Below are 57671 nucleotides of genomic sequence, written 5' to 3' on the forward strand. Positions count from 1 at the left end.
TATTATTGTGAATGTGGGGCTCGTTATATACTCTTTGACACCGAATTCTTTCGCAATAAACTGTGTCAGGGCAGTTTTTCCCACACCCAAATCACCGTCTAAGCATAGAACATCTCCTTCGTCTAAGCATCTGCCTATAATCTTTCCTAATTGTTCTGTATCCTTTAAACTGTTTACCGTTATTTCCATAGTAATTTTTTCTGCTCTCCTCACTCATCAATTGCTTATCCATTGCTAATCAACGCTAACCAATTGTTTTCATTATACATTTCTGAATTTAAAAAATCAAGAAAGAATAATATACTTGGTAAAATTGCTACTTTTAACAAATTAAAAACCATTGAACAATGCAATGGGACATGTTATAATGTTATGATTTGTTCATAGGACAAAAGTTAATAAATATCCTTACTAATAATAGTAGTAAGACATTTATTGTATGAATAAAATGAATATATAAGAATATTCAAGGAGAAGATAATGAATCAAAATTTCAAATCCATATATTTTATTGGTATTGGCGGAATAAGCATGAGTGCTTTGGCTGAAGTAATGATTAGTGAAGGAATTAAGGTTTCCGGTTCGGACAGAAGCAATTCTCACATAATAAAAAAATTAATAGACAACGGCGCTAAAATATACATAAATCACGACAGCAAAAATATTACTGATGATATAGATTTGGTAGTTTATACATCTGCAATTTCAGATGATAACCCGGAATTGTTGCGGGCTCAGGAATTGAATTTGAATATTATGGGCAGGGCAGAGTTTTTAGGTTATATCATGAAGAACTATAAAAATTCCATCTGTGTTTCCGGCACACACGGAAAAACCACAACAACAGGCATGCTGTCTTCGATATTAATAGAAACAGATTTGCAGCCAACCATATTTTTGGGAGGTGAAATGGATTCTCTCGGAGGAAATTTACTTAAAGGTTCATATGATTTAATGCTGACAGAAGCGTGCGAATACAGAAGAAACTTTTTGAAATTTAATCCGACAATGGAAATAATTCTGAATATAGAAGAAGACCACCTTGATTACTACAAGGATTTACTCGATATTGAAAGTGCTTTTGTTGAGTACGCCAATATATTACCTGAATCGGGACACCTGATAGTAAATGTAAAGCATAAAGAGCTTTTTAATAATCTAAAATGCAAGGTAGTAACATTTGGTCCCGACGACAGTGCCGACTATTATCCTGAAAATATAAAGTTGACTCCGGTTCCTTCTTATGATTTAATGAATGAAGGTAAAAAAGTTGCTGAAATCAGCCTGAAAATATTTGGCGAACACAATATTTTCAATTCTGTCGCTGCGGCTGCTGCTTGTATTTGTCTTGGTATTGATACTGAGACTATAAAGAGCGGATTATATCACTTTAAAGGTACCCACAGAAGATACGAATACAAAGGAAAATATAATGGTGCAACAGTAATCGATGATTACGCACACCATCCTTCGGAAATGAAGGCAACGTTAAAAACGGCAAAAACATATGCCACAGGAAAAATCATAACCGTTTTTCAACCTCACACCTTTACGAGAACTAAAAAATTATTAAATGAGTTTGCTGAAGGATTATTGTTATCAGACGAAGTTATTCTGTTAGACATATATTCTGCCAGAGAAATTGATACCGGTGAAATTCATTCCAAAGATATAATAAGTAAAATGAAAGAATACAACAAAGACGGATATTATGCCGAAAGCTTTGAATCCGCTGCCAAAATAATAAAGTCTCTGGTAAAAGATGGAGATATAGTAATAACAATGGGTGCCGGCAACGTAAATGGGGTAGCCGACCTGTTGACAATGGATTAACAATTGACTAATAATAAATTTAAGAGCGCAAATGCGCTCTTTATATTTTGCACTTACAGTATAAGCGACTGACACCAAATTGAAAATTTGGATCATCTGCTTATCTTATCGCTAATTCAAAGAAATCTCAAACCAATCCTGAGGTCGCCTCAGTGGTCTCTTTTTGTTAGTGACTCCGCCAACTCTATTAAGTATTTTGCCTTATCGCCAAATATGCTTAACGCTTCTGTTGCTTCTTTAGTAAGCTGCTCTGCGTGACTTTGTGCCTCTTCTATTGATACAAAAGACAAATAAGTAATTTTATCGTTAGCAATATCGCTGCCTGTTTTTTTACCTAGCTTTTCAAGTGTGCTTGTAACGTCCAATATATCATCTTCTATTTGAAAAGCTAAGCCTATTTTATCTGCGAAAATTTCCAGCGACTTTAACTCTGATTCATCCGCACCACCCAATATCGCTCCTGCAATTATGCTGCTTTTAATTATAGCACCGGTCTTTAAAGAATACATATGTTTTAAATCCTCTAAAGTTTTAATTTTCTCATGACCGGACATATCAACTACCTGTCCCCCGATCATACCGTCAACTCCGGAAGCTTTTGCTATAATATTTAAAGCTCCTAAACCCCTGCTTTTATCATCACAGCTTAAGCATGCTTTAATCCCTGTTTCAAATGCCTTGTTCAGCAGTCCATCCCCTGCCAATATTGCAATTGCTTCACCATATCTTTTATGATTTGACAATTTTCCTCTTCTGTAGTCATCATTGTCCATAGCCGGTAAATCATCATGTATTAATGAATATGTATGAATCATTTCCATCGAGCAAGCAAATGGCATTACATCTGTTGAGTTATCCTTAAACAATTCGTACGAAGCCAATAATAAAACAGGTCTTAACCTCTTGCCTCCCGACAGCAAGCTGTAGTTCATTGCTTCATAAATTACACCTTGAGGATTATTTTCCTCACCGATAATATTTATTATAAAATTTTCTATATTATTTATTTTATTTTCTAACCAACTGTTAAAATTCATATTGCCTCCTCCAACCAACCAATAGGGGACGGTCCTTTTTGGGACTGAATAGTCCCAAAAAGGACCGTCCCCTATTGGTTGATGCTAAAAAAATCGGGAATATCCCGATTTTTTGTTTTTAGCTGCCAGTTATATTCTTGTAACGTTAGCTGCTTGGTCTCCTCTGTTTCCTTGAGTTACATCAAAACTAACTTTTTGACCTTCCTCTAAAGTCTTGAATCCATCTCCTTGGATAGCTGAGAAATGTACGAATACGTCATTTCCATCTTCTTTTGTGATAAATCCAAATCCTTTTTCTGAGTTAAACCATTTAACTGTACCCTGTGCCATGAGTACCTCCTAAAAAAATAATAATTATATTGCATTGTATAAAAAAATTCACACGCTTTTACATATTATATATACAGCAACCACATATAATATCTAAAAAACATGTGAAATCCATAAATACTCTGTAATACACATATAGATTAGCATATAAGTCCGCATTTGTCAACCTTTTATGCTAAATTTTAATTGCTAATTATTTACAAAAACGTTTTTTGTAGTTCCAATGATGGGCAACCAAACGAACCAAACGGGGACGGTCCTTTTTGGGACGAAGTTCAGTCCCAAAAAGGACCGTCCCCGTTTGGTTGTAGTCCCCGTTTGGTTGTATTATTTTCTTCTCTCTATATATTCATCGTAAGTCATAGCTCTGTCTATCATACCGTCTTCAGTAAGCTCGATAATTCTGTTTGCGATTGTTTGAATAAACTGATGGTCGTGTGATGAAAACAGCACAATTTCTTTAAAATCAATCAAACCGTTGTTCAATGCGGTAATTGATTCCAAATCCAAATGGTTTGTCGGTTGATCAAGCATGAGTACATTAGAGCCTGAAAGCATCATTCTTGAAAGCATACATCTTACTCTCTCTCCTCCGGACAATACATTTGAAGGTTTCAATGCGTCATCTCCGGAGAACAACATACGACCTAAGAATCCTCTAAGGAAGCTTTCTGATTGATCCTCGGAAAACTGTCTCATCCAGTCAACAAGATTTAATTTAACATCGTCAAAAAATACCGAGTTGTCTTTAGGAAAATACGACTTGGTAATTGTTTGTCCCCATTTAATAGTTCCTGTATCCGGTTCCATTTCACCTGTTAATATTTTAAACAAGGTTGTCTGAGCAAGCTCATTTTCACCTATAAAACATATTTTATCATCTCTGTTTACTCTGAATGAAACATCCTTTAATATGTCAATGCCGTCTATATTTTTTGATAACCCTTCAACCGTCAATATTTCGTTGCCTACTTCTCTGTCAGGAGTGAATTTAACGAACGGATATCTTCTGGATGATGCAGGCATTTCTTCAATCTCTAATTTTTCAAGAAGCTTTCTTCTTGATGTTGCTTGCTTTGATTTAGATTTGTTGGCTGAGAATCTTTGAATAAAGTTTTGTAAATCCTTTATTTTATCTTCTCTTTTTCTGTTCTGATCCCTCATCAACTGCTGCATTAACTGACTTGACTCATACCAGAAGTCATAGTTGCCCACATACATTTTAATTTTCTTGTAATCTATATCAACTATATGAGTACAAACAGTGTTTAAAAAGTGTCTGTCGTGGGATACAACAATTACTAAGCCTTCAAAGTCCAGCAAAAAATCCTCCAACCAATCTATAGAATCAATATCTAAGTTGTTTGTCGGCTCATCAAGCAGGATTATCCCCGGTCTGCCGAACAATGCCTGAGCAAGCATTACCTTAACTTTGTCACCGCCGTTTAAATCACGCATATATAAATAATGAAGCTCCGTGCTTACACCTAAACCCTGAAGTATTTGCGCTACCTCTGTTTCGGCTTCCCATCCGTTCATTTCGGAAAATTCTCCCTCTAATTCGGATGCCTTCACACCGTCTTCATCGGTGAAATCTTCTTTTGCATAGAGGGCATCCTTTTCTTTCATTATTTCATACAATCTTTTATTGCCCATTATAACTGTTTCCATAACAGAATAATCGTCATACATAAAATGGTCCTGTTTTAACACAGACATTCTGACATTGTTTGGTATAGCTATTTCTCCCGTAGTATAATCAATCTCTCCTGACAATATTTTCAGGAAAGTAGATTTCCCTGCTCCATTTGCTCCGATTACGCCATAGCAGTTTCCCGGAACAAATTTTAAATTAACGTCATTAAAAAGCTTGCTTCCTCCAAATTGAAGCGATAAATTTGTTACTGTAATCATTTAATCATTCCTTACTATATATAATTATTTTTATCTTTCAAAATTCAAACATTAAACAGAATATCACATATATATAAATAATGCAAGAAAAAAGACGGTTTTCACCGCCTTAGAATATCAACATTACTATTTATCGTCACCCAACGATTTGTCACCCTGAGAGCTTAGCTCGAAGGATCTCAGTACTTGAAAACCTAAGATTCCTCACTATCGTTCGGAATGACAGGAACGGATTATACATGTTTAACTTATTTTTTATTTAGAAATGATGGTATCTGGAAATCAAATGGATTTTCCTTTGATTTATCCTTCTCATCCTTGGCAGGTATCTTAGAATCCTTCAGTATTTTATCGCTATTTTCACCGAAGCCGGTCGCAATAACGGTAATTTTTATAGAATCTCCAATAGTTTCGTCAATATTTGCTCCAAATATTATATTTGCTTCAGGGTCAGCAGCTTCTTCTACTAATTTAGCAGCTTCATTTACTTCATGGATGCCCATATTAGTTCCACCTGTAATGTTTAACAATACACCTCTGGCTCCGTTTATTGAGGTCTCAAGCATCGGACTTTGAATAGCTTGTTTAACTGCATTCAATGCTCTGTTTTCGCCGGTTGCTTGTCCTATACCCATATGAGCTAAACCCTGATTAGACATAATGGTTTCAACGTCGGCAAAGTCCAAATTCATGATTGCCGGTATTGCAATCAAATCGGAAATACCTTGAATCCCCTGTCTCAATACATCATCAGCAAGTGAAAATGCCTCAAGCATCGTTGTTTTCTTGTCTGAAATTTCTAACAGCTTATCATTAGGTATAACTACCAATGTGTCTATATTTTCTTTTAATTTTTTCAATCCTAGTTCAGCATTCTTAGATCTGCTTCTGCCTTCAAATATAAAAGGCTTTGTAACAACTGCAACAGTAAGTATTCCTTGTTGCTTGGCAATACCTGCTATATAAGGCGCCGCACCTGTACCGGTTCCGCCTCCCATACCGGCAGTTATAAATACCATGTCGGCTCCTTCAACTAACTCGGCAATATCCTGTTTATTTTCCTCAGCGGCTTTTTCACCTATTTCAGGCTTAGAGCCGGCACCGAGACCGTTAGTTAATTTTTCACCTATCTGGAATTTAATGTCTGCCTTCGATGTGTATAATGCTTGCTTGTCCGTATTTACGCTGATAAAAGTTACGCCTCTCACTCCGGCATCTATCATTCTGTTAACGGCATTATTTCCGCCTCCGCCAACACCGATAACCTTTATATTTGCTAATCTTTCTGATGGTTCCTCAAATTGAAACATATATTGACCTCCTATAAAAAGAGAAATTTCTTCAGTATTTTAAACATTATATCATAAGCTTATTAAATTTCATATATATTTTTATTTAGTTTGTCCGTTTTTTTTCAATAGTTACTTTGTACGTCAACCCTCCTGTTCAGAGAGAAAACATTTTAATTATTTACGCTTTTCAAGCATAATATTAATAATGTTTCTTAAATTTTTATAAATATTGTTTCCGAATGCAAATACAGCTGCCAAGTATATAGGAAGTCCCAATTGTTCTCCCACATATCCCAGTAGCAATCCAAAAAACAAATCACATGCAAGATAGGCAATGCTTTTAATTAATGTAAGCTCGCCTTTAATATTATCGTTTATCATATTGAAAATTACATTAATAATAGCCAATATACCAAGCGAAATATAAACTGCATATTCGGGACTGTAAATTAAATTTAAATTCATTCCCGCAATAATACCAAGAACTACTCCGGCTATAACATAAATCATACCCAACCCTTTACCTTTCTGCACTCGATGCAAAATTTATCCGATAATCATCTCCGTGGAATTTAGGAACCGTTACATAAGTCATTCTTGTAACAACCTCCATTCCATACTTATTTTTTAATTCATAAGCATACGTTCCTTCTTCGTTAACAGCATCATACAAAGCTTCCATATCACCAATCGCACTTATTAAGAACGGAGCGGAAACCTTATCTCCGTTTATTCCCAGCAGAGGTCCCGCACAAACCACTTCAGATACGTTGATAATTCTTTTGTTATTAACAGCTATAGCTTCCGCACCGGCTGCCTTTAAATCATTGAGCAACACGGTTATATCAACATCATGAATAAGTCTTTTCATTATATCAATACTATCATCATCTATCAAGCTGTCCGAAACCGTTAAATATATCCCGGGTCCTCTTACATCGGTAAATCCGCTGTATTGCTTAAGTTTTTCTATTTCAGCGTTTATACTCATTATATCGGCTGAATATTGATTATTTTCATATTCATTTACATGTTTTTTTTGCTCGGCCGTTTCTTTTTTTATATTTTCAACAACTATCTTCATATCTTCAATAGTTTTTTCATATTTATTTAAATCTTTTATAACATATATTGTGTTTTCATCTATTTTTAAATCCACACCGTTTACTACTGTGCAGGATGCAATTAAAACAAGAAGAAATAACAAAATATTCTGCGCTTTAAGTTTTATAACAATCTCCTCCGTTTCTTAAAGACCCATATCGTCTTCCACATACACAGGAACAGCGTATTTAAACTCTATTTCACCGTCATATCTATTAATAAATATTTCAGGAGAACTTTCAATTTCAACTGTATAACCTATGTTTCCAAGCTGAGAAACAATTCCTCCCACGAAGTTCAATGATGCTTCAATGGTTCTTGAAAATCCTATTGCCTTTATTTCTAACGGCAACACCATTGCAACACCGTTAATGTTAATATGATCCAGCACAGGTACAATTTCAGTATAGTTTGTATATCTTTGACCGTTAATTGAAATTGCTTCCACACCTGCATTGTTTAAGTAGCTTATCAATGCAAGTATATACTGATGACCGTACGCTATGCTGGCAGCGTTTGGTTCGGCATCTATAGTGATAATTGTTCCTTCACCCTTAACATCATAAAATCCGGACAATATCTTTTGTTTTTCAAGCTCTTTCATCAGCCTGTCAAGCTCTTCTTCTTTTCGCTTGTATGCTTCTTCATTTTTCCTTGAATTCTCTTTAAGCTGATCCAATTCTTCTCTCAGTTTGTTTTTCTCAAGAGTCAGTGCTGCAAATTCACTGTTCAAATCAGAAGCTTTATTATGAGGAGTTTCATTTCCCAATACATTATTTGTTGTACGAATTTGAGTCATTAATACAATCCCCAAAATGACACTTATTATAAACAACATAATTTTCTGCCAAAGTTTATTCATTATATTCCTCCATATTAAAGTCCTCTACGTATATTGTAATATCCCCCTTGGTAAAATCTATAAGTCCGTTGAAAACAGGTAAATTGTTATTTAATCTTTCATTGATTATTTTCATTGCAAATACTGCCTGATACTTAACATCTTCGCTAAGCATCATTTTAATGAATGTACCATACTTGGTTTCCAATAAAATACTGTTGTTTTTATTAACCCAAAAATTTGTCACGGTTTCAGAATCAAATTCACTTTCTATGTAATCAATTGCTTCAAAAATACTTTTAACATTGTCTATGCCGGTGAATTTAATTTCTTCTCCTACATTGTATAATACATCAGTTAAACTTTCAATAGTTTTTAGTTGATTATTTGTTGTATCCGCCTTTAATGCAATCCCATTTTTATCTGTTACGACATAATTATTATTGTAATATATCTGATATTTTTCCTGTCTTTCGGTTATATGTATGTAGATTTTATTCGGAAGCTCGTACACTACCCTTGCATGCTCAACGTATACCTGCTGCTGCAGCCTTTCTTTCACATCATTTCTGTCAACACTGAATAATTTTTCGCCTGTTTCTATTTCTGAGCTGTCCAATATAAACTGATTATCATAGACTAAATTACCCTCAATTTTAACCTCTGCTACGTTAAAATAATCTGTTTCGTAATAAACATAGTAAATACAAAAAACAACAATTACAGCAGCTGTTATAAAAGCTGCTGTACTGACGAATAGCTTTCTAAACTTTCTTTTTTTCTTCTTTCGTTTTTTTATTGCTTTTTCTTTTGCCATAGCAGTTCCTTTTGTATTTTGTCCTTCCGAACGCTCACATTTGGGGGACATTCCTTATACTCCAAAGACTATTCCTTCTATTGGGGACATTCCTTATACTTCAAAGACTATCCCTATACTAAAGGTGTGTCCCCATTCATATTAAGGTGTGTGTCCCCCTTCCTCTAAACCTCTGTTATTATTACACCTAAATTCTGTAATTTCGTAACAAATTTTTCGTATCCTCTGTTTATGTGATAAATATTATTTATTTTAGTTGTTCCCTCAGCTCCTAAAGCGGCAATAACCAATGCAGCTCCGCCTCTTAAATCCTTTGACTCAACTTCTGCACCTGTCAGCCTCTCTACACCTTCCACTACGGCAACTCTTCCTATTGTGGTTATATTTGCTCCCATTTTCTGAAGCTCAGGCACATGTTTAAACCTGCTGTCAAAAACAGTTTCTTCAATAATCGTTATACCATTGGCAGTTGCCATGGAAGCCATGAACTGCGCCTGCATATCCGTCGGAAATCCCGGATACGGTTGAGTAGTTACTTTTTCTATAGCATTTAACCTGCCACTATTTTTTATAACTATTGTTCCTTTTGTTTCCCTTATTTCACAACCTGCATCTTCATAAATTGAAGTTATCGACTTAAAATGAGATTTTTCAATGTTTCTTATGTAAATTTTGCTCTTCATCGATGCGGCTGCACTCAAATAAGTTCCTGCCTCAATACGGTCGGATATAATTTTATATTCAACAGTTTCTGTACTTTTAATATTTTTTCCTTCAATAGTAATAACACCGGTGCCGGCCCCGCTTATTTCATATCCGCAAATATTCAAAAAATTCTGCAAATCCACAATTTCAGGTTCTCTTGCCGGATTATAAATTGTAGTCTTTCCCGGAACACCCACAGCATACAGCATTATATTTTCCGTAGCGCCGACACTTGGATAATCAAGCGAAATTTCAATTCCTTCAGGCTCTTTGACAGTTCCTATCAATAACCCGTTTTTTTCAACTATTTCGACACCTAATTTTCTTAGTCCCTTTAAGTGTAAATCAATCGGCCTAAGACCTATTTCACATCCTCCGGGATATGCAATCTCAACATTGCCTGTCCTTTGAAGCACAGCGCCCATTAAAATTATAGATGACCTTATTTTCCTTACAAGCTTCTCCGGAACCTTGAAGGTATTAAGGTCTCTCGTATCAATCAACGCAACTCCATCCTCATACTGAATTTTACATCCCATGGTATGCAGTATATCAAACATATCTTTTACATCTTCTATATCAGGTATATTCTCAAGAATGTATTCTCTTGGGCATATAACTGTACTTGCTATTATAGGAAGCGCCGCATTTTTAGATCCGCCGATATCAACTATGCCTTCTAAGCCTTTACTTCCCTGAATAATAAAACTTCCCATCTTTATCCCTCCGCAACAAGTATTACATATAATATGTTATGCAAAGTTTGATTACTTGTTACTTCCGGATTTACTGCCTACCAATTTTACCATTGATTCATAAATTTTATTTTCCACGTCTGCATTTCCCATTCTTTTAGAATTTAAAGCCATCGTTTTTAATAAATTTTTATTCTTGATAATATCCTCTATAGCCTTAATAAGCTCTTTGCCTGATAAATCCTTCTCTAAAATTACCTTTGCGGCACCTTCCTTTTCCAATGCTCTTGCATTATATTCCTGATGGTTTTCCGCAGTGTATGTCTTGGGTATAAGTATTGATGGCACCCCCAATAATGTTATTTCAGCTATTGTTATTGCTCCCGCGCTTCCGATAACTATATCGGCCCCTGATAAAGCGGTAGCAGCATCATACATATAATCCTTGATTTCTATATTTTCATCTAATATTATCTTTTCCTCTTCAATTTTATCCATAAATCCATCATGTAGTTTTTTGCCTGTAACGTGAATTATACTGATACCATTTTGTCCGTTGTATTTTTTAATAACATCTATAATTGCCTCATTTAAGCTTATCTGCCCGCCGCTTCCTCCAAACGAATATATTAATATGTCGTCAGACCGTAAGTTTAACCTAGCTCTTGATTTTCTTCTGTCAGCATTCAGTATATCTTTTCTGACCGGATTTCCAACCAAAATAAGCTTATCTCTCACTTGCCCGGGAAAATATTTTTCCGCTTCGTTAAAGCTTATTGCTACAACGTCTGCTACCTTTGCAAGCATTCTGTTTGTAATACCCGGAAAAACATTTTGCTCATGAATCATTGTAGGTACTTTTTTCAGACTAGCCGCCAATACCACAGGTCCACATACGTATCCGCCGGTTCCCACAACGATGTCCGGCTTAAAATCGTTAATAATTTTCGCTGCCTCCATAACTCCTTTAACAGAAGCGAAAAAAGTTTTTACATTTTCTATGCTTATTTTCCTTCGCAGAAATTTTGCCGTAACGTATTTAAATTCAAATCCTTCCTTAGGAATCAGTTCACTTTCAAGACCTGTCTTTGTTCCCACATACAAAATTTCATTATACGGATCTTGCTGTCTGACCTTTTGCGCTATTGCCAATGCAGGGTTGATGTGCCCTCCGGTTCCTCCGCCTGTAATAAGTACTCTCATTTTCAACTCCTGTATGTATTCGAATATTTCGATATATTCAATAATATGCCCATTGATAACAATAAAAACATCAGGGAAGAACCTCCCGCACTTATGAAAGGCAATGCCCTTCCTGTAGGTGGCATCGATGAGGTTGCAACCGCAACATGTATTAAAAATTGAAGTAATACCAGAGTTGTTATACCAAGAGCCACCTGACTTCCAAAAAAATCGTCTGTATTCATGGAAATTCTTAATCCTCTCCATGCAAAAATAACAAAACCAAGAATCACAAATACACATCCGATAAACCCAAGCTCTTCTCCGATTATTGAAAATATAAAGTCATTGTATGCTTCCGGCAGATGAAAAAACTTTTGTCTGCTTTTTCCTATGCCCATTCCAAACAGCCCGCCTGTTCCCAAAGCATAAAGTGACTGGATTATCTGATATCCTTCATTCAGCGGGTATTTAAACGGATCAAAGAATACGATGATCCTTGTTATTCTGTAGGTTTCCATGGAAATTAAAACTATGACACCTGCAACCGCAAGCAGGAACAATACGACTAAATGAGCCATTTTTGCCCCCGCACAAAAGAACATCACCATCAACGTTCCTCCCAATATAACTGCTGTGCTCAAGTCGTCCTGTATAGCAATCAACAAACAAAAAAAGCCGATTAATATCATCGAAGGAAAAAATCCTTTTTTGAGAGAGCTGATGTTTTTTCTGTTCTTATCAAAATAATAAGCCATGTATAAAACTCCGCCTATTTTTATTATTTCTGAGGGCTGGAGCGATATACCTCCAATGATAATCCATCTTTGGGCACCGTTGGAAGCGATACCTATGATTATCGTAAGCAAGGCAAAGCCAACACATGCTATTAAAATAATCTTGTTGAATTTCGCATAAATTTTATAAGGTATATTAGCTATAAAAATCATTCCGACAAATCCTGCAACAGCCGCAATTACCTGTTTTTTCAGAAAGTAAAAGGGGTCTTTATCAAATTTATAGTATCCATCAGGAAAGCTGGAACTATAAACCATCAAAAAACCAAAGAGTACCAATACTACCACAACAAATACCAATACCCAGTCCATAGAAGTTTTTCTACTTTGCTTTTGTACTGTTCCCTCCATAATAGTTTACCCTCTCCTTAAAATCTCTTCCTCTAACTTCATAATTAGGATACATACCCCAGCTTGCGCATGCGGGAGACAGTACGACATTATCCCCCTCCACACTTCGTTCAAAACATTCTTTAACTGCTTCATCCATATTTTCCACTCTGTATATATCTGTAAAACCGTAGCTTCTTGCACAGGCTTCAATTTTATCTGCCGTCTGTCCCAATAAAATCAGGCTCTTTACCTTATCGTCAAAGCTTTTAATAAACTCATCGTAAGAAGAATCTTTGTCATATCCGCCTGCTATTAGGATTATAGGTTTTTCTATTCCTTGAATTGCCTTAATTGATGCATCGGGATTCGTTCCCTTGGAATCATTATAAAACTTTACACCATTAAATTCTGCGCAAAATTCTAATCTATGCTCCACTCCTTTAAAATTCTTCAGTACGTTTGCGATAGTTTGCGTACTGATACCTAAGCTTAGGGCAGCACCTACCGCACACATTACATTTTCCAAATTATGCTTTCCGGGTATAAATATATCATTTATATTTATAATAAATTCTTTTTTTCCGTCCCGACTATACATGATTTTTTCGTCATACACATATATTCCTTCATCTAATATGCGTTCAGAACTGAAAAATATTTTTTTAGCTTTAATCTTATCAATAAAACCCATTACTATTTTATCTTCGTAATTTAATATTGCATAATCATCCTCATCCTGATTTGCTACGTTTCTGAATTTCGCATCAATATAATTCTCATATGTGTGATGAAAATCCATATGATCAGGAGTTATGTTTGTTATAACCGCTATATGAGGTTTATAATCAATTGTTCCCGCAAGCTGAAAACTGCTGACTTCCGCCACAAGTACATCTTCCTCGTCGGAGTTAATAGAATCATAAAACATTCCGGAACCGATATTACCTGTAACCTTGTATTTTTTCCTGCTTTCCTTTACAATTTCACCAATCAGGGTTGTAGTAGTCGTCTTTCCGTTTGTTCCTGTTATGGAAACAATGGTTGCATCAGTAATCTTGTAAGCTGCTTCAATATCACTTACAACTTTTATATTTTTTTCTATAAGCGTCTTTATAATGGGTACTTCATATTTTATTCCCGGACTTTTAATTGCTAAATCAATTGTATCGAAATTTATTTTATCTATTTCATCATTACCAAAAAAATATGATGCTTCTATTTCTTTCAGCTCCTGTAACTTCTCAGTACATTTTTCTTTCGGGGATTCATCATATACAAATATATGTGCTCCTAATTTATCTAATCCCTTGATACATGCTATGCCGGAAACACCAAGCCCGACAACAAGTATATTTTTATCTTTCATTTAAGTACCTCACTATCCTAAAAAAGCCCACTAATATTGTATGTTATCTATACAGAATAAATGCCTATAAATGCAAGTATAACCGTTGCGATCCAAAAAACAGCTACTACCTTTGTTTCCTTCCAGCCGCACATTTCAAAATGATGATGCAAGGGAGCCATTTTAAAAACTCTCTTTTTAGTTCTTTTATAATATAAAACCTGTATGATTACAGAAAGTGCTTCTGCAAAATAAATCCCGCCGATTATTGGAATAAGTAAAACCATATTTGACAGAACGGCTACCACAGATACGGCACCCCCTAATGCCAACGAGCCGGTATCACCCATAAATGCCTTGGCAGGATTTGCATTATGCTTTAAGAATCCAAGGCATGCACCTGAAATTCCCGCAGAAAAAATAGATATACCTTCATAAATAATACTTTCATCTTTCATGCTGTTTGCTATCAGGCTAAAAGCTGCCATAACTATCAACGTAACTCCTGTGTTTAATCCATCTAATCCGTCTGTCAGATTAACTGCATTTACAGTTCCTAAAACTACAAATAAAACAAAAGGTATATATAAAACTCCTAAATCTATGTATGTATTAATAAAGGGGATTATTAATTTTGTACCTTCTGCACTGTGTCTTGAACCATATAATGCAAGCAGGAAAGCAAATATAAGCTGTCCGATGATTTTTTGATATGCCCTTAACCCTAGATTACGTTTAAGCACAACCTTTATATAGTCATCTAAAAATCCTATGAAACCAAAGCCTATAGTAAAAAACAATCCTGCCCATATTTCCTGCGTATAGTAGCCACTGGTAAACAATGAAATTATAACTGCTAGAATTATAATAATTCCACCCATTGTGGGAGTTCCGGCTTTTGTGAAATGACTCTTAGGCCCCTCCTCCCGGATGCTTTGTCCTACTTTCAGTCTCTTTAATACCGGAATTACAACCGGTCCGAGAAAAATAGCTATGAGAAAAGATACGATTATTACCCTTAATATTTGTCCGTTTGCTTGCATTTTAAACTCCTTATCGTAATTTGGGTCAGAGGTGTAATTTGAGGATATTAAAGGTGTGTCCCCTTACATTGACAATCCCCTTTTTCTCTCAACATCCTTAATGGCGTTCTTGGCAATAGTACCTTCGTCGTATGGAACTTTTTCTACTCCCATATCCTGATATGGTTCTGTTGATTTTCCCGCAAGTAATATTACATCCTTGCTCTTTGAGTTGTCAATAGCATAATAAATTGCCTTATCCCTCTCTATGATAATTTCATATTTACCGTTGTATTTTTTTACACCCTCAGCTATTTCGAGGCATATATCATATGGATCCTCAAATCTTGGATTGTCTGATGTAAGTATGCTTAAATCACAATATTTACCTGCAATTTCACCCATGGGGCCGCGTCTTGACAAGTCTCTTTCGCCTCCGGCACCAAACATAACTATTTTCCTGCCTTGTGCAAATTCATCTATAGTTTCCATAACCTTTTGTAATCCGTCCGGAGTATGCGCAAAATCTAATACAATAATACAGTCAAGCTTATTTTCAAGCATTTCAAATCTGCCTGTCACACCTTTGATTTTATCGAGAGCTTCAATTATATCATCGATATTTATTCCCAATGACCAGGCAGCACCCAAGGCACCAAGAGAGTTTAAAACACTGAACTTACCTGGAGTATTTACATGAACCTTTTTAACACTGCCGTCTATTTCCAAATCAAAATCGGTTCCCTTCATTGTAGTAACTAAATTGCTTGCCTTTATGTCGGCATTATTTTCAATACCTATTGAAATCGCCTTAAAGCCTTCTTCCTTAAGTTCAGTATATAATCTTTCTCCATATGAATCGTCAACGTTTATAATGTTGTTTACCTTAGTGATATGAAATAATTTTTTCTTCGCCTGATAGTAATTTTCCATCGTATTATGAAAATCAAGGTGATCTCTCGTCAAATTCGTAAAAATACCTACGTCAATGGATATATTGTCAACTCTGTTCAGTTCTAATGCGTGTGAAGAAATCTCCATAAAACAATGATTTATATCCTTTTCAACCATTTTGGCAAAATATTTCTGCAAATCTGCGGCTTCAGGAGTTGTATTATCAACCTTAATTTTTTCTCCCTCTATTAAGACACCCATAGTACCTATAATTCCGGACTTTTTGCCTAAATAATCATAAATTCCCTTAAGCAGGTACGTAGTACTTGTTTTTCCGTTTGTACCGGTCACTCCGACTAAGTTTATACTTTCTGAAGGACATCCGTATATTATGTTTGCTGCCGCCGCCATAGATTGTCTCGGATTCTCTACAACTATAAAATTACCCTTATTATTAACATTTTCAGGGATGTGGTCGCATAAAACGGCTGCTGCCCCGTTAACGAAAGCATTTTCAATAAAATTGTGCCCATCATTGGTATAACCTTTGATTGCAACGAAAATATCACCGTTTTTTACCTTTTTAGAATCATTTGTAATACCTTTGATTTCTATACTTTTATTGCCGAAGTAGCTTTTATGATTTAATTCTTTCAGAAGGTTATCAATATCCATTTTAATGCTCCCCTTAATTAATTGTATGTATTATATGCAATTTTATCATATTTAAAATTCATTTACAATAATTTTAGATATCCGCAATCTTGTATCATTTGCCATTATTAATAAACGCATACGCCCATTTTCTCTCATTCCGGGCAGTCGAGCAGTAAAGAATTTCAGCCTTTCAAATACTGAGAATTCGTAAAAAGGAACGCAATTTGCGTTCCGTAGATTTATGTCAATTTATAGGCTTTTACAGCTGCCTAATTTAGAATCAAAGTAATCATAGAGTTCTTCGTAACCATTTCTCCTGCTTTAGGGAACTGCTGCTTAACAATACTGTTTTCATCTACCTCTATTTCTATGTTGCTTTCCAAGCCTGCTCTTATTAATTTATCCATTGCTTCAGCAATTGTAAGTCCCAGTAATTCCGGAACCTGAACCATTTGCTTCTCAACGTGACCTAACTCTTCCTCGGTATAAACCGGTTCTACATCATAATATTTCATGATATTTTCCAGAAGATCTGCTGCAACAGGTCCGGCAACAATACTTCCGTAATATCCTATGCTAACGTCCGGCTCATCAACTATTACAAGAACAACCGCCCTTGGATTATCAACCGGTGCAGTTCCGATAAAGGATGATATGAATTTGCTGTCAATATATTTTCCATCTATAACCTTTTGAGCTGTACCTGATTTTCCGCCTATTCTGTATCCCGGTCTGTACGCCTGCTTAGTTCCTGCTTCAGCGGAATCCTTCATTATAGAAAGCATCATCTTACTTGTTTCATCGGAAATAACTTTTCTTCTTATTTCAGACTCGAAGTTTTCAACAACATTTCCGTCATCGTCTATTAACTGCTTTACGATTCGAGGTTCCATTAAATTTCCGCCGTTGGATATTGCAGAAACCGCTGTAATCAATTGTATCGGAGAAACAGCTACACCTTGACCGAATGCTTGTGTTACAACATCGACATCCTTCATATTTATAGGCTCTTTTAAAAGTCCCAATGCTTCTCCGTTCAGCATAATTCCTGATTGTTCCTCTAAACCGAAAGCTTTTAAATATTTATAAAATGCCTCCTTACCTATATCAAGACCTATTTCTGCAAGTGCATCGTTGCATGAATTCTGAATTGCTTCAGACAATGTTTGCTGTCCGTGGGGTCTGTAATATCTCCAGCACTTTATGTTGTTGCTGGTAATTTGTCTTACAAAGCCATCACAGAAATATGTTGAATCCAGGCTTGCTGCATTTTCTTCAAGAGCAATGGCTGTAGTCAATAATTTAAACGTAGAACCCGGTTCATATATATCGTTAACAGCCGGGTTCCTCCACATGTCGAACCAGGCATTTCTTAGTTCATCTTCAGACAATGTTTCCCACTGTGCCTTAATTTCTTCATCTATGGGTACCCTTGGATCATTGGGATCATAATCCGGCTTTGACGACATAGCAAGCACATCGCCGTTATTTGGGTCCATCACTATAATCGTAGCCCTTAAAGCATTATAATCATTTAAAACCTTTAGTGCCGCCGACTCAGCATAATGCTGTATAACCTCATCAATAGTTAAAACAACACCCAAGCCGTTTGTAGGCTCATAATAAGAATTGTAGCCAAAGGGAAGTTCCCTGCCGATAGCATCTGTATTTATAACAGTCCTTCCCGGTATTCCGGTCAGATATTCATTATATGTAGCCTCAACTCCATAGAGTCCGTCCTGATCAATGTTTGTAAAGCCAAGTACATAAGGTGCAAAGTCGCCATATGGATAGACGCGTTTATTATCCTCAATAACACTTATACCGCTTAGCTCCTGTTCACGAATTTTTTGTGCCTGCTCTTCGGTTATCCATCTTTTTATAGCCACATATGAATAATCAGAAGTAATTCTGCTTAACACTTCATCATAATCCATTTCCAAAATTTCTGCTAAAATTTTAGCAGTTTCCTCAGGTGTTCTCTTATTAATCGGAATGGATTCACCTGCAGTATTTTTACTGATTGATTTGTTTAATTTTTTAAGCAAACCGGTAAGGAATCCACCATCCTCTTCTGCGTCGGATGTATCTTCATTAGCTGATAAATTACCCTTTTTAACGTCGGCAGGAATACATACTACCGTACTTGAATTAACGCTTACCGACAGTTTCTTACCTTTAGCATCATAAATTGTCCCTCTTTTGGCACTTATGGTAATATCCCGGGACCAGTTTTCCATGGCTTGCTTTTTATATTCTTCACCGTCGATTATTTGTATAAATCCTAACTTAACTATCAATCCAATTGTAGCTAAAAAAAAGAAAAGCAAAAATACCAACATTCTTCTTTTATTTTGAAGGTTAGTAGTGCTTTTAATACGCTTTTTCATTGCTGCACCCCCTATTGAATGAAACTTACCACCTTATCTACTATACCCAATAGTATATTATGGCCTTTCTCTTTTGCTTTAACAGTTTCATCCTCCGTTGCTTCAGGGCTTCCATATTTAAAATCAACAAATACGGTTTGTTTCCTTGTGGGATAATTCATCCCTAAATATGTTTTAGCCAATTCTTCTATACTGTTTGTATTTTTGATACTTTCAAGAGCTATGTCATAAGCGGCTATGTCATTATTAAGATTCACTATGTCTTTATTCAATGTATACAGTTCCATCTGTTTGTCTGTTATTATGGCATAGTTATACACTATTATAATTCCAAGAATAAAAGTTATAGCGATCATGACCGTATTTTTTATACTTTCTATAATATTATTATTTTTCTTATTTCTTTTTATTCGTTTTTTATTGGGAGAATTCAGTTCTTGTCCATAATCAATATCAATTACTTCTTTTCTTAATGCTGACACTTATTACACCCTCTCTCCTATTCTTAGCTTTGCACTGTGTGCTCTGTGATTTTCATTTATTTCATCATCTGATGGAATAATTGGCTTTTTAGTTATTATTTTTAATTTTCTTCTGTGGCTGCATATACACTTAGGAAATTCCGGCGGACATACACAGTCTTTGTTCAAATCAGCAAACGTATTTTTAACTATTCTGTCCTCTAAGGAATGGAATGTTATAACACAAATTCTTCCGCCCTGTTTCAAACATTCAACAGCATCCCTAAAAGTGTTTTCAAGTATTTCAAGCTCCCTGTTAACTTCTATTCTTATTGCTTGAAATGTTCTTTTGGCAGGATGCGAACCTTCTTGTCTGACTTGCTTGGGTATTGCTTTTTTAATGATGCTTACAAGCTGACCTGTAGTTTCTATAAATTCACTTTCTCTTTCCTGTACGATGAATTTTGCTATTCTTGATGCCCACTTTTCCTCACCGTATTCCCAGATTATTCGAGATAATTCATTTTCTTCATACCCGTTAACTATATGTCTTGCAGTAATCGTACCGCTCTTATCCATTCTCATATCAAGAGGCATGTCATGATTGTAGCTGAACCCTCTTTCCGGTATATCTAACTGGAAAGACGAAACACCCAAATCAAATATTATCCCATCAATTTTATCTATATGTAATTCTTTCAAAACTTCTTTTATATTGCTGAAATTATTTTTAACAGCTATGAAGTTGTCATAATCCTTTAATCTTTCTGTTGCTCTCTCAATGGCATAATCATCCTGGTCAATACCAATAACCTTACCCTTAGTTACATGTTTAAGTATTTCGAAGGTATGACCTCCGCCTCCCAAGGTTGCATCAACATAAATTCCGTCTGATTTTATATTAAGCCCCTGGATAGCTTCATTCAATAAAACCGAAGTATGTCTGTAATCCATATGGCTCCTCCCCTATAGTCCTATCCCCAAATCTGACATTTTTTCTGCTATGCTGTCAAAATCATATTCATCGTTGTTAGAATAATCATCCCAGCTGTCTTTGTTCCAAATTTCAATTCTGTCGATAACCCCTATCACAACAGCCTCTGAATTTAATTCACTGAACTCTCTCAGAGATGGCGGTACTAATATCCTTCCCTGTTTATCGAAAGAACATTCACTGAATCCCGAAACAAATCTACGCAAGAAAAATCTTTCTTCTTTATTAAAGGTGGATAAATTTTTAAGCTTACCGACAAATTCTGTCCATGTTTCAATAGGATAAATGAACAAGCACTTATCCAATCCCTTGCCGATATAAAATGTTTCTCCAAGCTCGTTTCTAAATTTGGAAGGAATTATAACCCTTCCTTTCTCATCAAATGAATGTATATATTCACCAGTAAACATTTTCTACCACCTACTGGGCATATTATACCACAATGTGGGATAAAAACGCCACTATTATTTTTATTTTTTGGAAAAATATTTTTTTCTCCCACACAGTGATAGTTTTTGTCATCTCAATCGGCATTTTTGTCATCCTGAGCGTTAGCAAAAAACCTCATTTTTGTATAAAAAAAAGAGATTCTTCGGGCTAAAGCCCTCTGAATGACAGTGTCATCCTGAGCGTTAGCGAAGGATCTCATCTTTTTGCTATAATATTTTTCCGTATAAATCTTCCCAGATTGGATTCATTGATTCTATAAGTTCTATTTTCTTATATCTTGACCAACCCTTTATTTGTTTTTCTCTTTCAATAGCAGACATAACATTTTCAGTATAATCATAATAAACAAGTCTATGTACTTTATACTTTGAAGTAAAACCTTCAATAATATTATTTTTATGCTCATAAACTCTGCGTGCTAAGTTATTGGTAATACCTGTATAAAGTACTTTGTTATATTTATTTGTCATAATATAAACATAGTACATTAAATTTCACTCTCCCTAAAAAAGAGATTCTTCACTACGTTCAGAATGACAGAGCCGCAGGCTATTTTGTCATCCTGAGCGTTAGCGAAGGATCTAACTATTTTTCTTTTTTACTATATACCACAGAGCAGTACCTGATAATATCATGGCTAGGCTTATCAGCTGTGCTATGCGCATGTTTAAAAACATCAGGCTGTCTGTTCTCAGCCCCTCGATGAAAAATCTGCCTGCCGAATACAAAATCAGATAAAGAGCAAGAATCTGGCCGTGTGTTGTTTTCTTCTTTCTTGCAAACCATGTCAGAAATATAAATACCGCAAAATTTATTATAGATTCATATAAAAATGTGGGATGTACTTTTTGACCGTTAACCACTATTCCCCACGGTAAATCAGTCGGTCCTCCGTGTGCTTCCTGATTAACAAAATTTCCCCATCTGCCTATTGCCTGCCCAAGCGCAACACTGGGGATTAATATGTCAAGGAGCTCAAGCACATTGATTTTTCTTTTCTTACAAAACAATATTCCCGTTATAACACCTGCAATAAGCGCACCGTGTATTGCAAGACCGCCATTTCTTATGTTGATAATTTCAGAAATATTCCCATTGTAATAATCCCAGGTAAATATCACATAATAAGCTCTTGCACCAACTATTGCAGCCGGAATTGCCATTAATAAGAAATCAAGAACATCATCTCCCTTAAAGCCGGTTCTTTTTGCTTCTCTTAACGCAAAGAAAACTCCCAAAAGGACTCCCAGTGAAATTAAGACACCGTACCACATTATATCTATTCCAAATATTCTAAAAGCCACAGGATCCATAAATACCTCCCATATGTAAAGTTAGAAAGCTTATCTAATTGTAAATACATATCCTTAATATAACATTAACAATTATATAGACATATCACTTTTAAGTCAAACAAAAGATAATTATGGTAATTTCATACACGTTAATAAAACAATGGCATAAACGAGGTTTTCAGCAGTATGAACATACTAATTTATATATCTATATTCATAGCATTTTTAATATTTTCAACTGTTTTATTCCCTATTATATTTGCTTTTCTACTGCCATCAAGTATAATATCACGCACTTCTTTAGTATTTTTTTCATAATAAGCACGTTTTTCTCTAAATGGCTCGAGGATTAAATTTATCTTTTTTGATAAAATATTTTTGCAGGCTACGCAACCAATATTAGCAGCGCTGCACATTTCGCAAATATTTCCATAATCTTCACGATTGAATGCTTTATGATATTTACTTACTGTACATATATCCGGATTGCCCTTATCTTTTACGCTTATCCTATTCTTATCAGTTACTGCTGATTTTACCTTCTTATTTACATCTTCAGCATTATCCGACAGATAAATTGCATTACCAAGACTTTTACCCATCTTAGAGTTTCCATCCAGACCAATAAGCCGAGGCATATCACTGATTAAAGCTTCCGGCTCATTAATAATAATCCTGCCATTACCATATAAATCATTAAATCTTCTCACAATTTTTCTTCCTAATTCTATGTGGGGAATCTGGTCTTCTCCAACCGGAACTAAATCAGCGTTGCAAAAGGTAATATCTGCTGTTTGACTGACGGGATACCCTAAAAAACCGTAACTTAAATCATCATACCCGTATTGCTTCGCTTCCGTTTTTATAGTTGGATTATGACGTAATGAATTTACCGAAACCATCATTGAATAAAATACAGTTAACTCTGCAATTGCGCTTATCTTAGACTGCAAAAAAATTGTTACCTTACTTGGGTCTAAACCAACTGATAGATTGTCAATTGCAACATCATATATACCTTCATTAATTAACCCAGGCTGTTCAAAATGAGTTGTCAGCGCTTGTATGTCCGCTAATATAATAAAGGTGTCATATTCATCTTGTAATTTTACTCTGTTTTGAAGACTTCCTACATAATGTCCCAAATGTAATTTTCCGGTTGTTCTGTCACCCGTTAAAATTCTTTTCATTTTTATACCTCCATATACACAAAAAACTTCTGCCCCAAAGGGACAGAAGTCTATAATTCTGTTTTGCCACCCAAATAGCTTTTCACATACTAACATATGCTTCCTTCATAACGGTTAGGATTTCCGTCAACGACTACTCACACAGTTTTCGGGTTGACCTCATGAGTCCATTCAACATAGATTGAAATGCTATATTCTCACCTTCGATAGCTCTCTGAAATTCAATTTCATATGTTTACTACTCTCATTCAACAGTTTAATTTTATTTTTATTATATAATATGTTACAAGAAATTATTTGTCAAGTCAGAAAATCTGCCAGAATTGACATCTGGTTTATAGTGAGATCCCTCGCTTCGCTCGGGATGACAAAAACCTACATTCTCAATTTCGCTTCGTACTTGCGTTCTAACTGCTCCAATATCTTTTTATGGATGCTTTCAATTTCTTTTTCTGTTAAAGTGCGCTCTTTATTTCTGTAGGTAACTGAAAATGCAGTCGACTTATATCCTTCCCGGACGTGTTCTCCCTTGTAGACATCAAACAATTCCACACTTTCAATCAAATGAGGATTTACGGCTTCGATTGTTTCAATCATTTCTCCTGCCAAAATTTCATCCTTAACTATAACCGCTATATCCCTTACCATTGCAGGGTATTTAGGAAGCGGCTCGTATTTCCAGTTTGTGTCCTTATGCTCCAATAACTTTTCAATATCTATTTCAGCAGCATATACCTTGTGGTCAATTCCATAGTTGCCGGCAGCTTCCATGCTCATTTCTCCGTAAATTCCCAGCAAATCATCATTTACATACATTGCTGCCGTTCTTCCCGGATGGAATGACGGATTATCCGTTACAGGCTTTAAGCTCACCTTAATTCCTAATCTTGACAGTACCGCTTCAATTATGCCCTTCAGATCAAAGAAATCATAATTGCCGTACATACCGATACATAATTTTATCTTTTCATGAGGCTCATTGACAACCGGCTGTTCCTTAGGAATAAATATGCTGCCTATTTCAAAAAGCTTTGCATTGTCTACTCCTCTGTTGGAATTCCTTGATATAACCTCCATCATATTAGGAACAAGCGTAGTTCTCATGGAGCTGAAGTCTTCTCCGAGAGGATTTAAAATTCTCACGTAGTTTCGAAGCGGACTGTCCGAGCTGACACATATGTTATCGTATGATTTAGGACTGATAAATGAATATGTCGTTATTTCATACAGGCCTATACCACAAAGTATTGTCTTTATATAGTCCTCTAAATTTCTCTTGTCGGACTTTCTTCCGACTCTTGTACTGCCCAAAAGAGGTGCGGATTCTATGTTCTCAAATACGTATAATCTTCCAACCTCTTCAATCAAATCTGCTTCCTGCTCTATGTCTGTTCTGAAATAAGGAATTTTACTTATTATTTTTTCACCGTCAAAGGTTGATTCTATTTCCAATAAATTTAAATATTTCAGCATATCATCAACAGGTATGTCAACTCCCAACAGCCATGGCACTCTGTGAGGTCTCAGGGTAACAACAGGTGCCTCGTATTCGCTCCTGCCTGCTTCTAAGTAACCTCCCACAACAGTTCCGGCACCAATCATTTCTATTAATTGACACGCTCTTTTGTTAGCAAGCTCCACCATTACATAGCCCATCGGTTTTTCATTTCTTGCAGATGCTTCTGAACGCATACCTAATTTTTTTGATGTCTCTCTTATTGATTTAGGATTAAAGTTTGCGCTTTCCAATACCATAATTTTTGTATCGTCATTGATTTCAGAATAGTAACCGCCCATAACACCGGCTATACATGCAGGCTTTTCGCTGTCAGCTATAACAAGCATTCTATCGGACAGGCTTCTTTCATTTTGATCAATTGTAACAATTTTTTCATCCTGCTTAGCCCTTCTCGCTATTAATTTTCTTCCGCTCAAGGCTTCCAAATTATATGCATGAAGCGGCTGACCAAGCTCAAGCATAACAAAATTTGTAACATCTACGATGTTATTTATTGGTCTCATTCCTGCATCCATCAATGTTCTTTGCATCCACAACGGAGAAGGTCCTATTTTTATATCCTTTATTACCTTAGCATAGAAACGAGAGCACAAATCTTCATCTTCAATTTCTACACCGTTAAGATATTCTTTAATATCTCCCTGCTCATTTTTAATTTCAATTTCAGGAAATTTAAATTTTGTTCCCAGAGTTGCCGCAGTTTCTCTCGCCATACCCACTATGTTTAAGCAGTCCGGTCTGTTGAAGGTAACCTCCACCTCAAGAGCACTGCCATCCAATTCCAAAACATCCTTAATGTCTTTTCCAAGTTCCGTGTCAGGCGGCAGTATTGCAATTCCATCTCTTGCTTCCTTTGGTATAACCTTGTCGTCAAATCCCAGCTCCTCATAGGAACACATCATACCGTAGGAAGGAAGCCCTCTGAAATTGGATTTTTTTATCTTCAGCCCGTTAGGAAGCTCCGCTCCCTCCAGACATACGGGAACAACGTCTCCCACATTAACATTTTTAGCTCCCGTTATAATTTGAACAGGTTCATCTTTATTTATGTCTATTTGCGTAACAATCAATTTATCTGCGTTGGGATGCTTTTCTATTTCAAGAATTTTCCCCGTTACAACATTGGTTACTTTCTTTTCATAATCAATAACTGCATCCACATGTGACCCTGTAAGAGTCAGCTTGTCGGCCAATGTTTTGTCATCGGTATTTATTTCAACGTATTGTTTCATCCATTTAATAGGCACTAACATTTTCTTACCTCCTAAAACTGTTTTAAGAATCTTACATCATTTTCAAATAACAATCTGATGTTAGGAATTCCGTACTTAACCATTGTAACTCTGTCGATTCCCATACCGAAGGCATAGCCTGAATATATTTCAGGATCGATTCCGCAGTTTCTCAGAACATTCGGATGTATCATACCGCAGCCTAAAAGCTCCATGCTCCATCCTGTTCCTCTGCATGACGAACAGCCCTTGCCCATGCATATATGACATGAAACATCAACCTCTGCACTAGGCTCCGTAAACGGGAAGTTATGAGGTCTGAAACGAGTTGTGACATTATTTCCGAATAACTCCTTAACAAACTGGTCGATAGAATCCTTTAAATTTGCCAGTGTAACACCCTTATCCACGACTATACATTCCATTTGATGGAACATAGGTGAGTGAGTATCATCCACATCATCGAATCTGAACGTCCTTCCTGTGCAAACGGCTCTGACAGGAAGCTTGTTTTCTTTGACAGCCTCTCTCATGGTCCTTACCTGTACAGGGGATGTGTGTGTTCTGAGTATTAAGTCATCTGATATATAGAATGTATCCGACCAATCTCTCGACGGATGGTCATATGGTGCGTTTAAGTCGTCAAAATTATTTGCAACTGTTTCAATTTCAGGACCGCTCACCACATCATAGCCCATGCGCATAAATACACTTTCCAATTCTTCTTTAGCCTGAAGCAGGGGATGTCTTCTTCCTATTTCGGGAATTCTGCCCGGCATTGTTATGTCAAGAACTTCTGATTTAACCTTTTTTGAAGCCTCAAGAGAATTGATTTTTTCTTTAATTACTTTCATCTCTTCTTCTATTATTGCTCTTACTTCATTGGCAAGCTTTCCGATTTCCGGTCTTTCTTCTTCAGACAAGCCGCCCATCGACCTTAAAATCGCGGTCAAATCTCCTTTTTTTCCTAAGCACTGAATCCTTACCTTTTCTATATCAGCATTGTCAGCGCATTCTTTTAACTGTTTTAATACTTCTTCTTTTAATTTTAAAAGCTGATCTCTCATATATGCTCCTTTCGATATGTTATAATAAAAAGCGACTATTCTCCTCATAAGAGGCGAATAATCGCGGTACCACTCTTTTCGCTTTCAGTTAACAAAGATGAGATTCCTCGCTAAAGCTCGGAATGACATAACCCTGAATGCCTTGTTTGTTTAACGATAATTACCGTGCAGAACTACTGAATTCATCCTGCAAGCTCCAAAGTGAATGTTCGGTATAAAATGTTTAAAATCATTTCCAGCCAAGATGATTTTTCTCTGATAACATTCAACTCATACCTACTGTGCTTTTTCATAGCTCTTAATATATGCAATTACGTATGATTATAGCAAAGATAAATTTATTTTACAACAGTTTTTTTCTGATTTCGTAAATACTTATGCCTGCTGCTATGGATGCGTTCAGGGATTCGGCTCTTCCGGGCATCCTTATGGTTATATTCATATGTGAGCTTTCGATAATTTCCCGGGAAACGCCCTGACCTTCATTACCAATTATAACACAAATTTTATTTTCTTCCTTTATATCATCAAACGAATACTCTGATTCCACCACGGTTGAAATTATTTTAAACTCATGTTCGTTTAATGCTTTGATTGTATCCACGTCCGAATCCATATAAATAAACGGAACTCTGAATATTGCTCCCGCAGTTGCTCTGACCACCTTAGGGTTATGAGCATCCACGCATCCCTTATTTAAAATAACCGCCGCAGGTCCGAAGGCATCAGAGGTTCTGATAATTGTTCCCAGATTACCGGGGTCCTGTATTCTGTCGCACATTATTACAAATTTATAATTTTTCAGTATATAATCAGCATCATATTCATTTTTACCTACCACTGCTATAACACCCTGAGCATTTATTGTATCTGCCGCACTTTTAAAAACATCCTCGTCGCAAATATATGATTCGAATCCTGATTTTACAGAAAGGTCATACAATTCCTTTACGTCTGTCTTATTTAATGACTGTTCGCTGAATAATAAATAAATTATATTCTGCTTCTCATTAATTGCTTCATATACAAACTTAATTCCTTCAACAATGAATGCATTTTCTTCCTCACGCTTCTTTTTAGTATTAAGGGAACGAATGTATTTAATTTTGTTATTATCCTTGCTTTTTATTGTGTTCATAAATATTACTCCTAAAGTATTGCATATCCTTTGCTACGACGGATGACATTAACATGATTTATATATAACAAAAGACTGTAATCTACAGTCTTCATTTCTCTTATGCTCTTACTTGGTCTACCAGGCTTGTAAACCCAGCCGGATCGTATATAGCCATTTCTGATAGCATTTTTCTGTTTATTTCAACATTGTTTTGTTTTAAAAGATTAATAAATTTGCTGTAAGATAATCCGTTTTGTCTTGCAGCTGCATTAATTCTTGCTATCCAAAGCTGTCTGAATTCTCTTTTTCTTAACTTTCTTCCTACATAAGCGTATGAAAGCGACTTCATAACTGCTTGATTTGCTGTTTTATATAATTTACTCTTTGCTCCGTAGTAACCTTTAGCAAGTTTCAATATTTTTCTATGGTTTTTCTTAGCATTTACAGCTCTTTTAACTCTTGCCATTTAAATCTCCTCCTGTGACAATTCCTTTATTAGTATGGTAATATTTTACTGATCCTATCCATATCAGCACTTGAAACTAATGTGCTCTTTCTTAAATTTCTTATTGATTTAGAAGCTTTTTTGCCTGTAAAGTGATTTTTGCCTGCTTGTGATCTTTTAATTTGACCGCTTCCTGTTTTCTTAAATCTTTTTGCTGCTGATCTGTTAGTTTTTAATTTTGGCATAACAGTTCCTCCTAATGTTATTTTTTAGGCGCTAAAAACATGGTCATGTTTTTGCCCTCTACTATTGGTTGCTTATCTATAACAGCATATTCTGACGTCAATTCAGCAAATTGCATCAATACTTCCTTTCCTACTTCCATATGTCCAAGCTCTCTGCCTCTGAAGCGAACGACAACCTTGACTCTGTCTCCGTCTTCGAGGAATTTACAAGCATTCTTAGCTTTAACACTTAAATCATGATCTTCAATGTTTGGAGTCATTCTAATTTCCTTTACATTGATGATCTTTTGTTTTTTCTTGGATTCTTTTTCTTTCTTCGCTTGGGCATATTTGTATTTGCCGTAGTTCATAATTCTGCATACCGGTGGCTCTGCATTCGGAGACACAACAACTAAATCCAGCTTTTTACCTTCGGCAATTTTTAATGCTTCCTTTGTACTAATAACTCCTAACTGAGTTCCATCAGAGTCTATGACTCTTACTTCCTTTTCACGAATTTGCTCGTTGATTTGAAGTTCCTTAATAATTTACACCTCCAATTTATAATTACAAATTACTATCCTTATATATTTTTACAATAAAAAAGACAGCTCAATCACCGCTATCTTAAACAATACAAAACTAAATTGCATTTATTTATAACCCTACTAACAGTTTTATAGTTTTAAAACGCCATAAGGTGAGAAGCGGTTACTTCTTCTTGATTTCTATTACAGTATATACAACATAACAATAAATGTCAACATATTTTATTTTTAAAGTGTTATAACTTTTTATCTTATGGTAAAGATAATTCTATCACAAAAAACTTTTTTCAGCCATAGGAGGTTATATGAAAAATAAATATTTCTATTTAGCAATTTCCTTTATTATATACAATATTATTATTCTAATAGTTTCAGATAGATATTCATTATCAATACTCTTTTTTATACCGATGCTGTTTTATGCATATTACATGGTTAAAATGATTTCCTCAAACAAAAAAAGTGAAGATTCAAAAATGTACATGGAGGAATCAAACGAAAGCATCGGTTCAGCTACATATTTTGAAAAGAAGAAAACCGAAGAGCCGAAAATTCAAACCGGCTTTAACGACGTGGCAGGTTTAGAAGAAATTAAAGATGACTTGATGGATGTTATCGATTTTTTAAATAATGAAGAAAAATACAAATCAATGGATGCAAAGGTTCCGAGAGGAATACTTTTATACGGTCCGCCCGGCACAGGCAAGACATTAATTGCCAAAGCAATTGCAGGTGAAGCAAAAGCTACATTTATTTATTCAAGCGGCTCGGAATTCGTAGAAAAATACGTGGGTGTCGGTGCAAAACGCGTCAGAATGATATTTGAAAGAGCGAGAAAGGAAGCCCCTAGTATTATTTTTATAGATGAAATAGATGCATTGGGCGCTAAAAGAAATTCTGAAAGCAACAACGAAAAGGACCAGACATTAAACCAGCTTCTAATTGAATTAGATGGATTTAACAATACATGCAACGTTATAGTGGTTGCAGCAACCAACAGAATGGATTTACTTGATGAAGCACTTTTAAGACCTGGGCGTTTCGACAGAAAAATATACGTAGGTAATCCAAACTATCATTCACGCTTAAAAATATTAGAGGTACATACCAAGAACAAGCCGCTTGACAAAAAGGTACAGCTAAAGGATATAGCCGTGAAAACACACGGTTTCTCAGGAGCGCAGCTTGCAAACATAGCAAATGAAGCTGCTTTAAAGGCCATTAAGGATAAAAGCAAAAAAATAAACCTTGATAATTTTGAGTTTGCCATAGAAAAAATAGCAGCGGGTCTTGAAGTAAAGCATTCTACCGTTTCTGACAAAGAAAAACGAACCGTTGCATTTCATGAAGCAGGTCATGCGGTTGCAGCAAAAATACTTGATATAGATAAGGTTCAAAAAATATCTATAATTCCAAGGGATAAGACCTTAGGCTACGTACTTAAATTCCCGACAGAAGATAAATTCCTTTATACCAAGAAGGAGCTCATCGATAAGGTAACCGTCCTGCTGGCAGGAAGAGCTTCCGAAGAAATTTTTATAGGTGAAATATCTACCGGAGCATCTAACGACATTAAGGAATCAACAAATATAATATATGAAATAATCTGCAGCTACGGCATGGGTAAAAATACTCAAAACACCTGCATCGATGAAAGATTTTTCAAATACTACCTTGATTCTATAAAAGAAGAAGCATCTGAAATGACTAAAGAAGCTTACGAAAGATCCATAAACATCATCAGGGACAATGAGGATAACGTGAGAAAAATTGCCGAATATCTATTGAAAAATGAAACGATGAACGCAGATGAGCTGGATAGGCTGATGGATGAGAAAAAGAAAAGGGCGCTGATTTAACAATAGATGAACAATTGGAGAACAATGGATGAACGATAGGTGAACAATTGCATAAAAACAGGGATGCTTCGCATCCCTCTATAACAATTGTTCTTCTATTGTTTTTTAGTGTAGTAAGTCTCTGCATCTTTTCTCACACCGTTGACTCTGACTTCTAAGTGCAGGTGGTTTCCTGTAGAATATCCTGTTGAACCTACCAGAGCAACCGGATCTCCTTTTAATACCGGGTCTCCTTTGCTTACCAGCAGCTTGGAAGCATGTGCATACAATGTTGCTATTCCACCGCCGTGGTCTACAATAACGTAGTTGCCGTATGAATAATGCCATCCTGAAAAAATTACCACACCATCATTTGCGGATAGTATAGGTGTTCCGTAAGGTGCTCTGATATCTGTTCCTCCGTGACTTGACCATACTCCCGTAATCGGGTCAGCTCTTCCTCCGAAATGGGATGTAATGGTATAATAGCCGGGTAACGGCCACAGGAGTTCTCCGCCGGCATATTCAACCGCTCTTTGTGCGGCCAAAATATCTCTTTCGATTTGCTTTGACTGCTCGTCCATTGCAGACTGCTGTCTTTCCATTTCTTTAATGTCTTTTTGCAGGCTGCTCATATATATTTCTTTGGAACGGGATGCAACTGTTATTTCATTATGCTTAGCATTAAGACTGTTAATAACTGCAGTCAATTCCAATCTTTCAATTTCCTGTTGTTCCTTTAGTGCTTCTACCTGACCCTTTTGCTCGGTTATACTTTTTAAAAGTTCCACATCACTTTGTATTATCAGTTGAATCATATCCATTCTTGTCAATGCATCAACTAAATTTTCTGCATTAAGTATTACTTCCATATACCCTGCTGTTCCGTTTTTATACATTACTCTCAATCTATCTTCTAAAATAGTATTGTTGTTGTCTATGTCCTTATTCAGCTGCTCAATTTTCTGCTCTGACTCAGAAATTTTCATGTTTATTTCTTCTTTCTGAAGCTCATATCTTTCAACTTCTAAAGCTAAGGCTCTGATTTCACCGTCTAAAGCATCAATTTCCTGCTGCACGCTTTTTTGCTGACCTTTAAGTTCCTCTGCTTTTTTACGGATTTCATTAATCTGATTTTGCAGTTCCTTCTGCTTTTGCTGCATGCTTGCAATGCTTCCCCCTGCCGCTGCCGGGAAAGCAGTTAATATACTCATAATTACTAAAATAAATACAACGCTTTTCCTGAACATAACCCCTCTCCTATACACTTAAGAATTTTTTCAAAGAAATCAGGCTTCCCAAAATTCCTATGCCGATTCCTATAGTAAGGAATATGATTATCAAATCATTTAAAATCATATCCACACCAACCATATATCCAGCCATGCCTGTCACTATAGCGACGTACCCTCCCGCCAAATATTTAATTAAATAATTATAGCTGAAGAATATTATAACTATTGCTACGATTGAGCCAATCAACCCGAGAATTAAACCTTCAATCAGTAACGGTCCCCTTACATAGCCGTTCGTAGCTCCGATATACTGCATTAATTCAATTTCCTTTTGTCTGTTAAGGACTGTAATTTTGATGGTGTTGGAAATTATAAATACGCTTATCAAAAGCAATATTATGATAATTCCCGCCCCGCCTTTTTTTACGAAATCAGAAATTCTTATCAGGCTGTTAACAGCATCCTTGTAATATTGTGCTTGCTCAACTCCGTCAAAGGTTTCAATTTTACTCTTAACATAATCCGAATATTGCACGTCCGTCAATTGAACTATATAGGTATTGGGTAAGGGATTCTTTCTTAAGCTTTCAAGCATCCACGCATCCGCTCCCCAATCCTCCTTTAACCTTTCAAGGGCGTATTCCTTGGTTTGAAAGGCAACTCCCATGACACCGTCTATTTCTTTAAAGGACTTCCCTAACTGTTCAATTTGAGCTTCTTCCACGTCATCGCTAATGTATACCGCTATTTCATCAAAGCTTTCCTTAGTTGCCAAGGCAATATTGTTTACATTGAGAACGATAATTAAAATAAAGCCAAGTATTATCAAAACGGCGGTTACAGAACCGATTGAAGCAAGTCCCATCATTCGGTTACGCCATAAGCTTTTAAATGCTTGTCTTAAAATATAATTAAGCTTTTTTATTGTCATTACTGTATCCCCCTGTTTTCATATCCCTTATAATGACACCTTGTTTCAATTCGATAACTCTCTTTTGATATTGATTGATTATCTCTCTGTCGTGGGTTGCCATTATAACTGCTGTGCCTCTTTTATTAATTTCAGTGAGGATTTTCATTATCTCTTTAGATGTTTCCTGGTCCAGATTACCTGTCGGTTCATCCGCTATAATTGTTTCCGGCTTGTTTATTACCGCGCGGGCTATGGCAACTCTCTGCTGCTCTCCGCCGGACAGCTCGTCCGGATAATATTTTGCCTTATCGCTTAATCCTACCATGCTAAGTACCAACGGTACTTCTCTTCTGATGTTTTTAGCGTTACAGCAAATCATTTCCATTGCAAAGGCAACATTCTCATATACCGTTAATTTAGGCAGCAATCTGTAGTCCTGAAAAATAAATCCGATGTTTCTTCTGTATTCCGCTATGTTTCTTTTTCTGATTTTAGTGATATTTTGATTATTATAAGTAATGATTCCTTCGGTAGGATTTATTTCTCTCAGCAATAGCTTTATCAAGGTACTTTTTCCCGCACCGCTTTTTCCGACTATAAACAAAAATTCGCCTTTTTCTATTTTTAAGTTAATATTTTTAACTGCTGTAAATTCATTTTTATATACTTTTGTGACATTATTAAATTCAATCAAAGCATTTTCACCTCTTAATACTTATATAATAACATAATCTGACAAAATTTCAACTATTACTATAATATTTTACTTTATTTTCACTAAAAATGAAATGTTTATTTTTGGCTTTACCTAAAAATATTGTAAAGAATAATCAAACTTGACTGCAAAAATATTATTAACTGTTTACAAAAAATGTTAAATTGTATAGAATAGGAATGAATTAATAATGTAATTCTGCACTTGAACATAAAAATAGTAAACTGAAGAGGAATAAAATGAAAAGACAAATAGTTGTGAGAGAACACGATAATGCTACCATAGAAGCAATAAGAACGGCAGTTGATAAAATGGTTGAAGAAATAGGATTCGACAGCATGACCGTCAGAGATATATGTACTGAGGTAGGTATAACGGTTGGAACGTTTTATCATTATTTCTCATCGAAAAATGATTTGCTTCTCGACAGGTATATAAGATATGTCAGTTTTTTTGAAAATTATTATGAAAAAGAATTGCGTGGAATAAACGAAATTGATGCTTTGAAGCTTATTGTCAAAAAGCAGTTGGAATATGGGAACAACAGAGTATTTGAAATATATAAGCGGTATTACCAGATTATGATTGACGAATCCGACAGATGGTCAGGGTTCAGGGTAAATACAGTACCCATGATGATTGAAAATATAATTAAAAACGGACAGGAAAAAGGAACAATAGCAAATGATTTTTCAGCTTATGAAATAAGATCGCTGATATTGAGTATTATGTCCGGACTGCCCATACAATACTTCTCCGGAGACAAATCAGTATTGTCCGATCCCGGAATAATACGTGTAGTAGAAAGCTGCATAGAGAGTTTTGCGCTAAAACCCGTTCAATGACCGGGTTTTTTTATGCTTTGAAAAATTCATTGCTATTCATAGCTAAAAAAAGCCTTGAAATCGCGCTAATCTATGAATATAAAAATCCAAGTTCAAGCTTTGTTATAAAAATATCATTGACATAAGTGTTTGTTAATAATATAATTAATCTAACATGTTTGACAAACACGTTCGATAAACATGTTAGATTAATTGTGATGGGAGAGTAAAATGAAGAAGTATTTATCGATTTTATTAACTGTTTTAATGTTATTTTCATTGATGACAGGGTGCGCAAACGGCACAGATGCTCCAAACGGGGATGTAAGCGAAAATACACTGTTTAAGGCAGGAAAGTACACTGGTGAAAGTCAGGGTTTTGGCGGAATAATTAAGGTTGAAGTTGAGGTAAGCGACAATGAAATTTTAAAGATTAATATGCTTGAGCACAAGGAAAGTGCCGGCATAAGCGATCCGGCCTTTAACACAATACCAAATCAGATAATTGAAAATCAATCTGTGGCGGTAGATGCTATATCAGGCTGTACTCTTACAAGCAACGGTATAAAGGATGCAGTCAAATCTGCTTTGATTTCGGCAGGAGCAACAGAGGAATCAATATCAAAGGCGGTGGAAAAGAAAGCAGCATCCACAGATGTTATTAAGAAGGAAGCTGACGTGGTTATAATCGGATCAGGCGGGGCCGGAATGTCGGCAGCAGTTGAAGCTATAGATTCAGGAGCAAGTGTAATTGTTATAGACAAACAAAGCGCTGTGGGCGGAAACACATTGCTTGCGGGAAGCGCGCTGAATGCATCTGACCCTGAAAGACAGAAACAGCAGACTATGTCTGAAGCAGAGCTCAAAACAATTGAAAACATATTGGCTGTTGAACCAAAAAACGATACAATGAAAGCATGGCATGATACATTGAAGAAGGAGATTGACGAATACAAGGCATCAGGTGCCAACTACCTGTTTGACTCACCGTCACTTCACAAATTACAGACATATATTGACGGTGATTTTGTGGCAGAAGCAGAAAAGGTTGATATATTAGGTGAAAATGGTCCCGAAGCAATAAAGTTCCTTGAAGGCTTGGGAGCAAAATGGATTGAACAAATTCAGGCTGCCGTTGGAGCGACATGGAAGAGAAGTCATACGCCTACAACGGATCTTGGAACACAGGGAGCATCCTTCGTACTTCCTCAGGCTAACTACGCAAAGGATAACGGCGCAGATATAATGCTGGACAGCAAAGCTGAAGAGCTCATAATGACCGATGGAAGATGTACTGGCGTAAAAGGAACTGCAACAGACGGGCAACCCTTTGAAATAACAGCAAAGAAGGGCGTTATAATAGCAACAGGCGGCTTTGGAGCCAACGTTGAAATGAGACAAAAATATAACAAGCACTGGGCTACGCTGGATGAATCGGTAGATACAACCAACGGACCTTTTGCGACAGGTGACGGAATTGTTATGGCTGATGCCGCAGGTGCAAACTTAGTAGATATGGAATGGATTCAGCTTATTCCTACTTACGGACCCGGTGTGTTCACTCCGTATATTGAAAATCAGTTCTATATAAATAAAGAAGGAAACAGATTCGTACACGAAGACGGAAGACGTGATGAGCTGTCAAAGGCTGTTTTAGAACAAACAGATGCTCAGCTTTATATTATATCTGATGCCAACACAGTTAAGGATGGAATGACAACTACAGGGAGAAATGTTGATGAAAGAGTAGGAAACGGTTATGCATGGAAGGCAGATACAATAGAGGAACTCGCGGAAATGATAGGCGTACCTGTTGAAAATTTACAGGCATCTGTAGACCAATTCAACAATTCAATAAGAACAGGAAATGATCCATTCGGCAGAACCGTATTTGATAAAGAATTCGGAGAAGGTCCTTTCTATGCGGGATTGACCGGTCCTATGGTTCACCACACAATGGGAGGAATTCAGGTTACAACAAAATGCGAGGTGCTAGACACTAACGGGAATATAATACCCGGATTGTTTGCAGCAGGAGAGGTTACAGGCGGTGTTCACGGCGCAAACAGGCTTGGAGGAAATGCCATAACCGACGTAATCGTATTCGGTCGTATCGCGGGACAAAATGTTGTTAAATAAGCTTTTAAGTATATATTGAATATTGAAACATAAAGAGAAAGGTGCCGGCAACAGCGGCATCCTTTCTCTTTATGTTTAACTATTATTCATCAATAGCCAATTTCATTGCTTATCTATTGCTAATTCTTGTACTGCTTTTCTAAAATAACCTTTTGCGGCAGTTCTTGCAAGTCTGTTCTAACAACTGCAAATGGATACGTCAAAATTTGTGCAGTTACATCTCCCGGCTTAGGGTCGGTATATTCTGCATAAACAGTTAATATATTTTCGCCGTTTTCCTCTGTCAATGTTAATTTATCTATTTCAACCTCGTAGCCTGCGGTGTTCTTTTCTCCTCTTGTAACAACAACATAAATTTCATCATTTACCTTAGCTACCAAAGCTTTTTCCTTCATTCTGTAATTTGGTAATACTTCGGTTATTTGTCTCGGCATATCCTCAGGTTTTATACTGTCGAAGCCTACATTTTCTGCGTCCCTTCCTCTAATATATCTAAAAAAGAATAAAAGAGCAGCTATAAATACTATAATCGCGACAATGGTTATAATCCTTTTCATAAACATCCCCCTAAATTAAACTTCTTTATATATTTATTCTTCTTAACTAATTTTATGCTAAATAGTAAAGAGTTTGTTTATAAAATGTATTAATAAAGTATTTGACATTGCAGCTTGTCTTTAAGTATAATTTTAATAAAGAAAGGAGTTGGAAAATTAATGTCGTGTGATTGTAATGAATTTCAAAATCTGACTGCTAATTTACAGTTGTTAAATAAAAGTATTTTAGACGTAGTAACAAAATTAGACGAACAAACATCCATGCTCAACAGAGCAGTTTTTAAATCTGCTACACATTGCGGCTGCATTGAGATACATGCTACAAAACAACTATTTTCTCAAAACAAAACTCTTGAAGAAAATCAACTCGATTTAGAAAATCATGTCGAGGGAGAATTGTGTTCAAAATGCAGAGAAAAAATTGAAGAAGAAATGGGCGAACTGATATTTTACTTAGCATCAATGTGCTCAGCACTTAATCTGGATTTAAATGATATAATGGAATCAAAGTTGGATCATTTAAAAACTTTGGGGATTTATAACCTGCTGTAATAAATAATATTGTAAATAAATTAATGTCATCCGCAAGGATGACATTTTTATAATTTATATCATAGTTCCGGTTTGTATATATCTTTCATGCCAAGAAAACGCCTCGCTTAACAAATGAGGTGTATGAGCACCTTTAGCATCCTGAGAAGCCCTGCTGTAATAATCCCTCAGCATTTCTTTGTAATCGTTGTGGGCGCAATTGTCTATTATTAGTTCTGCTCTTTCCCTAGGAGAAATCCCCCTTAAATCTGCCACACCATTTTCCGTAACTATAACCATAACATCATGCTCTGAATGATCAACGTGTGATACAAACGGTACGACAGATGAAATTTTTCCTTTAAGTGCGGTTGATGGTGTCGTAAAAATTGAAATATAAGCATTGCGGGCAAAATCGCCTGAACCGCCGATTCCGTTCATCATCTTGTTGCCCATAATATGAGTTGAATTTACATTACCATAAATATCAACCTCAATTGCGGTGTTTATTGATATAACACCCAGTCTCCTTATTATCTCCGGATTATTACTGATCTCTTGTGGTCGGAGTATAATTTTATCCTTATATTTGGAAATATTATTTAAAAAATATTTTATTCTTTCAGGCGATATTGTTAATGATGCAGCCGAAGCTATTCTAAGTTTTCCGCTTTCAAGCAAATCTAATGCAGAATCCTGAAAAACTTCAGAATAAAAGTCCAAATTTTCAAATTCCGAATAACGCAGTCCTCCCAAAACAGCATTAGCAACGCTCCCTACACCTGATTGCAATGGCAGCAAATTTTTAGGCAATCTGCCGCACTTAACCTCTGATTTCAGAAACGATATTAAATTTTCAGCCATTTTTTCAGATGTTTCATCAATAGGCGCAATAGGATTGGTTGTATCTTCTATATCTGTGACAACAATAGCTGCTATTTTTTCAGGATCACAAGGTATATAGGTCGTTCCTATTTTATCGGATGCATTTTTAATTGGTATATGCTCTGTAAAGGGAGGTTTATTAATTGCGTAAATATCATGTATACCTTCAAGTTCTGCCGGCTGCGATACATTAATTTCAACAATCACTTTATCGGCACACTCAACAATAACATTTGAATTTCCAACAGATGTACTTGGAACTATACCTCCATCTTCAGTTATTGCAACGGCTTCTATTATAGCAAAATCCAGCTTGCCTAAAAATCCGTATTTTAAGTATTGTGCGGAATTGCTTAAGTGCATATCATTATATTTTACAATGCCGTTATTTATGGAATTTCTTAAATTATTATTTGTTTGATAAGGATATCTTCTTCTGATTATTCCTTTTTCAGATAAAAGTCCGTCTAATTCGTGACCTACAGAAGCTCCTGTAAAAAGATCGATTTGTATTTTATCACCTTTATCGGCTCTTTTAGCCAAAGCTATAGGTACAGCTTTAGGATATCCCGCAGGTGTAAATCCCGATGTCCCCACAAGGCAGTTATTCATAATCAAATCAGCTGCTTTTTCAGCACTCATAATTTTATTTTTTAGTAATTCACATCTGATTCTTTCCATTTATATCTCCCTGTCTTAAATCTAATATTAATATAAAAGCTCCTCATAAATAAACATACGAGGAGCTTTTTCATGAATTCGATATCCTCTTAAGCGTAGTTAATCAATACTGCAATTACCATAAATACGGCAGCTACAGCAGTCCACAATAATATAAGCGGCGCTACAAACTTAAACCATTGCTCATATTTAATCTTTGCAACGGAAAGATTTGCAAGCAGAACTCCCGATGTTGGTATGATGGAGTTTGAAATACCGTCACCAAACTGATATGCTAATACGGCGGTTTGTCTCGTTAAGCCTAAAACATCGGCCAATGGCGCCATTATTGGCATTGTTGTTGCAGCCTGACCTGAACCTGATGGTATTGCAAAGTTTATTAAAGATTGAACTATAAGCATACCTACGGCACTTATAGCTTTTGGCAATCCTGCCAATACGGAAGCAAGTGAGTAAACGATAGTATCTATTATCATACTTCCTTCCATTATTACGAGTAATCCTCGCGCTAAACCGACAACCAATGCTCCTGTTGCCATGTCCTTAGCACCACTGATAAAGTTTTTAGCTATATCATCAAAACTCATTCTGGCTACAATACCTGACACTATACCCATTGCCAAGAATATAGATGCAATCTCGGTAATATACCAACCATATTTGAATACACCAAATACTATTAATCCCATACCGGCAAAGAATACTAATAAAACTAAAATGTCTCTGCCTGTCATTTTTCTTATATTGCTTAAATCAATCGTTTTATCCTTTTCTTCTTGTTCAAGGTCATAAACTATACTTTTTGTAGGGTCTTTTTTAACCTTATTGGCATATCTGTAAATATAACCGATTACAAGAACTAAAGAAGCTGCCCAGATTGCCAATCTTAATCCAATACCTGAAAACATAGGTATGCCGGCTATCCCTTGTGCTACTCCTACGGTAAATGGATTCATAAAGCCTGATACAAAACCTGTAGCAGCCCCTAAGGCAACTATAGCCATACCGGTTACAGCATCATATCCAAGGGAACGTGCCAACGCGATGCCGATCGGAACAAATACGATGGCCTCCTCAGCCATACCGATTGTCCCTCCTCCAATGGAGAAAATGAAAACAATTATCGGAATCAACAGAGCTTCTGCACCCTTTAATCCTAAGGCAACTTTACTGATACCCGCTTCTATGGCACCTGTCTTGTTTATAACGTTAAATGATCCTCCAACTATAAAAATAAAGAATACAATTCCTTGTGCAGCTCCTAATCCCTTAGGAAATGCCTTTAAAACATCAAAAACTTGTGCAGGGTTGGAATCCACATTTGCATACGAAGCGGGGTCAACTACCGTTCTTGTTCCCGTTTCGGTTTCAATTTCCATTTTCTGATACTGACCTGCAGGAATTACGTAGGTTAATACTGCCGTGATGATAATTAATGTAAATATGATTACATAGGTGTGCGGCACTTTAAATCTTTTCTTTTTAATCTCTTGTTCCATATAGTCCTCCTTATTTTTTATATCAACATTAACCTTATTGTTAATGATTAATATTTAAGTTATTATGCTTCTCCACGTTTATAATATCTTCCAAGCGTGTTATTTATTTTATTGCCTTGTTTAACAGCTAACCTGCCGTTTAATATGACATGATCGATACCTTCGGGTTTCAGCTGAGGCTCCTGAAACGTCGCTTTATCAATTATTGTATCATAATTAAAAATTACTATATCCGCATCGTATCCTTCCTTCAACAGGCCTTTCTTTCGAAGGTTCAACCTTTTAGCAGGCATGTAAGTCATCTTATATATTGCGTCATAAAAATCCATAAGCTTTTTATCTCTTACATAATGACCTATAACTCTTGGAAACGTGCCTGCGCCCCTTGGGTGTCCCGAATGGTTTCTGTAAATTCCGTCACTTGCAACCATTACAAGAGGATGATTCAAAGCTTCAACAATTTCTTCTTCATTCATTACGTATGCTACAGCAAGCATTTTCGGATATTCTTTTCTTGCCTTTTCGAAAAGCTCCTTGTCACAGAACACACCTTTAAAGGGGTCTTCGGTAAGCATTATAGAATCATAGCTTTTATTCCATAGTTCAAAGCATCCCTCATCAAATACGGCAGAGCCGATGAATGTACTGAATGCTGCATACGGATATGCGTCAACCGATAAATCAATACCGCTTTTAACTAGGTCATCAATAAGATTAAGTGCTTCTGTCATATTGCCAAAGGCGCTGCAGCTGGATAAATGAGAAATCTGAAATGGTATTTCGGTTTCTTTTCCTATCGTTGCCATTTCTCTTATTGCATCTAAAGCGAATTTGGAATCTTTTCTGTAATGGGCTGCCAGCAGCAAATCCTTTCTGCCTTGTATCTCTTTTGTAATTTCAATTGCTTCATCTGTATCTATACCGGGACAGTATTCCAATCCGTATGATATGCCTACGGCGCCATTATTTATTGCCTCGTAAGCCAAAGCCTGCATCTTTGATATTTGTTCCTTAGTTGATTTTTTATAAATATCCTCATTACCTGCTATATTTCTTAAATAATTATGCCCGATATAAGACATGTAGTTAACCGGATTTCCTTTTTCATTTATAAATCCCGCAAGTTCGTCGATGCTCTGCCTGTTGTTTCCACAATTCCCTACAACGCATGTAGTAACACCCATGTTTAACATGGTTTCAGAAATGTCGTATTCCTGTTTTTTTGTAAGAGAGAAATCCTCTTCGTGCATATGAATATCTACAAATCCCGGCGAAATATAGTTACCTTTTGCATCAATAACCTCTTTCGCTTCTGAAGACACACTTCCTATTTCTGCTATTTTTCCCTCATTTATGCCAATATCTCCCTCTGTAATCCTTCTGTTTTCAATATCAACAATCTTCCCGTTTACTATTTTAACATCTAACATACCGACCCTCCTTAAGTTCATAATTATACAATAATTTTAATTTAATTGCAAAACTTTTTTGCAATTTTTGTATAAATTTCTACGTAATTAATCAAATCAATTACCGGAATTTTTTCATCCTTTGCATGAGAATATTTCAAATCACCGGGGCCGGTAACAACCGTAAGTATCTTTCCGTATGTAGAAAGAACACCCGCATCCGTCCATCCTCTTCTTTTCTCTATGTTCGGCTCTTTTTTATTGAAATCCTTTAATACATCGTAGACTGTTTCAGCAATATCGGAATTCGGTTGTGCAATAAGCGGTGCATGATCAAATTCATCCATTAAATTTGAATCCATTCTTATTATTTCCGCCTTAAATTCAGGATCTTCCTTGCTGATTGTATCTATAATATCCTGATATTCTTTAATGACACTTTCAACATTTTCTTCAGGCAAATACCTTCTGTCAATTTGGATGACACAGCTGTCAGCAACCGAGCTTGGCTGTGTACCCCCTTTTATGAATCCGAAATTCATAACAGAAGGTCCCATCCATTCATTTTGTCTTAATTTCAGCTTAGGCATAAGCTCATCTTCAATTTTTCTTATAAGCTTTGCTGCCTTGGAAATTGCATTAATTCCAAGCTCCGGGATTCCGCCGTGCGCTATTTTACCTTCTATTTTTATTTCAAGCCATTCAAGCCCTCTATGTCCTAAAGCATAGCCGTAGTTTGAAGGTTCTCCAACTATTGCACCATCAGCCTTGATACCGCTTTTCACAACGTATTCTGTACCGTCACTCTTCTCTTCTTCTCCTACCGCAGCAGTAAGTATTATATCTCCGCCTAACAACTTTCCTTCTTTTTTTATATTAAGCATTGCAGTAATCATACAAGCCACGGCACCCTTCATATCATTAGCACCTCTTCCCTGAACATAGCCGTCAACAATATCTGCGCTGAAAGGGTCAAAATTCATCTCATATGGAGGAACTGTATCAATATGACCGTTAAGAATCAAGGTTTTTCCGGTTCCGGTTCCTCTCAGCTTAGCTACTACATTTCTTCTTAACCCCTCTACGTCCTGATACTCCACCTCAAGTCCGTTATCCTTACAATAATTGTAAATAAATTCAGCAACAGCAGATTCCCTGTTTTCCGTATGCTTGTGGCTGGGAATTCTGATAAGCTCTTGTGTAAGTTTAACAACTTCATTTTCAATCATTGGAATTAATTTATCTTCCATAAAATCCTCCATTATGTAAATATTCTTTAACCTTTATATACTTTGATAATATATTAGCAAAAGTCATGCCAAAAAATAATCTCATTTTTTGTTGCATTTTAAAAGGATTAATTTTATAATGTTAATATAGTGAACATATTTACGTTCACTATATTAACATGGTTCGTTTTCTTAACTTATACATAGGAGCGTTATATGATTCCAAAATATATTATTACTTCGCCTAACAAGCAATTCACTCAAATGGTGTATAACACAACAAAAGAATTAGGCTTTACAGATTTTATTTTAATAGAAAATGCGTTGGAGGAAGCTGTTGATATTGTTGCTAAGTACATAAAGGAATTTCCTATTTCCATAATTGTAAGCCGTGGAGCAACAGCAAAGATGATCCGTAAAATCACGGACATACCCGTACTGGAAGCCGATTCCACACCGTTTGATATAATAACTTCTATTATGGAAGCAATGAAAACATCGAAAAATATTGCCTTTATTCACTATGACAAAAGTATTACAGAGAATTTTTCAAACATAATTGATGTATTTAATATCAACTTAAAAGAATATTATTATAATAATCACTCGGAAATCGAGCAATGTGTCTATGATGCCTACAAAGATAAAAATGAAGTGGTCGTATGCGGTTACAGCTATATAGAAAACATCTGCAAAAAATTAGGAATCGCTTCCGTGATGTACAGCACAAGCAATTATGCCATGAAAGAAATTCTTTCCAAAGCATCCCTGATAAAATATGCGCAGGAAAGACAGATCATGCACGAAAGACAGTTAATAACCTTTATTAATGAAATGCCGGACGGAGTAATCTATCTGAACGAAAGGAATGTAATAACACTTATAAACAATACAGGAAAGAAACTTTTGCTTTTAAATGATAATCAGGATATAGCGGGGCAACCAATCAGCAATTTTATAAGCAAGCATAATCTGTTGGAAATTATAAATAAAAAGAAAAATGAGCTTGGAAAGGAAATTAATTTTTCAGGTAATAAAATATTATTGCGTTCAACACCCTTGTTTGCTAAAGAATCATACATGGGTACGGTATTGATTTTTCAAAAAAGCTCTTTCATATCCAGGTTGGATCAAAACGTACGTCGTCAAAATATAAGTAAAGGCATGCATGCATACATGACATTTAAGGATCTTGAAGCTACTACTGTTTCTGCTGAAATGAAAAATTGTATAAATAAAGCAAAACAATATGCCAATACTGAAAGTACAATTCTTATAACCGGAGAAAGCGGTACAGGAAAGGAATTGTTCGCTCAAAGTATTCACAACTCTTCCAGCAGAAAAAATCAACCATTTGTCGCAATCAATTGTGCATCATTATCTCAAAACCTGCTTGAGAGTGAACTTTTTGGTTATGAAGAGGGCTCATTTACCGGAGCCAAGGCAGGCGGTAAACCGGGTTTGTTCGAGCTTGCACATAACGGAACATTATTTTTAGATGAATTGGGATTACTTCCGTTAAGTGTGCAGGTACAATTGCTCAGAGTATTGCAGGAACGTCAGGTAATGCGTGTTGGCGGCACCAAAATGATTCCTATCAGCATAAGAGTAATAGCCGCTACAAATTCAAATTTGAAAAACGCTGTGGAAAACGGCACTTTCAGACACGATTTATATTACCGGCTCAACGTTTTAAATATATCAATACCACCTCTGAACAGCAGGAAGGATGATATACCTTTATTGATAGAGCATTATTTGTCCTTGTTCAGTGCCAGATACAACAAGAACATAAAATCATGCAGCCCTGATTTTATACAAGCATTCCGAAATCACAACTGGAGCGGAAATATAAGAGAGCTGGTTAATTATCTTATGAGAATAGTTATATTATCGGACAGTGAAACACTTACTACAGATGATATAGTAAAAAGCGAAATAAATTTAATTTCTAATGAATCGCTTACTCCGGAAAAACAAACAGGCAATTTGGATGATTTTATTGTTTTAAATCCGGATACTCTCGAATCAATGGAAAAAAGTATAATAAAATGGTACATGGACAAATATGACGGCAATCGCTCAGCGATTTGCAAGTTACTTAATATAAGCAGGACAACGCTTTGGAAAAAATTGTCCGATATAAAACAGGAGAATTAAAAAAGTTGCTGCACGCAACTTTTTTAATTGACTCTCCGTTTTTATCACCCTGAGTGAGACTGGGAATCCAAGAATTTCAAAACCTGAGATTCCTCACTGACGTTCGGAATGACACAAGCGCATGATTTACGCTTATTCATAGCAATGACAGTACCGGAAATATACTTTTTCAGCAGACTAATCCCTTTGGCAGAGCTCTACTAGAACTCCTCCCGTACTTTTAGGATGACAAAAAGCTATTTTAGCTCCTCCGGCACCGTAGCGAGGTGTTTCATCTATCATTCTCATTCCTCTTGCCTTCATTTCTTCGATTGCTTTTTCGATATCGTCGACTCTGTAAGCTATATGCTGAATACCTTCACCATTTTTAGCAATATACTTCGCTACGGGGCTGTCTTCTGATGTTGCTTCCAATAACTCAACCTCCGAGTCGCCGGTGGGCAGAAAAGCAACTTTAACCTTCTGTTCTTCAACAACTTCAGTACCGGCTGCCTTCAAACCAAGCACACCTTCGTAAAAGTTAAGCGCTTGCTCAATGCTGTTGACAGCAATTCCTATATGATCAATCTTTTTTACCATTTATACCTCCTAAAAATTCGTCACGAACTTCATACATGTTTTTTTCTTTATTAAGTATATTGATTACTTCCTTGTCTAAACGGTTTTCACTGTCGGTATGAGTAATAACTATTTTTCTTAGTTCTGACTCAATTAGCTCCACAACCTCAAGTTTAAGATTTTTCGTTCTTCTTTCAATAAGTCTGCCGCTTTCCTTCAAATAATCAATGTGACTTTTTATCTCGGCTATTAAATCATCTATACCTTCATTTTTAGAAGCAATAACCTTAATTACAGGTGGCCTTCTATCCATATTCATGCTCAAATCAAGCATCATGTTAACCTCAGTCGCAGTTCTGTCAGCACCAAATAAATCGCTTTTATTTATAACGAAAATATCTCCTATTTCCATTATACCCGCTTTTATGGACTGGATATCATCACCTAATCCCGGTACCATAATCATAAGAATTGTATCTGCTGTTTTAACTATATCAACTTCAGATTGACCAACCCCCACAGTTTCTATGATAATATAATCATAACCTGCGGCATCAAGAACTTTCAGAGCATTTTTTGTGTATTTTGAAAGTCCGCCAAGATATCCTCTGGTTCCCATACTCCTGATAAATACATTGGTATTTAAGGCCAAATCCTGCATTCTTATTCTGTCTCCCAGTATCGAACCGCCTGAATAGGGGCTTGTGGGGTCAATTGCTATTATGCCGACCTTGTATCCTTGGTCCACAAGACCTTTTGTCAGCTTATCGGTCAATGTGCTTTTTCCTGCTCCCGGAGGCCCTGTAATTCCTATTATATGAGCTTTTCCGGTATATTGATGTATTTCTTTCAATACTTTTTCAGCTTCCTCGGGGTAATTTTCAACTAAGGTTATAAGCTTAGCGCACGCTCTTTTGTTACCCTTTAAGCTCAGCTGAATTAAATTTTCCACTAAATCACCTCTGTTGCTATTGATTTTTCTATCGTTTTATGTTTGTTTTTATGAATTCTATCATCTGTGTGGTTGTTGTTCCCGGTGTAAATATCTCTGCAATACCTGCTTCTTTCAGTGCCGGTATATCATCATCGGGGATAACTCCGCCGCCAACTATCAAAATATCGTCAGCATCTTGTTCCTTTAACAATTCAACTACCCTAGGAAATAAATAGTTGTGAGCTCCCGACAGCAAGCTCATCCCTATAACATCAACGTCCTCTTGAACAGCCGCTGCAACAATTTGCTCAGGTGTTTGTCTAAGTCCTGTGTATATAACTTCCATTCCTGCATCTCTAAGTGCTCTTGCTATTAATTTTGCTCCTCTGTCATGACCATCGAGACCCGGTTTAGCTATTAAAACTCTTATTGGCTTCATATTTTCCTCCTACAAATTAGAGTAATACCGCTTGCTCATATTCTCCGAATACTTCCCTCATAACATCACATATTTCGCCTAATGTTGCATATTCTTTTACTGCATCTAAAATATGAGGCATTACATTTTCAGTACCCTGGCAAGCTTTTCTTAAGTTGCTTAATTTTTCTTGAACTGCTTCGTTGCTTCTGCTTGTTTTCACTTCTGAAATTTTCTTTTTTTGCATTTCTGCAACTATCGGGTCTACCCTTAACAATCCTTTTGGAGATCCTTCCTCAACCTTGTATTTATTGACACCAACAACTATTCTTTCAAGTGACTCAATTTCCATTTGATAGTTGAAAGCAGAATCAGAAATTTCTTTTTGGATGTATCCAAGGTCGATCGCTCTTGCAGCTCCGCCTAATTCATCTATTTTTGTTATATATTCCAATGCTTTTTCTTCGATTTCTTTTGTTTTAGCTTCTATAAAATATGAGCCTGCCAATGGGTCAACAGTGTTGGTTACCCCGGTTTCGCTCGCTAATATTTGCTGTGTTCTGAGTGCTATCGTAACTGATTCTGTTGTAGGAAGCGCCAAAGCTTCATCTCTTGAATTAGTGTGCAGCGACTGTGTTCCGCCAAGAACTGCAGCCAATGCCTGCATTGCAACTCTTATGATGTTATTGTCAGGCTGCTGTGCCGTTAATGTGCAACCGGCAGTCTGAGTGTGAAATTTAAGCATCATTGATTTTTCACTTTTAGCCTTGAATCTGTCCTTCATTATTTTTGCCCATAATCTTCTTGCTGCTCTGAATTTTGCAACCTCTTCGAATAAATCGTTATGGGAATTAAAGAAAAATGATAATCTCGGCGCAAATGTATCAACGTCAAGTCCCGCATTTATAGCTGCTTCTACGTAAGCTATGCCGTCGGCTAATGTAAATCCGACCTCCTGTGCGGCTGTTGAACCGGCTTCTCTGATGTGATAGCCGGATATACTTATGGTATTCCATTTCGGAACTTCTTTTGAACAGTATTCAAATATATTGGTGATTAATCTCATAGATGGTTCTGTAGGATAAATATATGTTCCCCTTGCTATGTATTCCTTTAATATATCATTTTGTATTGTTCCTCTTAATTGATCTGCAGGTACACCTTGTTTTTCCGCTACGGCAATGTACATAGCAAGCAAGACTGCCGCAGGTGCATTTATTGTCATAGATGTACTTACTTTATCCAATGGTATTCCGTTGAAAAGTATTTCCATGTCTTTAAGTGAATCAATTGCAACTCCAACCTTGCCAACTTCGCCTTGAGCTAAAGCATGGTCAGAATCATAACCAATTTGTGTAGGTAAATCAAATGCGACAGAAAGACCTGTCGATCCCTGGCTTACCAGGTATTTATATCTTTCATTTGATTCTTCCGCAGTTGCAAAACCGGCATACATTCTCATAGTCCACGGCTTACCTCTGTACATCGTAGGTTGATACCCTCTTGTAAACGGATATTGACCCGGATAACCGATTTCTGTTTCATAATCTATGTCTGCTATATCTTCGGGAGTATATAACCTGTTAACAACCGCTCCTGATACGGATTTAAATTCTTGCTTTGATTCCGGAGCTTTTGCTAACGATTTATTCAATACTTTTTCTTCCCAACTTTCTCGGTTTTGCTTTATTTTTGAAAGTTCTTCTCCATTAAACATGACTACCTCCTATTTGCTTAAACCTATTCAGCATTTAATATAATCTAATTTGCCTAATTTTGCAAGATGTTTACATAAAATGATTTTAACTTTTTCTAACTTGCAAAAAAGAAGCCTCGCATAACAAAAGCTTCTTCAGATATTGTACGTTTTCTGTCATCCTGAAACTTTAGCCCGAGGGACCTCAGCATTTGAAAAGCTGAGATCCTCGCTGACGCTCAGAATGACAAATACAAAGTTATTCACTTATAACGCTGTTCCCGGATTTAAAATGTTGTTTGGGTCGAAAATCTTTTTTATTTCTTTCATGAGACGTAATTCAGTTTCTGAGAACTGAAGATTCATTTTTTTGTTTCTTATCTTGCCTATTCCGTGCTCTCCCGTTATTGAACCGCCACATTCCATAACCAATGCAAATATTTCATCTGCAATTTCGTCATAATTATCCGGCTTTACGGCTCCTTCCGTCAATATGCTGTTGTGCAGGTTTCCATCTCCTATATGACCTATGGTTGAAATGTGCACATTATATTTTTCTGAAATTTTTGTTATGCTGTCCATATATTTCGAAAGATTTTTCATAGGAATTGCAGCATCTATAGCATCTACCACCTCATCGTGCATGCTTGGATATACGTGGCTTCTGATATCAAGTAATGTTCTTTGATCCTTTGAGCTTTCGGCAACAAAGCTGTTAAGAGCATTATTTTCCTCACATATCCCCACTATTATTTCATACATTTCATAAAGATCATCTTCTTTTCTCTCTGACACTATAAAGTATAAATCAACTGCTCCTTCGCTTGAAGGCCATGTCATCCCAATATCTTTTGCAGCCTTTAATATTGCTTTTTTCTCCATATATTCAATTGCCATCGGCTTAATGCCGGTTTTAAATATTTCCGTCACTGCCTTTACAGCATCACTTTCATTTTCAAACGAAACTATGAGGCTGCCTATATGCTTATCCTTCGGTTTAATGGATAATGTTGCTTTTGTAACTATACCTAATATTCCTTCGCTGCCTACTATAAGATTTTTCAAATCTAAACCTGCGTTGTTTTTGATAAGATTTTTACCGAGCCTTACAACCTCGCCTGATGCTAAAACCATCTCCATCTCTTTAATCTGATCTCTCATTACGCCGTATCTTACTGCCCTTACGCCTCCTGCATTCATTACGACCAAGCCTCCTACCTGAGCTCCTTCATCTCCGGGGTGAATGGGAAAATATAAGGTGTCATGCTTGTTAAACAATTCGACCAACTGAAGCAAGGTTACTCCCGCTTCGCATTCAACCGTCATAGATGTTTCATCAACCTCAATTATGTTGTTCATTCTTTCCATTGATATTATAATGCCCGGCATTATGGCTATGGCAGCTCCGGAAAGAGAAGTTCCCCCGCCTCTTGCAATTACAGTCAATTTATTTTCATTGGCATACTTCATAATTTTGGATATTTCTTCTGTCTTCGATGGTTTTACAACAACACAATCAGTACAGATTTCCGGCTTCATTGCTTTTTCAGTTTGATCATCACAATAGCTTTTCACCTTTTCTAAATCTGTTACCACCCATGCTTCTCCTAAAATTTCCTGCATTTTTTTAATTACTGTTTCGTTCATATTTCCTCCTTGTATATAATTATTACTATTCACAATTAACTGAATACTGTCATCCTGAGCGATAGCGAAGGATCTCATCTTTTAAAATTTGAGATTCCTCGCTAACACTCGGAATGACGCTAAATGGTCAGTTCGTTATTACGTATTGCACTTATAATTTCCGGAATAATTTTATACATATCTCCTACGATGGAATAATCGGCAATATCAAATATTGGTGCCGAAGGGTCATTGTTAATAGCTATTATAACCCCGGCTTCCTTCATGCCTGCCAAATGCTGCGGTGCTCCCGATATACCGCAGGCAATATATACTGCCGGCTTTACTCTGTTTCCGCTGTATCCTACCTGATGGTCCTTTGAAATGATCCCCGTTTCAACCAAAGCTCTTGATGCACCTACTTCTCCGCCCAACAAATAAGCAAGCTCGTTTATCATGCTCAAATCCTCTGCACTTTTAACAGAAACTCCCGCAGCAACAACTACCTTGGCATCTTGTATATTAATGCCGTCATTTGATATTTCTTCTAATATTTCAATTAAATCGTTATTCGTTTTAACAGGTTCAATCTTAATTAGTTCTCCTGTCCTGTCCGCATCTCTTTTAGCTTCTTCAAACTCTTTGTATCTGACGGTTGCCATCTGCGGATATATGTCTGATTTAATATGGGCAAGAATGTTTTCACTGAACGCCGGTCTTATCTGTATTAATTTCATATCGCTATCTGTTTTCAGGTCGGTACAGTCCGCAGTAAGTCCCGTTTCCAACGATGCAGCCACTCTTGGGGCAAGGCTTCTTCCAAATGTCGTCGCTCCGAAAAGGCATATTTCAGGCTTAATACTTTTTATCAGGCTAACAATGTTTTCTGCATATATCAGCTCATCAGGCTTATTAAATGCAGTCGAATCAGCAATGTGGTATACTTTGTCGGCTCCTCTGCAAATAAGCTCCTGTACATTAATTTCTTCAGGTCCTAAAATAACCGCATTCAGGCTGCAGTCGATTTTGTCGGAAAGCTCTTTTCCCTTTCCTAAAAGCTCATAAGATACTCTATGGATTGCATTGTTTTTCTGCTCTGCAAAAATTAATATTCCGTTATAAATTTTTTCTGTCATCTTATGCCTCCTTAAGAACCTTGCATGATTTTAAAGCATTTAATATATCTTCGACCGCTTTTTCATCGTTTTCTTTATATAATTTCCCCTCTCTCATTGACTGCTGAGGTACTTCAATTTTTTTGACCTTTGTGGGCGAGCCCTTTATTCCTATTTTTGAAGGATCCAGCACTTCTTTTAAATCTTCATAACTCCATTTTGTAATTTCTACCTTGCGTGCTTTCATTTTATTCTTGAAGGAAGGGAGACGCGGAACGTTTACGTCCTTTGTTACCGTTATTAAGAGAGGATATTTTCCTCTTTTCAAATATTGACTCTCCCATACACTGCTTACTACCTCGATGTATTCTTCGGTATAGTTTTTTATTGCTTCAACATTGCTTATATGAGGTATACCGAGATACCCCGCTACTTCAGCGCCAACTTGTCCCGTATCTCCGTCAACACTTTGGATTCCTGCGATTACTAAGTCAAATTGTCCTGCTTTCTTGATTGCAGAGGATAAAATTGTGGAGGTCGCCTTAACGTCAGAGCCTCCGAATTTCACATCTGTTAAAAGAATTCCTTCGTCTGCTCCTCTTGCAATTGCTTCCCTTAGCGCTTCCTCTGCCTGGGCCGGTCCCATTGTCAAGACTGTTACTTTGCCGTTTGTATTTTCACTGATTTGAAGGGCAGCCTCCAAAGCATTTAAATCAAAGGGATTTATTTCTGTTCCTGCGGATGACCTGTCTATTCTTCCTGCTTCTCTGTCAAACTTTACTTTTTCCATATCCGGCACTTGTTTTACAAGTACTACTATATTCATTACTACCTCCCGTCACTGTTCTGAAGTGAAGAATTTCTCTAACTTTACATTTCTTTAAGAAATCCTTCACTTCTGCAAGTAATTAAATTGCTTTATTAATTTTTTTATTCTTTTTAATTCCCACCACTATAAACGGGAACATTACCACAAAAATTGAAAAATATCCAAGGTATCTGTAACCTATATTGATTATTTGAGCAATTCCAAAAGTTGATACGATTACGTCCAATGTTAACATTATAAGGACTATAATCAAGCTTATGCTTCTCTCACTCCTGATGTTATTAACAAATACCGGCTTATTCTTAAATCTGACAACCAGCGAAAATGCAAATGTAATTATGGTTGATAATGATGCCATCACGACAAACAAAACGTATACTGTTTCCAAAGCAGGAATTCCGATTTGCTGAACTATATAAAAATTCGGAAGAAGGCTATTTATTGATTCAGGCTGAAATCCGTAATTAACAACAACTATTGCGGCAAGCATCAATACATTTAAAGACACTCCCAATGCGGCTGTTTTTGCACTGTCCTTCCTTGATGTCAATCCTTCGGAAACTGAAATGCAGTTGCCGATTATACCCGTGGACTGAAAACCTGCATACGATATTGCACTCCAAATTGCTGCCAAAATGCCAAAATCAGAGAATGTTGAATTATTCCAGTTTAAAGCTATATCTCCACTGCCCTTGCTTATTCCAAGAGATACTATAATTGCCAGTATCGTTAATATTCCTATGGTAAGTCCCGTTGAGGCAGCTTTTACCAATGCGACTCCGTATATAACCAGTATTACGGAAAGTAATACCATTATTATCGTTCCGATCCATATATTCAGACCGAAGAACTGGTTCAAAAGCTGTGCACTTGTTGCTATACAAAGGCCCGGTGCCAATAAGCATGTTACAAGAAAGCATATTTCAAAAAATGTGCTGAACAATTTTTCATAAGGATGAAAAAACTTATTTGTAAAGGTTTTAAAATTACTTATATTATTGATTCTTGAATATTCCAATGCATAATAAATTGCCCACCCCAAAAGTGCCATAGCTATTAAAGGTGTAAACATGCCCAGCTTTCCGTATTCAGCGTAGTAAGATACTACCTGCTTTCCCGATGCAATCCCCGGACCTACGTGAGTTCCGAACCATACTGCCGCAATTCCTATATAAGGAGGAATTGAAGATTTTTGATTGATTGATTTGTTATCCATAAAATGCTCCTCATTAATAAATTTATATATCACTTTGGCCAAAAGTTGTATATCTGTTGTAAATAAAGCATAAAAAAAATCTTTCACTCCTATAAACACATTTGGATTCAACTGTGCTTATAGGGACGAAAGATTCATTCCGCGGTACCACCCTAATTATGATATGTATATCATCACTTCAAAGTCTGACAACTTCTAACTCTGTAACGTGAGTTCACGTATCTGCCTACTCGGTATTCCTTTGAACAGATATGCTCCGCAGTGAATATTACATATTTTCTTCAATGCCGGCTTTCACCTCTCCCAGCTCTCTGTGCTTGCTAAAAATATCTTTCTCTGCATCAACGCAATTTTTATATTATCCATTATATTAAATTATATAAATAAGTTTGTCAAGCATTATTCTGAAAAAGTTTCAAAATATTAAAAATGAGATCCTTGTTACTATTCACGGCTTAAGAGCCGTCATTCTGGGCGTAAGCGAAGAATCTCATTCTTTATTATTCATTGTTCATTTTTTCACTGTTCATTACTATTTATTGTGCACTGTCAAAAAGCATCTCAAACTCTTTCCCGGATATTGTTTCTTTTTCTAACAGAGCCTCGGCAACACGATGCAACTTATCCATATTTTCACTGAGGAGTGACTCTGTTCTATGATATGCGTTATCGATTATTCTACGCATTTCGTTGTCGATTTTAGCTGCAACTTCTTCCGAATAATTTCTTATTTTATTGAAGTCTCTGCCAAGGAATACCTCTTCGTCATTTGATCCGTACGTCATAGGTCCTAAATCGTCACTCATACCGTATGTTGTAACCATTGCTCTTGCGATTTTTGTAGCTCTTTCTATATCGTTTGAAGCACCTGTAGATATGTCGTCAAGAGCTAATTTTTCAGCAACTCTGCCGCCTAATAATCTGACTATGCTCTCCTGCATATCTGATTTTGACCTGTATGAACGGTCTTCTTCAGGCAGATACATAGTAAATCCGCCTGCTCCGCCTCTCGGTATGATGGTAATCATATGGACAGGATCTTTGCTTGATGAAAGCTTTGCCACAACAGCGTGACCCGCCTCGTGATAAGCAGTAAGCTTCTTCTCGTTATCGCTTATAACCTTACTTCTCTTTTCAGGTCCGGCTATAACTTTTGTAATTGCTTCTTCAATTATATCCATTGATATCAATGTTTTATTTTGTCTTGCAGTCAACAATGCCGCTTCATTCATTGCATTTTCCAAATCGGCAGGTGTAAATCCGGGAGTTCGTTTTGCAACTATTTCTAAATCAATATCATCTGCAAGCGGTTTTTTTCTGACATGAATTTTTAATATTTCTTCTCTTGCCTTTACATCCGGAAGTCCAACGTGTACTTGTCTGTCGAATCTGCCAGGTCTCATCAATGCAGGGTCTAAAATATCCGGTCTGTTTGTTGCTGCAATGATAATTATTCCTTCATTGCCTGAGAATCCATCCATTTCAACCAGTAATTGATTCAACGTCTGTTCTCTTTCATCGTTTCCGCCGCCGAGCCCTGCTCCTCTTCTTCTTCCTACCGCATCTATTTCATCTATAAAAATTATACATGGTGCATTTTTCTTTGCCTGGTCAAACAAATCTCTGACACGGGAAGCACCCACACCAACAAACATTTCAACAAAATCTGAACCGCTTATACTGAAAAACGGCACTCCCGCTTCTCCTGAAACGGACTTAGAAAGATATGTCTTACCTGTTCCCGGAGGTCCTACCAACAATACTCCCTTTGGTATACGAGCTCCAAGTCGAACAAATTTAGCAGGATTCTTTAAAAAGTCAACTATTTCGCTCAATTCTTCTTTTTCTTCATCCAGACCGGCAACATCGGCAAAGGTAATTTTTTTGCTGGGATCATCATCCTTTACCATTCTCGCTCTGCTTTTGCCGAAGGACATTGCCTTGCCTGTTCCTCCGCCCTGGGATTGCTTCATAAACACATACCAAAGAACTCCCAGAAGAACCAGCATTCCGATTGTCGGAAGTGCCTGAACCCACAAAGGTGTAGCAGGAATAGGTGCACCTATTACTTCAATTTGCCCTGTCTCCATTTTCTCTGCCAGGTATTTGTCATGAAAGCTTCCTGAAAAAAAGAATAAGGCCGGTATATATGAGGTGAATTTTGTATCATCATTATAAACACCTTTCACTTCACTTTCCGTGAAAGTCAGTGTTTTTACATTGTTGTTTTCTAGCTGTATTATAAGCTCGCTGTAACTTATACTTTGTGCATCCTTAGCCGGCTCAACCATGTTTTGAACCAACATTATTATTACTACAAATATAAGTATATACATAGCGATGCTTCTCATGAATCCTTTCAATTAAGCCCTCCTATTAAATTACATCATCACATTATGATGTAATTGTATCATAAAATGTAAATCATTACAATTGGTTTATATATTAACTTGAAATCAATTGGAATATACTTCTTCCTTCAGCACTGCAATACATGGAAGGTTTCTGTATTTTTCCGCATAGTCAAGACCATAGCCAACCACAAATTCATCAGGAATTTTAAATCCGGTATATTTTATGGATAAATCAATTTTTCTTCTGTCAGGTTTGTCAAGTATTGTGCATATTTCAACAGATGCCGGACCCCTGCTCTTTAAATTTTCCACAAGATATGACAGTGTTAAACCGGAATCAATTATGTCTTCAACTATTAATACGTGTCTTCCTTCTATCGATGTATTCAAATCCTTTAATATCCTTACAACGCCGGATGACTGTGTATTTGTTCCATAACTTGAAATTGCCATAAAATCTATATCTAAAGTTGTGTCGATTTGTCTCATCAAATCACTTACAAATATTACCGCACCTTTCAAAACACATACTAGCAACAAATCCTTATCCTTGTAATCTGCTGTTATTTTTGCTCCA

General features: G+C 36.4%; 52 protein-coding genes and 2 other annotated features (2 of these 54 only partly in view). Of the genes, 6 read left to right on the plus strand and 46 right to left on the minus strand.

Annotated elements, in window-relative coordinates:
- Positions 1-189 carry the 5' end (the start) of a tRNA (adenosine(37)-N6)-threonylcarbamoyltransferase complex ATPase subunit type 1 TsaE gene (gene tsaE, locus HZF24_RS07115; protein ID WP_179237601.1) on the minus strand. Its footprint begins 282 nt before the window's first position, so the window shows 189 of its 471 coding nt (coding positions 1-189); its start codon is at positions 187-189; its stop codon lies off the left edge, out of view.
- Between the two features lie 291 nt (positions 190-480).
- On the opposite strand from tsaE, the gene murC reads away from it, so the two are divergent.
- Positions 481-1833, plus strand: a complete 1353-nt coding sequence (gene murC, locus HZF24_RS07120) for a UDP-N-acetylmuramate--L-alanine ligase (protein ID WP_179237602.1) — start codon at positions 481-483, stop codon at positions 1831-1833.
- A gap of 149 nt (positions 1834-1982) precedes the next feature.
- Here the strand turns inward: murC and HZF24_RS07125 are convergent, their stop codons facing one another.
- The 27 genes from HZF24_RS07125 to infC form a co-directional block, all read right to left on the minus strand.
- A complete protein-coding gene (locus HZF24_RS07125; protein WP_179237603.1) occupies positions 1983-2870 on the minus strand; it encodes a polyprenyl synthetase family protein in 888 nt (295 codons plus the stop codon).
- Positions 2871-2999: 129 nt separating this feature from the next.
- The gene (locus HZF24_RS07130; RefSeq protein WP_179237604.1) at positions 3000-3200 is read right to left on the minus strand and encodes a cold-shock protein; all 201 of its coding nucleotides are present in this window, start codon (positions 3198-3200) and stop codon (positions 3000-3002) included.
- A gap of 327 nt (positions 3201-3527) precedes the next feature.
- The gene (locus tag HZF24_RS07135) at positions 3528-5114 is read right to left on the minus strand and encodes an ABC-F family ATP-binding cassette domain-containing protein (protein WP_179237605.1); all 1587 of its coding nucleotides are present in this window, start codon (positions 5112-5114) and stop codon (positions 3528-3530) included.
- Positions 5115-5362: 248 nt separating this feature from the next.
- The gene (gene ftsZ / locus HZF24_RS07140; protein WP_179237606.1) at positions 5363-6424 is read right to left on the minus strand and encodes a cell division protein FtsZ; all 1062 of its coding nucleotides are present in this window, start codon (positions 6422-6424) and stop codon (positions 5363-5365) included.
- Between the two features lie 156 nt (positions 6425-6580).
- A complete protein-coding gene (locus HZF24_RS18945) occupies positions 6581-6940 on the minus strand; it encodes a DUF1290 domain-containing protein (protein ID WP_322790728.1) in 360 nt (119 codons plus the stop codon).
- The gene (locus tag HZF24_RS07150; RefSeq protein ID WP_179237608.1) at positions 6927-7613 is read right to left on the minus strand and encodes a DUF881 domain-containing protein; all 687 of its coding nucleotides are present in this window, start codon (positions 7611-7613) and stop codon (positions 6927-6929) included. Before HZF24_RS07150 ends, HZF24_RS18945 begins: the two co-directional genes overlap by 14 nt.
- Positions 7614-7655: 42 nt before the next feature.
- Entirely contained in the window at positions 7656-8372 is a 717-nt protein-coding gene (locus HZF24_RS07155) for a DUF881 domain-containing protein (protein WP_179237609.1), read from the minus strand.
- Positions 8365-9219 carry a cell division protein FtsQ/DivIB gene (locus tag HZF24_RS07160; RefSeq protein ID WP_179237610.1) on the minus strand — a complete coding sequence of 285 codons (855 nt, stop codon included), beginning with the start codon at positions 9217-9219 and terminating at the stop codon, positions 8365-8367. Before HZF24_RS07160 ends, HZF24_RS07155 begins: the two co-directional genes overlap by 8 nt.
- Positions 9220-9332: 113 nt before the next feature.
- A complete protein-coding gene (murA, locus tag HZF24_RS07165; RefSeq protein ID WP_179237611.1) occupies positions 9333-10589 on the minus strand; it encodes a UDP-N-acetylglucosamine 1-carboxyvinyltransferase in 1257 nt (418 codons plus the stop codon).
- Between the two features lie 51 nt (positions 10590-10640).
- A complete protein-coding gene (gene murG, locus HZF24_RS07170; RefSeq protein ID WP_179237612.1) occupies positions 10641-11771 on the minus strand; it encodes an undecaprenyldiphospho-muramoylpentapeptide beta-N-acetylglucosaminyltransferase in 1131 nt (376 codons plus the stop codon).
- Between the two features lie 2 nt (positions 11772-11773).
- On the minus strand, positions 11774-12898 hold the full coding sequence (gene ftsW / locus HZF24_RS07175) for a putative lipid II flippase FtsW (protein ID WP_179237613.1): 1125 nt from the start codon (positions 12896-12898) through the stop codon (positions 11774-11776).
- On the minus strand, positions 12870-14246 hold the full coding sequence (gene murD / locus HZF24_RS07180) for a UDP-N-acetylmuramoyl-L-alanine--D-glutamate ligase (protein ID WP_179237614.1): 1377 nt from the start codon (positions 14244-14246) through the stop codon (positions 12870-12872). Before murD ends, ftsW begins: the two co-directional genes overlap by 29 nt.
- A 47-nt stretch (positions 14247-14293) precedes the next feature.
- Positions 14294-15268, minus strand: coding sequence for a phospho-N-acetylmuramoyl-pentapeptide-transferase (gene mraY, locus HZF24_RS07185; RefSeq protein ID WP_179237615.1), 975 nt, complete (start codon positions 15266-15268; stop codon positions 14294-14296).
- A gap of 63 nt (positions 15269-15331) precedes the next feature.
- Positions 15332-16816 (minus strand): UDP-N-acetylmuramoyl-L-alanyl-D-glutamate--2,6-diaminopimelate ligase, encoded by a 1485-nt coding sequence (locus HZF24_RS07190; protein WP_179237616.1) that lies wholly within the window; start codon positions 16814-16816, stop codon positions 15332-15334.
- Between the two features lie 251 nt (positions 16817-17067).
- Positions 17068-19188 (minus strand): penicillin-binding transpeptidase domain-containing protein, encoded by a 2121-nt coding sequence (locus HZF24_RS07195; protein WP_179237617.1) that lies wholly within the window; start codon positions 19186-19188, stop codon positions 17068-17070.
- 11 nt (positions 19189-19199) lie between these two features.
- Positions 19200-19670, minus strand: a complete 471-nt coding sequence (locus HZF24_RS07200) for an FtsB/FtsL family cell division protein (protein WP_179237618.1) — start codon at positions 19668-19670, stop codon at positions 19200-19202.
- Between the two features lie 3 nt (positions 19671-19673).
- Positions 19674-20603 (minus strand): 16S rRNA (cytosine(1402)-N(4))-methyltransferase RsmH, encoded by a 930-nt coding sequence (gene rsmH, locus HZF24_RS07205; RefSeq protein ID WP_179237619.1) that lies wholly within the window; start codon positions 20601-20603, stop codon positions 19674-19676.
- A gap of 12 nt (positions 20604-20615) precedes the next feature.
- A complete protein-coding gene (gene mraZ / locus HZF24_RS07210) occupies positions 20616-21053 on the minus strand; it encodes a division/cell wall cluster transcriptional repressor MraZ (RefSeq protein WP_179237620.1) in 438 nt (145 codons plus the stop codon).
- A gap of 246 nt (positions 21054-21299) precedes the next feature.
- Positions 21300-21581, minus strand: a complete 282-nt coding sequence (locus HZF24_RS07215; protein ID WP_179237621.1) for a GIY-YIG nuclease family protein — start codon at positions 21579-21581, stop codon at positions 21300-21302.
- A 93-nt stretch (positions 21582-21674) separates the two neighbouring features.
- Complete coding sequence (gene lgt, locus HZF24_RS07220) at positions 21675-22406, minus strand: prolipoprotein diacylglyceryl transferase (RefSeq protein WP_179237622.1); 732 nt, start codon at positions 22404-22406, stop codon at positions 21675-21677.
- 182 nt (positions 22407-22588) lie between these two features.
- Positions 22589-23578, minus strand: a complete 990-nt coding sequence (gene trpS / locus HZF24_RS07225) for a tryptophan--tRNA ligase (RefSeq protein WP_179237623.1) — start codon at positions 23576-23578, stop codon at positions 22589-22591.
- A gap of 375 nt (positions 23579-23953) precedes the next feature.
- Positions 23954-26350, minus strand: coding sequence for a phenylalanine--tRNA ligase subunit beta (gene pheT / locus HZF24_RS07230; protein ID WP_179237624.1), 2397 nt, complete (start codon positions 26348-26350; stop codon positions 23954-23956).
- 11 nt (positions 26351-26361) lie between these two features.
- On the minus strand, positions 26362-27396 hold the full coding sequence (pheS, locus tag HZF24_RS07235) for a phenylalanine--tRNA ligase subunit alpha (protein WP_179237625.1): 1035 nt from the start codon (positions 27394-27396) through the stop codon (positions 26362-26364).
- Between the two features lie 46 nt (positions 27397-27442).
- Positions 27443-27698, minus strand: a binding site (T-box leader).
- 41 nt (positions 27699-27739) lie between these two features.
- Positions 27740-28534 (minus strand): TrmH family RNA methyltransferase, encoded by a 795-nt coding sequence (locus HZF24_RS07240; protein WP_179237626.1) that lies wholly within the window; start codon positions 28532-28534, stop codon positions 27740-27742.
- Between the two features lie 100 nt (positions 28535-28634).
- On the minus strand, positions 28635-28982 hold the full coding sequence (rplT, locus tag HZF24_RS07245; protein WP_179237627.1) for a 50S ribosomal protein L20: 348 nt from the start codon (positions 28980-28982) through the stop codon (positions 28635-28637).
- 29 nt (positions 28983-29011) lie between these two features.
- Positions 29012-29206, minus strand: coding sequence for a 50S ribosomal protein L35 (gene rpmI / locus HZF24_RS07250; protein WP_179237628.1), 195 nt, complete (start codon positions 29204-29206; stop codon positions 29012-29014).
- Between the two features lie 17 nt (positions 29207-29223).
- Positions 29224-29733: a translation initiation factor IF-3 gene (gene infC / locus HZF24_RS07255; RefSeq protein WP_179237698.1), complete on the minus strand. Its 510-nt coding sequence runs from the start codon at positions 29731-29733 to the stop codon at positions 29224-29226.
- 305 nt (positions 29734-30038) lie between these two features.
- Here infC and HZF24_RS07260 point away from each other — a divergent pair, with 305 nt between their 5' ends.
- On the plus strand, positions 30039-31592 hold the full coding sequence (locus tag HZF24_RS07260) for an ATP-dependent metallopeptidase FtsH/Yme1/Tma family protein (RefSeq protein WP_179237629.1): 1554 nt from the start codon (positions 30039-30041) through the stop codon (positions 31590-31592).
- Positions 31593-31687: 95 nt separating this feature from the next.
- Here the strand turns inward: HZF24_RS07260 and HZF24_RS07265 are convergent, their stop codons facing one another.
- The 3 genes from HZF24_RS07265 to ftsE are packed head-to-tail and all read right to left on the minus strand — an operon-like array spanning position 31688 to position 34413.
- Positions 31688-32821 carry a murein hydrolase activator EnvC family protein gene (locus tag HZF24_RS07265; RefSeq protein WP_179237630.1) on the minus strand — a complete coding sequence of 378 codons (1134 nt, stop codon included), beginning with the start codon at positions 32819-32821 and terminating at the stop codon, positions 31688-31690.
- Between the two features lie 10 nt (positions 32822-32831).
- Positions 32832-33737 carry a permease-like cell division protein FtsX gene (gene ftsX, locus HZF24_RS07270; RefSeq protein ID WP_179237631.1) on the minus strand — a complete coding sequence of 302 codons (906 nt, stop codon included), beginning with the start codon at positions 33735-33737 and terminating at the stop codon, positions 32832-32834.
- Positions 33718-34413: a cell division ATP-binding protein FtsE gene (gene ftsE, locus HZF24_RS07275; RefSeq protein ID WP_179237632.1), complete on the minus strand. Its 696-nt coding sequence runs from the start codon at positions 34411-34413 to the stop codon at positions 33718-33720. Before ftsE ends, ftsX begins: the two co-directional genes overlap by 20 nt.
- 260 nt (positions 34414-34673) lie before the next feature.
- On the opposite strand from ftsE, the gene HZF24_RS07280 reads away from it, so the two are divergent.
- Positions 34674-35279, plus strand: coding sequence for a TetR/AcrR family transcriptional regulator (locus tag HZF24_RS07280; RefSeq protein WP_179237633.1), 606 nt, complete (start codon positions 34674-34676; stop codon positions 35277-35279).
- A gap of 210 nt (positions 35280-35489) precedes the next feature.
- Positions 35490-37397 (plus strand): flavocytochrome c, encoded by a 1908-nt coding sequence (locus HZF24_RS07285; protein ID WP_179237634.1) that lies wholly within the window; start codon positions 35490-35492, stop codon positions 37395-37397.
- 119 nt (positions 37398-37516) lie between these two features.
- Here the strand turns inward: HZF24_RS07285 and HZF24_RS07290 are convergent, their stop codons facing one another.
- Positions 37517-37954 (minus strand): protease complex subunit PrcB family protein, encoded by a 438-nt coding sequence (locus tag HZF24_RS07290; RefSeq protein ID WP_179237635.1) that lies wholly within the window; start codon positions 37952-37954, stop codon positions 37517-37519.
- A gap of 159 nt (positions 37955-38113) precedes the next feature.
- On the opposite strand from HZF24_RS07290, the gene HZF24_RS07295 reads away from it, so the two are divergent.
- On the plus strand, positions 38114-38506 hold the full coding sequence (locus HZF24_RS07295; protein ID WP_179237636.1) for a nucleoside triphosphate pyrophosphohydrolase family protein: 393 nt from the start codon (positions 38114-38116) through the stop codon (positions 38504-38506).
- 54 nt (positions 38507-38560) lie between these two features.
- Here HZF24_RS07295 and HZF24_RS07300 read toward each other — a convergent pair whose 3' ends face one another.
- The 4 genes from HZF24_RS07300 to HZF24_RS07315 all read right to left on the minus strand — a co-directional run bounded on the left by HZF24_RS07300 (position 38561) and on the right by HZF24_RS07315 (position 44209).
- A complete protein-coding gene (locus HZF24_RS07300) occupies positions 38561-40051 on the minus strand; it encodes an acetyl-CoA hydrolase/transferase family protein (RefSeq protein WP_179237637.1) in 1491 nt (496 codons plus the stop codon).
- 89 nt (positions 40052-40140) lie between these two features.
- Positions 40141-41550 (minus strand): YfcC family protein, encoded by a 1410-nt coding sequence (locus HZF24_RS07305; RefSeq protein ID WP_179237638.1) that lies wholly within the window; start codon positions 41548-41550, stop codon positions 40141-40143.
- 62 nt (positions 41551-41612) lie between these two features.
- The gene (locus HZF24_RS07310; RefSeq protein WP_179237639.1) at positions 41613-42980 is read right to left on the minus strand and encodes an N-acyl-D-amino-acid deacylase family protein; all 1368 of its coding nucleotides are present in this window, start codon (positions 42978-42980) and stop codon (positions 41613-41615) included.
- A gap of 41 nt (positions 42981-43021) precedes the next feature.
- Positions 43022-44209 carry a M20 family metallopeptidase gene (locus tag HZF24_RS07315; RefSeq protein WP_179237640.1) on the minus strand — a complete coding sequence of 396 codons (1188 nt, stop codon included), beginning with the start codon at positions 44207-44209 and terminating at the stop codon, positions 43022-43024.
- A 195-nt stretch (positions 44210-44404) separates the two neighbouring features.
- On the opposite strand from HZF24_RS07315, the gene HZF24_RS07320 reads away from it, so the two are divergent.
- Entirely contained in the window at positions 44405-46348 is a 1944-nt protein-coding gene (locus HZF24_RS07320; protein WP_179237641.1) for a sigma 54-interacting transcriptional regulator, read from the plus strand.
- Between the two features lie 177 nt (positions 46349-46525).
- On the opposite strand, the gene mce is transcribed toward HZF24_RS07320, so the two are convergent.
- The 10 genes from mce to hpt all read right to left on the minus strand — a co-directional run.
- Positions 46526-46927 (minus strand): methylmalonyl-CoA epimerase, encoded by a 402-nt coding sequence (gene mce, locus HZF24_RS07325; RefSeq protein ID WP_179237642.1) that lies wholly within the window; start codon positions 46925-46927, stop codon positions 46526-46528.
- On the minus strand, positions 46911-47858 hold the full coding sequence (gene meaB / locus HZF24_RS07330; protein WP_179237643.1) for a methylmalonyl Co-A mutase-associated GTPase MeaB: 948 nt from the start codon (positions 47856-47858) through the stop codon (positions 46911-46913). The genes mce and meaB overlap by 17 nt, the downstream gene beginning before the upstream one ends.
- Before the next feature lie 28 nt (positions 47859-47886).
- The gene (locus HZF24_RS07335) at positions 47887-48279 is read right to left on the minus strand and encodes a cobalamin B12-binding domain-containing protein (RefSeq protein ID WP_179237644.1); all 393 of its coding nucleotides are present in this window, start codon (positions 48277-48279) and stop codon (positions 47887-47889) included.
- Between the two features lie 16 nt (positions 48280-48295).
- Positions 48296-49975 (minus strand): acyl-CoA mutase large subunit family protein, encoded by a 1680-nt coding sequence (locus tag HZF24_RS07340; protein ID WP_179237645.1) that lies wholly within the window; start codon positions 49973-49975, stop codon positions 48296-48298.
- Positions 49976-50221: 246 nt separating this feature from the next.
- Positions 50222-51601, minus strand: coding sequence for an FAD-binding oxidoreductase (locus HZF24_RS07345; protein WP_179237646.1), 1380 nt, complete (start codon positions 51599-51601; stop codon positions 50222-50224).
- Positions 51602-51720: 119 nt separating this feature from the next.
- Positions 51721-52716, minus strand: a complete 996-nt coding sequence (locus HZF24_RS07350; protein WP_179237647.1) for an electron transfer flavoprotein subunit alpha/FixB family protein — start codon at positions 52714-52716, stop codon at positions 51721-51723.
- A 1-nt stretch (position 52717) separates the two neighbouring features.
- Positions 52718-53521 (minus strand): electron transfer flavoprotein subunit beta/FixA family protein, encoded by an 804-nt coding sequence (locus HZF24_RS07355; RefSeq protein ID WP_179237648.1) that lies wholly within the window; start codon positions 53519-53521, stop codon positions 52718-52720.
- An 82-nt stretch (positions 53522-53603) separates the two neighbouring features.
- Positions 53604-54740: a YkvI family membrane protein gene (locus tag HZF24_RS07360; protein WP_179237649.1), complete on the minus strand. Its 1137-nt coding sequence runs from the start codon at positions 54738-54740 to the stop codon at positions 53604-53606.
- Positions 54741-54858: 118 nt separating this feature from the next.
- Positions 54859-55094: a binding site (T-box leader), on the minus strand.
- A gap of 182 nt (positions 55095-55276) precedes the next feature.
- The gene (gene ftsH / locus HZF24_RS07365) at positions 55277-57091 is read right to left on the minus strand and encodes an ATP-dependent zinc metalloprotease FtsH (RefSeq protein WP_179237699.1); all 1815 of its coding nucleotides are present in this window, start codon (positions 57089-57091) and stop codon (positions 55277-55279) included.
- Positions 57092-57196: 105 nt separating this feature from the next.
- On the minus strand, positions 57197-57671 hold the 3' portion of the coding sequence (gene hpt / locus HZF24_RS07370) for a hypoxanthine phosphoribosyltransferase (RefSeq protein WP_179237650.1). It continues 65 nt past the right edge of the window; the window shows 475 of its 540 coding nt (coding positions 66-540); its start codon lies beyond the right edge, outside the window; its stop codon occupies positions 57197-57199.

This window comes from Sedimentibacter hydroxybenzoicus DSM 7310 (genome assembly GCF_013403245.1).
Taxonomy (GTDB): Bacteria; Bacillota; Clostridia; order Tissierellales; family Sedimentibacteraceae; genus Sedimentibacter; species Sedimentibacter hydroxybenzoicus.

Excerpts from the sequence above, each read along its gene's own strand:
- murC (WP_179237602.1), top strand. The coding sequence starts at position 481 with ATGAATCAAAATTTCAAATCCATATATTTTATTGGTATTGGCGGAATA.
- HZF24_RS07125 (WP_179237603.1), bottom strand. The coding sequence starts at position 2,870 with ATGAATTTTAACAGTTGGTTAGAAAATAAAATAAATAATATAGAAAAT.
- HZF24_RS07130 (WP_179237604.1), bottom strand. The coding sequence starts at position 3,200 with ATGGCACAGGGTACAGTTAAATGGTTTAACTCAGAAAAAGGATTTGGA.
- HZF24_RS07135 (WP_179237605.1), bottom strand. The coding sequence starts at position 5,114 with ATGATTACAGTAACAAATTTATCGCTTCAATTTGGAGGAAGCAAGCTT.
- ftsZ (WP_179237606.1), bottom strand. The coding sequence starts at position 6,424 with ATGTTTCAATTTGAGGAACCATCAGAAAGATTAGCAAATATAAAGGTT.
- HZF24_RS07155 (WP_179237609.1), bottom strand. The coding sequence starts at position 8,372 with ATGAATAAACTTTGGCAGAAAATTATGTTGTTTATAATAAGTGTCATT.
- HZF24_RS07160 (WP_179237610.1), bottom strand. The coding sequence starts at position 9,219 with ATGTCCCCCAAATGTGAGCGTTCGGAAGGACAAAATACAAAAGGAACT.
- murA (WP_179237611.1), bottom strand. The coding sequence starts at position 10,589 with ATGGGAAGTTTTATTATTCAGGGAAGTAAAGGCTTAGAAGGCATAGTT.
- murG (WP_179237612.1), bottom strand. The coding sequence starts at position 11,771 with ATGAGAGTACTTATTACAGGCGGAGGAACCGGAGGGCACATCAACCCT.
- ftsW (WP_179237613.1), bottom strand. The coding sequence starts at position 12,898 with ATGGAGGGAACAGTACAAAAGCAAAGTAGAAAAACTTCTATGGACTGG.
- murD (WP_179237614.1), bottom strand. The coding sequence starts at position 14,246 with ATGAAAGATAAAAATATACTTGTTGTCGGGCTTGGTGTTTCCGGCATA.
- mraY (WP_179237615.1), bottom strand. The coding sequence starts at position 15,268 with ATGCAAGCAAACGGACAAATATTAAGGGTAATAATCGTATCTTTTCTC.
- HZF24_RS07190 (WP_179237616.1), bottom strand. The coding sequence starts at position 16,816 with ATGGATATTGATAACCTTCTGAAAGAATTAAATCATAAAAGCTACTTC.
- HZF24_RS07195 (WP_179237617.1), bottom strand. The coding sequence starts at position 19,188 with ATGAAAAAGCGTATTAAAAGCACTACTAACCTTCAAAATAAAAGAAGA.
- rsmH (WP_179237619.1), bottom strand. The coding sequence starts at position 20,603 with ATGGATTACAGACATACTTCGGTTTTATTGAATGAAGCTATCCAGGGG.
- mraZ (WP_179237620.1), bottom strand. The coding sequence starts at position 21,053 with ATGTTTACTGGTGAATATATACATTCATTTGATGAGAAAGGAAGGGTT.
- HZF24_RS07215 (WP_179237621.1), bottom strand. The coding sequence starts at position 21,581 with ATGTACTATGTTTATATTATGACAAATAAATATAACAAAGTACTTTAT.
- lgt (WP_179237622.1), bottom strand. The coding sequence starts at position 22,406 with ATGGATCCTGTGGCTTTTAGAATATTTGGAATAGATATAATGTGGTAC.
- trpS (WP_179237623.1), bottom strand. The coding sequence starts at position 23,578 with ATGAAAAGAATTTTAACGGGTGACAGAACAACCGGAAAATTACATTTG.
- pheT (WP_179237624.1), bottom strand. The coding sequence starts at position 26,350 with ATGTTAGTGCCTATTAAATGGATGAAACAATACGTTGAAATAAATACC.
- pheS (WP_179237625.1), bottom strand. The coding sequence starts at position 27,396 with ATGAGAGATCAGCTTTTAAAATTAAAAGAAGAAGTATTAAAACAGTTA.
- HZF24_RS07240 (WP_179237626.1), bottom strand. The coding sequence starts at position 28,534 with ATGAACACAATAAAAAGCAAGGATAATAACAAAATTAAATACATTCGT.
- rplT (WP_179237627.1), bottom strand. The coding sequence starts at position 28,982 with ATGGCAAGAGTTAAAAGAGCTGTAAATGCTAAGAAAAACCATAGAAAA.
- rpmI (WP_179237628.1), bottom strand. The coding sequence starts at position 29,206 with ATGCCAAAATTAAAAACTAACAGATCAGCAGCAAAAAGATTTAAGAAA.
- HZF24_RS07260 (WP_179237629.1), top strand. The coding sequence starts at position 30,039 with ATGAAAAATAAATATTTCTATTTAGCAATTTCCTTTATTATATACAAT.
- HZF24_RS07265 (WP_179237630.1), bottom strand. The coding sequence starts at position 32,821 with ATGTTCAGGAAAAGCGTTGTATTTATTTTAGTAATTATGAGTATATTA.
- ftsX (WP_179237631.1), bottom strand. The coding sequence starts at position 33,737 with ATGACAATAAAAAAGCTTAATTATATTTTAAGACAAGCATTTAAAAGC.
- HZF24_RS07280 (WP_179237633.1), top strand. The coding sequence starts at position 34,674 with ATGAAAAGACAAATAGTTGTGAGAGAACACGATAATGCTACCATAGAA.
- HZF24_RS07285 (WP_179237634.1), top strand. The coding sequence starts at position 35,490 with ATGAAGAAGTATTTATCGATTTTATTAACTGTTTTAATGTTATTTTCA.
- HZF24_RS07290 (WP_179237635.1), bottom strand. The coding sequence starts at position 37,954 with ATGAAAAGGATTATAACCATTGTCGCGATTATAGTATTTATAGCTGCT.
- HZF24_RS07295 (WP_179237636.1), top strand. The coding sequence starts at position 38,114 with ATGTCGTGTGATTGTAATGAATTTCAAAATCTGACTGCTAATTTACAG.
- HZF24_RS07300 (WP_179237637.1), bottom strand. The coding sequence starts at position 40,051 with ATGGAAAGAATCAGATGTGAATTACTAAAAAATAAAATTATGAGTGCT.
- HZF24_RS07305 (WP_179237638.1), bottom strand. The coding sequence starts at position 41,550 with ATGGAACAAGAGATTAAAAAGAAAAGATTTAAAGTGCCGCACACCTAT.
- HZF24_RS07310 (WP_179237639.1), bottom strand. The coding sequence starts at position 42,980 with ATGTTAGATGTTAAAATAGTAAACGGGAAGATTGTTGATATTGAAAAC.
- HZF24_RS07315 (WP_179237640.1), bottom strand. The coding sequence starts at position 44,209 with ATGGAAGATAAATTAATTCCAATGATTGAAAATGAAGTTGTTAAACTT.
- HZF24_RS07320 (WP_179237641.1), top strand. The coding sequence starts at position 44,405 with ATGATTCCAAAATATATTATTACTTCGCCTAACAAGCAATTCACTCAA.
- mce (WP_179237642.1), bottom strand. The coding sequence starts at position 46,927 with ATGGTAAAAAAGATTGATCATATAGGAATTGCTGTCAACAGCATTGAG.
- HZF24_RS07335 (WP_179237644.1), bottom strand. The coding sequence starts at position 48,279 with ATGAAGCCAATAAGAGTTTTAATAGCTAAACCGGGTCTCGATGGTCAT.
- HZF24_RS07340 (WP_179237645.1), bottom strand. The coding sequence starts at position 49,975 with ATGTTTAATGGAGAAGAACTTTCAAAAATAAAGCAAAACCGAGAAAGT.
- HZF24_RS07345 (WP_179237646.1), bottom strand. The coding sequence starts at position 51,601 with ATGAACGAAACAGTAATTAAAAAAATGCAGGAAATTTTAGGAGAAGCA.
- HZF24_RS07350 (WP_179237647.1), bottom strand. The coding sequence starts at position 52,716 with ATGACAGAAAAAATTTATAACGGAATATTAATTTTTGCAGAGCAGAAA.
- HZF24_RS07355 (WP_179237648.1), bottom strand. The coding sequence starts at position 53,521 with ATGAATATAGTAGTACTTGTAAAACAAGTGCCGGATATGGAAAAAGTA.
- HZF24_RS07360 (WP_179237649.1), bottom strand. The coding sequence starts at position 54,740 with ATGGATAACAAATCAATCAATCAAAAATCTTCAATTCCTCCTTATATA.
- ftsH (WP_179237699.1), bottom strand. The coding sequence starts at position 57,091 with ATGAGAAGCATCGCTATGTATATACTTATATTTGTAGTAATAATAATG.